46 protein-coding genes, 1 other RNA gene and 1 pseudogene are annotated in these 56,502 nt (G+C 41.0%); 20 read left to right on the top strand and 28 right to left on the bottom strand.

Annotated elements, in window-relative coordinates; all coding sequences use genetic code 11:
• A partial coding sequence (locus NWP17_RS02600; RefSeq protein WP_280653354.1) for a DUF1156 domain-containing protein occupies positions 1-1,176 on the bottom strand: 1,176 nt, incomplete at its 3' end.
• Between the two features lie 1,978 nt (positions 1,177-3,154).
• The gene (rpe, locus tag NWP17_RS02595; protein WP_280653353.1) at positions 3,155-3,862 is read right to left on the bottom strand and encodes a ribulose-phosphate 3-epimerase; all 708 of its coding nucleotides are present in this window, start codon (positions 3,860-3,862) and stop codon (positions 3,155-3,157) included.
• 184 nt (positions 3,863-4,046) lie between these two features.
• On the opposite strand from rpe, the gene NWP17_RS02590 reads away from it, so the two are divergent.
• Together NWP17_RS02590 and NWP17_RS02585 are read left to right on the top strand one after the other, a co-directional pair.
• A complete protein-coding gene (locus NWP17_RS02590) occupies positions 4,047-5,651 on the top strand; it encodes a S8 family serine peptidase (protein WP_280653356.1) in 1,605 nt (534 codons plus the stop codon).
• A gap of 197 nt (positions 5,652-5,848) precedes the next feature.
• Positions 5,849-5,986: a hypothetical protein gene (locus tag NWP17_RS02585; protein WP_280653352.1), complete on the top strand. Its 138-nt coding sequence runs from the start codon at positions 5,849-5,851 to the stop codon at positions 5,984-5,986.
• 91 nt (positions 5,987-6,077) lie between these two features.
• Here NWP17_RS02585 and NWP17_RS02580 read toward each other — a convergent pair whose 3' ends face one another.
• Together NWP17_RS02580 and NWP17_RS02575 are read right to left on the bottom strand one after the other, a co-directional pair.
• Positions 6,078-6,392: a Nif11-like leader peptide family natural product precursor gene (locus NWP17_RS02580; RefSeq protein WP_280653351.1), complete on the bottom strand. Its 315-nt coding sequence runs from the start codon at positions 6,390-6,392 to the stop codon at positions 6,078-6,080.
• A gap of 624 nt (positions 6,393-7,016) precedes the next feature.
• Positions 7,017-12,455 (bottom strand): trifunctional serine/threonine-protein kinase/ATP-binding protein/sensor histidine kinase, encoded by a 5,439-nt coding sequence (locus NWP17_RS02575; protein ID WP_280653350.1) that lies wholly within the window; start codon positions 12,453-12,455, stop codon positions 7,017-7,019.
• Between the two features lie 204 nt (positions 12,456-12,659).
• Here NWP17_RS02575 and NWP17_RS02570 point away from each other — a divergent pair, with 204 nt between their 5' ends.
• Entirely contained in the window at positions 12,660-13,688 is a 1,029-nt protein-coding gene (locus NWP17_RS02570; protein ID WP_280653349.1) for an L-histidine N(alpha)-methyltransferase, read from the top strand.
• On the opposite strand, the gene NWP17_RS02565 is transcribed toward NWP17_RS02570, so the two are convergent.
• The 10 genes from NWP17_RS02565 to bicA all read right to left on the bottom strand — a co-directional run bounded on the left by NWP17_RS02565 (position 13,685) and on the right by bicA (position 21,595).
• Complete coding sequence (locus tag NWP17_RS02565; protein WP_280653348.1) at positions 13,685-14,377, bottom strand: serine/threonine protein kinase; 693 nt, start codon at positions 14,375-14,377, stop codon at positions 13,685-13,687. The genes NWP17_RS02570 and NWP17_RS02565 overlap by 4 nt on opposite strands.
• 50 nt (positions 14,378-14,427) lie before the next feature.
• Complete coding sequence (locus tag NWP17_RS02560) at positions 14,428-15,099, bottom strand: Na(+)/H(+) antiporter subunit B (RefSeq protein ID WP_280653347.1); 672 nt, start codon at positions 15,097-15,099, stop codon at positions 14,428-14,430.
• A gap of 1 nt (position 15,100) precedes the next feature.
• Positions 15,101-15,667, bottom strand: a complete 567-nt coding sequence (locus tag NWP17_RS02555; protein WP_280653346.1) for a DUF4040 domain-containing protein — start codon at positions 15,665-15,667, stop codon at positions 15,101-15,103.
• Positions 15,660-15,938 carry a monovalent cation/H(+) antiporter subunit G gene (locus NWP17_RS02550; protein ID WP_280653345.1) on the bottom strand — a complete coding sequence of 93 codons (279 nt, stop codon included), beginning with the start codon at positions 15,936-15,938 and terminating at the stop codon, positions 15,660-15,662. Before NWP17_RS02550 ends, NWP17_RS02555 begins: the two co-directional genes overlap by 8 nt.
• Positions 15,935-16,186 carry a hypothetical protein gene (locus NWP17_RS02545; protein WP_280653344.1) on the bottom strand — a complete coding sequence of 84 codons (252 nt, stop codon included), beginning with the start codon at positions 16,184-16,186 and terminating at the stop codon, positions 15,935-15,937. The genes NWP17_RS02550 and NWP17_RS02545 overlap by 4 nt, the downstream gene beginning before the upstream one ends.
• Positions 16,183-16,572 (bottom strand): Na+/H+ antiporter subunit E, encoded by a 390-nt coding sequence (locus NWP17_RS02540; protein ID WP_280653343.1) that lies wholly within the window; start codon positions 16,570-16,572, stop codon positions 16,183-16,185. Before NWP17_RS02540 ends, NWP17_RS02545 begins: the two co-directional genes overlap by 4 nt.
• Positions 16,569-18,035 carry a cation:proton antiporter gene (locus tag NWP17_RS02535; RefSeq protein ID WP_280653342.1) on the bottom strand — a complete coding sequence of 489 codons (1,467 nt, stop codon included), beginning with the start codon at positions 18,033-18,035 and terminating at the stop codon, positions 16,569-16,571. The genes NWP17_RS02540 and NWP17_RS02535 overlap by 4 nt, the downstream gene beginning before the upstream one ends.
• Complete coding sequence (locus tag NWP17_RS02530; RefSeq protein WP_280653341.1) at positions 18,032-18,370, bottom strand: NADH-quinone oxidoreductase subunit K; 339 nt, start codon at positions 18,368-18,370, stop codon at positions 18,032-18,034. The genes NWP17_RS02535 and NWP17_RS02530 overlap by 4 nt, the downstream gene beginning before the upstream one ends.
• A 54-nt stretch (positions 18,371-18,424) precedes the next feature.
• Positions 18,425-19,807 (bottom strand): cation:proton antiporter, encoded by a 1,383-nt coding sequence (locus tag NWP17_RS02525; protein WP_280653340.1) that lies wholly within the window; start codon positions 19,805-19,807, stop codon positions 18,425-18,427.
• Positions 19,808-19,930: 123 nt separating this feature from the next.
• Entirely contained in the window at positions 19,931-21,595 is a 1,665-nt protein-coding gene (bicA, locus tag NWP17_RS02520) for a bicarbonate transporter BicA (RefSeq protein WP_280653339.1), read from the bottom strand.
• A 637-nt stretch (positions 21,596-22,232) separates the two neighbouring features.
• Here bicA and NWP17_RS02515 point away from each other — a divergent pair.
• The 9 genes from NWP17_RS02515 (at position 22,233) to NWP17_RS02475 (ending at position 34,670) form a co-directional block, all read left to right on the top strand.
• Complete coding sequence (locus tag NWP17_RS02515) at positions 22,233-23,993, top strand: diflavin flavoprotein (protein ID WP_280653338.1); 1,761 nt, start codon at positions 22,233-22,235, stop codon at positions 23,991-23,993.
• Between the two features lie 54 nt (positions 23,994-24,047).
• Complete coding sequence (locus NWP17_RS02510) at positions 24,048-25,778, top strand: diflavin flavoprotein (protein WP_280653337.1); 1,731 nt, start codon at positions 24,048-24,050, stop codon at positions 25,776-25,778.
• Positions 25,779-26,068: 290 nt separating this feature from the next.
• Complete coding sequence (locus NWP17_RS02505; protein ID WP_280653336.1) at positions 26,069-27,928, top strand: NAD(P)H-quinone oxidoreductase subunit F; 1,860 nt, start codon at positions 26,069-26,071, stop codon at positions 27,926-27,928.
• A 50-nt stretch (positions 27,929-27,978) separates the two neighbouring features.
• Positions 27,979-29,484 carry an NADH-quinone oxidoreductase subunit M gene (locus NWP17_RS02500; RefSeq protein ID WP_280653335.1) on the top strand — a complete coding sequence of 502 codons (1,506 nt, stop codon included), beginning with the start codon at positions 27,979-27,981 and terminating at the stop codon, positions 29,482-29,484.
• Positions 29,485-29,581: 97 nt separating this feature from the next.
• On the top strand, positions 29,582-30,895 hold the full coding sequence (locus tag NWP17_RS02495; RefSeq protein WP_280653334.1) for a CO2 hydration protein: 1,314 nt from the start codon (positions 29,582-29,584) through the stop codon (positions 30,893-30,895).
• Between the two features lie 338 nt (positions 30,896-31,233).
• Positions 31,234-31,863 (top strand): dTMP kinase, encoded by a 630-nt coding sequence (tmk, locus tag NWP17_RS02490; RefSeq protein WP_280653333.1) that lies wholly within the window; start codon positions 31,234-31,236, stop codon positions 31,861-31,863.
• A gap of 119 nt (positions 31,864-31,982) precedes the next feature.
• Positions 31,983-32,414, top strand: a complete 432-nt coding sequence (locus NWP17_RS02485) for a pentapeptide repeat-containing protein (protein WP_280653332.1) — start codon at positions 31,983-31,985, stop codon at positions 32,412-32,414.
• A 156-nt stretch (positions 32,415-32,570) separates the two neighbouring features.
• Positions 32,571-33,311 (top strand): cytochrome c biogenesis protein CcdA, encoded by a 741-nt coding sequence (locus tag NWP17_RS02480; protein ID WP_280653331.1) that lies wholly within the window; start codon positions 32,571-32,573, stop codon positions 33,309-33,311.
• Between the two features lie 3 nt (positions 33,312-33,314).
• The gene (locus NWP17_RS02475; protein ID WP_280653330.1) at positions 33,315-34,670 is read left to right on the top strand and encodes a cytochrome c biogenesis protein; all 1,356 of its coding nucleotides are present in this window, start codon (positions 33,315-33,317) and stop codon (positions 34,668-34,670) included.
• A 10-nt stretch (positions 34,671-34,680) separates the two neighbouring features.
• On the opposite strand, the gene queF is transcribed toward NWP17_RS02475, so the two are convergent.
• From queF to ffs, 4 genes are all read right to left on the bottom strand, one after another.
• The gene (queF, locus tag NWP17_RS02470) at positions 34,681-35,109 is read right to left on the bottom strand and encodes a preQ(1) synthase (RefSeq protein WP_280653329.1); all 429 of its coding nucleotides are present in this window, start codon (positions 35,107-35,109) and stop codon (positions 34,681-34,683) included.
• 59 nt (positions 35,110-35,168) lie between these two features.
• Positions 35,169-35,564 carry a hypothetical protein gene (locus tag NWP17_RS02465; RefSeq protein WP_280653328.1) on the bottom strand — a complete coding sequence of 132 codons (396 nt, stop codon included), beginning with the start codon at positions 35,562-35,564 and terminating at the stop codon, positions 35,169-35,171.
• 189 nt (positions 35,565-35,753) lie between these two features.
• Positions 35,754-36,155 (bottom strand): phasin family protein, encoded by a 402-nt coding sequence (locus tag NWP17_RS02460; RefSeq protein ID WP_280653327.1) that lies wholly within the window; start codon positions 36,153-36,155, stop codon positions 35,754-35,756.
• A 27-nt stretch (positions 36,156-36,182) separates the two neighbouring features.
• Positions 36,183-36,279, bottom strand: an RNA gene (gene ffs, locus NWP17_RS02455) — signal recognition particle sRNA small type.
• A 174-nt stretch (positions 36,280-36,453) separates the two neighbouring features.
• On the opposite strand from ffs, the gene uvrB reads away from it, so the two are divergent.
• From uvrB to NWP17_RS02440, 3 genes are all read left to right on the top strand, one after another.
• Positions 36,454-38,451 (top strand): excinuclease ABC subunit UvrB, encoded by a 1,998-nt coding sequence (gene uvrB, locus NWP17_RS02450; protein ID WP_280653326.1) that lies wholly within the window; start codon positions 36,454-36,456, stop codon positions 38,449-38,451.
• A gap of 82 nt (positions 38,452-38,533) precedes the next feature.
• Positions 38,534-39,934: a magnesium transporter gene (mgtE, locus tag NWP17_RS02445; protein ID WP_280653325.1), complete on the top strand. Its 1,401-nt coding sequence runs from the start codon at positions 38,534-38,536 to the stop codon at positions 39,932-39,934.
• Positions 39,935-40,435: 501 nt separating this feature from the next.
• Positions 40,436-41,098 carry a class I SAM-dependent methyltransferase gene (locus NWP17_RS02440; RefSeq protein WP_280653324.1) on the top strand — a complete coding sequence of 221 codons (663 nt, stop codon included), beginning with the start codon at positions 40,436-40,438 and terminating at the stop codon, positions 41,096-41,098.
• A gap of 50 nt (positions 41,099-41,148) precedes the next feature.
• Here the strand turns inward: NWP17_RS02440 and NWP17_RS02435 are convergent, their stop codons facing one another.
• Complete coding sequence (locus NWP17_RS02435) at positions 41,149-42,552, bottom strand: amidase (RefSeq protein WP_280653323.1); 1,404 nt, start codon at positions 42,550-42,552, stop codon at positions 41,149-41,151.
• 224 nt (positions 42,553-42,776) lie between these two features.
• Between NWP17_RS02435 and NWP17_RS02430 the strand changes: the two genes are divergently transcribed.
• The 4 genes from NWP17_RS02430 to NWP17_RS02415 all read left to right on the top strand — a co-directional run bounded on the left by NWP17_RS02430 (position 42,777) and on the right by NWP17_RS02415 (position 48,116).
• On the top strand, positions 42,777-44,279 hold the full coding sequence (locus tag NWP17_RS02430) for a hypothetical protein (protein ID WP_280653322.1): 1,503 nt from the start codon (positions 42,777-42,779) through the stop codon (positions 44,277-44,279).
• Between the two features lie 183 nt (positions 44,280-44,462).
• Complete coding sequence (gene glmS, locus NWP17_RS02425; protein ID WP_280653321.1) at positions 44,463-46,361, top strand: glutamine--fructose-6-phosphate transaminase (isomerizing); 1,899 nt, start codon at positions 44,463-44,465, stop codon at positions 46,359-46,361.
• A gap of 327 nt (positions 46,362-46,688) precedes the next feature.
• Positions 46,689-46,943 carry a hypothetical protein gene (locus tag NWP17_RS02420; RefSeq protein ID WP_280653320.1) on the top strand — a complete coding sequence of 85 codons (255 nt, stop codon included), beginning with the start codon at positions 46,689-46,691 and terminating at the stop codon, positions 46,941-46,943.
• 63 nt (positions 46,944-47,006) lie between these two features.
• Positions 47,007-48,116 carry an acyltransferase family protein gene (locus NWP17_RS02415; protein ID WP_280653319.1) on the top strand — a complete coding sequence of 370 codons (1,110 nt, stop codon included), beginning with the start codon at positions 47,007-47,009 and terminating at the stop codon, positions 48,114-48,116.
• A 49-nt stretch (positions 48,117-48,165) separates the two neighbouring features.
• On the opposite strand, the gene hypB is transcribed toward NWP17_RS02415, so the two are convergent.
• Positions 48,166-48,948 carry a hydrogenase nickel incorporation protein HypB gene (gene hypB, locus NWP17_RS02410; protein WP_280653318.1) on the bottom strand — a complete coding sequence of 261 codons (783 nt, stop codon included), beginning with the start codon at positions 48,946-48,948 and terminating at the stop codon, positions 48,166-48,168.
• 9 nt (positions 48,949-48,957) lie between these two features.
• Positions 48,958-49,287: a hydrogenase maturation nickel metallochaperone HypA/HybF gene (locus NWP17_RS02405; protein WP_280653317.1), complete on the bottom strand. Its 330-nt coding sequence runs from the start codon at positions 49,285-49,287 to the stop codon at positions 48,958-48,960.
• Between the two features lie 66 nt (positions 49,288-49,353).
• Between NWP17_RS02405 and NWP17_RS02400 the strand changes: the two genes are divergently transcribed.
• Positions 49,354-49,917 carry a hypothetical protein gene (locus NWP17_RS02400; RefSeq protein ID WP_342393994.1) on the top strand — a complete coding sequence of 188 codons (564 nt, stop codon included), beginning with the start codon at positions 49,354-49,356 and terminating at the stop codon, positions 49,915-49,917.
• Positions 49,918-50,064: 147 nt separating this feature from the next.
• Here NWP17_RS02400 and hypE read toward each other — a convergent pair whose 3' ends face one another.
• The 7 genes and pseudogenes from hypE to NWP17_RS02365 form a co-directional block, all read right to left on the bottom strand.
• A complete protein-coding gene (hypE, locus tag NWP17_RS02395) occupies positions 50,065-51,120 on the bottom strand; it encodes a hydrogenase expression/formation protein HypE (RefSeq protein ID WP_280653316.1) in 1,056 nt (351 codons plus the stop codon).
• A 77-nt stretch (positions 51,121-51,197) separates the two neighbouring features.
• Positions 51,198-52,337, bottom strand: a complete 1,140-nt coding sequence (gene hypD, locus NWP17_RS02390; RefSeq protein ID WP_280653315.1) for a hydrogenase formation protein HypD — start codon at positions 52,335-52,337, stop codon at positions 51,198-51,200.
• A 27-nt stretch (positions 52,338-52,364) separates the two neighbouring features.
• Positions 52,365-52,613, bottom strand: coding sequence for a HypC/HybG/HupF family hydrogenase formation chaperone (locus NWP17_RS02385; protein WP_280653314.1), 249 nt, complete (start codon positions 52,611-52,613; stop codon positions 52,365-52,367).
• 13 nt (positions 52,614-52,626) lie between these two features.
• A complete protein-coding gene (gene hypF, locus NWP17_RS02380) occupies positions 52,627-54,999 on the bottom strand; it encodes a carbamoyltransferase HypF (protein WP_280653355.1) in 2,373 nt (790 codons plus the stop codon).
• A 93-nt stretch (positions 55,000-55,092) separates the two neighbouring features.
• Entirely contained in the window at positions 55,093-55,317 is a 225-nt protein-coding gene (locus NWP17_RS02375) for a hypothetical protein (RefSeq protein ID WP_280653313.1), read from the bottom strand.
• A gap of 1 nt (position 55,318) precedes the next feature.
• Positions 55,319-55,558, bottom strand: coding sequence for an asr0689 family protein (locus NWP17_RS02370; protein WP_280653312.1), 240 nt, complete (start codon positions 55,556-55,558; stop codon positions 55,319-55,321).
• A gap of 364 nt (positions 55,559-55,922) precedes the next feature.
• Positions 55,923-56,048: pseudogene (locus NWP17_RS02365) on the bottom strand (IS630 transposase-related protein); the annotation flags it as partial.
• Positions 56,049-56,502: the final 454 nt, after the last annotated feature.

The raw sequence follows: 56,502 nt of genomic DNA, 5'->3' as shown, positions 1-56,502 counted from the left end.
TTCTGGTTTCCATTGTGGTTGTGCTGACCAAGCGACCTGAACATGATCATCATCTGGGGAAATATAAACCCGTTGTTTTTGTCCTTCTGCCACTATAGCCATTAATTGGGCTGTCATTCTTCCTGCTTTCCCTTCTTGGCGGATATGGTCAAAGGGTACTGGTGTATGGCAACAAATACAAACAGCACCTTTACGGTTCATGGTTCCTTCTGGTGCTTCTCCTTGACCGGTTTTCACTTGAAAAGTAATAACTGGTGGTTGTTGGCTGCGGTTAATCACCGGCTCGGCCCAGGCTTCTTTACCTTTTTTAGTAGATAATTTAAAGGAACTGACTAAGGGCATTTGCGCTCCACAACCGGGGTTAGGACATTTCACAGTCCGCCCCCATAACCAGGCGATGACTGTTGCACTCCCGTTTCCATGTTCTGGCGGTAGGTTGACTTGGGGGTATAATTTGCCTATGCGCTGTATGGCTTGTTTTCGCATCCATTGCCCGTAATAGCGGACATCTTCCGCTAGTCCCTGGCTATTGTACCATTGGGCTGTTTTTAGTTTGTTTTGACTGTCTGGGTTGACTGGGGCAAGGTGTTTAAATTTTGGTGGTATTTCCACTAATGCTTTGGTAATTAGTACTGCTACAGGGTTGATGTCACTACCATGAGCTGCTAAACCCAAACCTTGAGCTGCTAAGGGGATGGAACCACCACCACAAAAGGGGTCATATACGGGGGGTGCGTATTTTTGTAAGTATGCGGTAATTTCTTCTCTGGTGCTGGGTGGTGTTTCGTTGCGGCTCCAGGCTAGACAACGGGCTATTTCTTTTTGGGCTGTGGTCATAACTTCTTGGTGGTTGTCGGGATCCCAAGATACTAAACCTTTGACTGTTTGTTCGGTTTTACCTTTTTTTTCTACTGTAATAATTTTGCCGATGATATCCAATAAACGCTGTCTTTCTTTATCCTGTTCTTCTTCTTTGTTAAATTTATCTGGGTGACTGGAAGGGTCATCTACTAATGAGGCGAATAATACGGCTCGACAAACAGCTAAGGGTCTTCTAGCCCACCATAGATGTAGTGTGGAGGGGTGTCCGTGTCTGATGGATTTTTCTCTAACTGATTCTCTGTTGATGGCTTCTAGGGGTAGGGCTACTTCTATCAGTTTTTTTTTGCTGTTCATGTGCTGGTGTGTGTGGGGTGTGTGTATTATATATTATTCCCTGTCCCCCTGTTTTTTTTCGTAACACAAGCATCCTGCTTGTTTCATTTGTTGTGGGATGGGTTGGCGATCGGTCAGCAGCCAGCAGACAGCCAGGGAATAAATTCCCTGTCTAATAGCTAAAGTCGGTAAAAACCGACTGGTAACACAAGCATCCTGCTTGTTTGATTTGTTGTGGGATGGGTTGGCGATCGGTGGGCGGGGAGCCTGGGAATAAATTCCCTGTCTAATAGCTAAAGTCGGTAAAAACCGACTGGTAACACAAGCATCCTGCTTGTTTCATTTGTTGTGGGATGGGTTGGCGATCGGTGGGGGGGGGAGCCTGGGAATAAATTCCCTGTCTGATAGCTAAAGTCGGTTAAAACCGACTGTTTGTATGGATTTTCTACATTTTTTACTTGGTAATAAACTATTGATTAATTTGTCGCATGGCTGATGGTATGGGTAGGGGATATTAGTTTTTCAGGGATTTGAGTTTTTGGATAGGGTGACAAGCAGGATGCTTGTGTTACTATTCACATTTCTCTGTTTTAGTCAAGTAATCTGGTTAACAATTACCAGTTTTTTTCATTTATTTTAATTTTTTATTTCATGATTCACATTCGCTATGTGAAGTCAAGTATACTGTCCAACAAATAGCTAATTTTTTACATCAAAAAAATTCAAAACAATCCAAAAAAAGTGTTGCTTTTTTCAAAAAACAGGTATATTATTGAAACGTGAGGAATCGGAATAAATCCAAATCCTCCATCCCCTTATACATTCCGCCAGGGAGCAAAGAACCATGAAAACAGAAACAAACGAAGCAGCTCTTGGGTTTCAAGAGTTGAGCCAATCAGAAGCAATATACTTAACGGCTGGTAGTAGAGCAAACAGTGGACGTAGTTCGATGAGAACAGTTGTCGCATCGAATCCCAAGAGTTATACGTCGCCTACATCCAAATGGAACACTATAACCCTCGATACCAGTAGAGGCTTATAAACCTAAACCAACAGACCAGGCAGCAAACCACCAGCGGCTAGCTGAAACATGATATCTTGAATTTCACTAAAACACAGCATACGATGGGGGAAGGCAAATTGTCAACCCCCCTTTTGAATAATCTTTCCCCAACCGATAACTGATAGATGTACAAGACAGCCAGGAAATAAATTCCCTGTCTAATAGCTAAAGTCGGTCAGAAGCGACTGGTTTTATGGGTTGGTGGGGAGTTTGGATACAAGGATCTCGGTTGTTTGATTTGTTGTGCGATGGATTGGCGATCGGTGGGGGGGAGCCAGGGAATAGATTCCCTGTCTGATAGCTTAAGTCGCTTAAAACCGACTGGTAACACAAGCATCCTGCTTGTTTCATTTATTATTGACCAATAGAAACTGTATTTTTCATAATATATTTTGTGATTTTTTTGCTAATGTCATATTGGTCCGTTTTAACGGACTTGAGCTTTGAGACGGGGAATTTATTCCCCGGTTGCCCCGGCTGGATTCCCCGGCTGGATTCCCCGACTATATGAATAATTAATGGTTTCATTTATTATTGACCAATAGAAACTGTATTTTTCATAATATATTTTGTGATTTTTTTGCTAATGTCGTATTAGTCCGTTTTAACGGACTTCAGCTTTGAGACGGGGAATTTATTCCCCGGTTGCCCCGGCTGGATTCCCCGGCTGGATTCCCCGACTACATGAATAATTAATGATTTCATTTATTATTGACCAATAGAAACTGTATTTTTCATAATATATTTAGTGATTTTTTTGCTAATGTCATATTAGTCTGTTTTAAGGGACTTGAGCTTTGAGACGGGGAATTTAGGCTTCTAGGGGGTATTGGGACAAGCAGGATGCTTGTGTTACATGGACAAGCAGGATGCTTGTGTTACATGGAGGGGCATCCTGCTTGGACTATAATAATAACAGTTTGGTACTAGGTGGTGTTAGACTGTTGCTAGTTCTGGTGTAGGACGTTTGCTGTTACGAATAGATGAGACGGCTTGGGCGTAATCTTTGGCTTTAAATACGGCTGAACCTGCGACAATGGCGTTGGCTCCGGCTTCTAAAACTTGCCAGGTGTTATTTGCTTTTAGTCCTCCGTCTACTTCAATCCAGGGGTCTAATCCTTTGTCGTTACAGATTTGGCGCAATTTACGGATTTTTGGTAATACGCCGGGGATGAAGCTTTGACCACCAAAACCGGGGTTAACGCTCATGATTAGCACTAGGTCACACAGGTCTAGAACGTACTCGATTAGCTCTAGGGGGGTGCTGGGGTTAAGTACGACTCCTGCTTGTTTACCTAATTCTTTGATTTGTCCTAGGGTGCGGTGTAAGTGGGGCGAGGCGTTATGCTCACAGTGTACGGAAATAATATCAGCTCCTGCTTTGGCAAAGTCTTCTACATATTTTTCTGGCTCTACAATCATTAAGTGAACATCTAGTGGCTTGGTTGTTACTGGGCGAATGGCCTCCACCACCAGAGGACCTATGGTAATGTTGGGTACGAAACGACCATCCATTACGTCAACATGAATCCAGTCGGCTCCTGCTGTATCTACTGCACGGATTTCTTCGCCTAAGCGACTAAAATCGGCGGAGAGGATAGATGGAGCAATCACAATGGGCTTTTGAGATGAGTTGTTGGTCATGGTTAGTGGGTTTTATAGCGTTCTCGTCTGTAGGCATTGTAACAAAATATGGGGCAAAATATGGGGCAAAAGCTGATTTGTTTGATCCCATCCTGTGAGGGAGGTCAAGTTATATGGTTGATTATATGGTTGATAAACAATTAACTAATAAGGAATTAAAAGTAACTGTTGAAGTATGGCTAATATGATAAACAATCTGGGCTGGGTCGTTTGCTCATTAACTGCTTGTTGTTTGACTGTCCCTGTATTTGCTTCGGCTGTACATACTGCTTTGGGCGGTAATGGTATTGATGCTCTGAAGTTACACGAACCTCCTTATAATTTACTTGGGCGAAAGGTGGCTATTGGTCAGGTGGAAATTGGCCGTCCGGGTATGTTTGGATGGGATAAAGCAGTATCTCAAAATCGGTCTGTGTCTTTGTCGGGGGTTTTTTTGCGGGATAAACCGGCTAAGTCTGATATGGGTGTGGACTCACACGCTCATAATGTGGCTGGTGTGATGGTTAGTCAGGATAAGGCTTTTCGGGGGGTCGCACCTGGGGCGCGTTTGTATTCTTCAGCTGTGGGTCTTACTAGTAAGGTAGCACAGCCGGAGGAGTGTTTAACTGCTCAACATATAGCTAACCAAAATACTAATGATGTGCGCGCTATTAATTTTAGTTTTGGTGAACCTTTGAAGCGTGACGAACGCCCTGACCCGGTGCTGGACGGTAAGGCTCTTTTGACTTTATGTCTTGACTGGTCTAGCCGGGTTCATGATGTTTTATATGTGGTGGCGGGTAATCAAGGGCGGGGTGGTATTCCTATACCTACGGATAATTATAATGGAATTAATGTTGCTTTTTCATCTGCTAGGAGGGGGATTTTTAATAAGGTTGATGTTTCTAATCTAGCTGCTGTTAATGAGGGAGCTACTGCTCGGTTGGCTGGTAAGGAGTTTAATGTAGATGGTCGTCGTTCTATCGGTTTGGTAGCACCTGGAAGTAATATTCCTATGCTCAATCCTGATGGTAAGTTAAACAAGGTGACGGGTACAAGTTTTGCTGCTCCTCAAGTGACGGCTAGTGTGGCTTTGTTGCAGGAATTCGCAGACCGACAGCTACACAAAAAACAATTTAATCGGTCTGTTAATTGGTCTCTTGATGCTCGTCGTCATCAGGTGATGAAGGCTGTATTATTAAATTCGGCTGACAAGATCCAAGATAATGGGGATGGCTTGTATCTGGGTATGACTCGCACTTTAATTGATAAACAAAATCAAAGTTGGCTGGCTTCGGATGCTTATAAAAGTCCCCAAATTCCTTTGGATGCTCAAATGGGAACTGGTCATTTAAATACTTTTCGTGCTTATGAGCAGTTTAGCGCTGGTCAATGGTCACCAATGGGGTGGGTCCCAGGTATTGGTTGGAATTATGGCGTATTAGAATGGTCAAATACGGTGGATTATTCTTTGGATAAACCTTTGAAAAAAGGGAGTTTTGCGAGTGTTACTCTCACATGGAATCGGTTGGTAGAGTTAAATGATGTTAATCAAAATAACCAATATGATATAGGTGAAGGTTTTGGCGATCGCGGTTTAAATGATTTGGATTTATACTTAATGAGAGCAGATACTCACAACGCTACTGCTGCGGTGGTTTGTGCTTCTGTGAGTGCAATTGACAGTGTAGAGCATATTTTTTGTCCTATTCCACACACTGGTAATTATAAAATTCGTGTTCATTTTCGCCGCCGGGTCAACAGAGCAATTCAACCTTATGGTTTAGCTTGGTGGACTGTTGCTGAGTAATAAGACAATAGAATGTAGAATATAGAATGAGAGAATGTAGGCTTGTTGCTGCGATTGCGGGGGGGGGAATGAATTCCCCGGCTGAAAGCTTAAGTCGGTTTGAGACGGACTGAATTTGGTTCAGTCCAGGTAACACAAGCATCTTGCTTGTTTGAATACCGGCTAGAAGCCGGTGTTACCTATAAGCAGTTATCGGTTTGGGAAAGATTTATCAACTATTAGGCGATGGCTTGAATATAGATATAGAGAATGTAGGCTTGTTGATGCGATCGCCTACTCCAGGGGCGAAGCCAATCGCGGGGAATAACTACCCAAATCGCGGGGAATGGAATTGATTACTAAAGGGGGGTTGACATTTGCCATCCCCCCTTGTATATTGGTAACTGCATTCCTGCTATCTCATCCAATTCGATATAACAAACGAATTTAAAAACTAAACTTAATACCACCGCTGATCGCTTCCAACTCCTTCCCCTCAACAACCAATTCAACCAATTTCAGCCGCCTTTGAAGATCAGCTTCCAACTCCTCATCCTCAACATTGAATTTCAGCCTTTTAATTTCAGCCCAGAGTTCTTCCGAGGTAAAATCAAAGCCATGTTCTTTCGCTAACCCAACAGCCGCTTCTCGGTCAGCACCTTCTGCATCTTCTGCTGATTCCAGCACTTTAGCTAACTGGCTTTGGAGTTGTTCGTCTGCGGCAACTTTTTCAAGAAATAGGCTAACAGCTTGATTGGTCATGGTAAACATCCTCATTGTGACAGTACCTCAAACACAGTACACATCTGGAGTGAGAATGTCAATACATAAAAGTTCAGGTTTATTCAGGTATTGAAAATTTTTTTTTGGATGCTGCGATTACCGCGGGGAATAAATTCCCCGGCTGAAAGCTTAAGTCGGTTTGAGACCGACTGAATTTGGTTCAGTCCAGGTAACACAAGCATCTTGCTTGTTTGAATACCGGCTAGAAGCCAGTGTTACCTATAAGCAGTTATCGGTTTGGGAAAGATTTATCAACATGAGAATTTACCAAAAAATAGTCGGTTTTAACCGACTTTAGCTATTAGACAGGGAATTTATTCCCTGGTTGCACGGTGCTTTGGTTTGAATACCGGCTAGAAGCCGGTGTTACCTATAAGCAGTTATCGGTTTGGGAAAGATTGATCAACATGAGAATTTACCAAAAAATAGTCGGTTTTAACCGACTTTAGCTATTAGACAGGGAATTTATTCCCTGGTTGCATGATATACGGTGCAGAATGTGGAATGAGAGAATGAGAGAATGAGAGAATGTAGGCTTGTTGATGCTGCGATGGTGCTTTGGTTTGAATACCGGCTAGAAGCCGGTGTTACTCATACCGCTACTCATACCGCTATGGGCAAAGTAATGATAAATTCTGTTCCTAGGTCTGGTGTGGAGTTGACTTTGATAGTTCCATTATGTTTTTCTACCACAATTTGTTGCGCGATGGCTAGGCCTAAACCTGTACCTTTACCGACGGCTTTGGTGGTAAATAAATGATCAAATACTCGCTGTTTAATTTGTTCACTCATACCGACACCGTTATCTGCAACAATAATTTGTATTTGGTCGTTGATGACGCTGGTTTTAATCCAAATATAGTTAGGAGTTGCTTTAATTTCTTCAAAGCTGCGCTGATGATTAGATTCTTCTAAGGCATCGATGGCATTGGCTATTATATTCATAAATACTTGGTTTAACTGACCGGGAAAACACTCAATTTTGGGTAAGTCACCATATTCTGTGATGACTTCAATAGCTGGACGGCGTTGATTGGCTTTGAGACGATGTTTTAAAATTAAGATGGTGCTATCTAAGCCTTCATGGATATTAAATAATACTTTATAATCTCGGTCAGCGCGGGAAAAGGTACGGAGGCTATTGCTGATATTCTTGAGGCGATCGCAAGCCATAATTATTGAGTTAACCATTTTAGGCAAGTCTGCTAAAATGTAATCTAAATCAATTTCTTCTGCATGGTCTAAAATTTGGTTTTGGTTGATCTGATTCTGGGGTGTCGATTCTGGGGTGGGTAGGCTGCTTTGATATAGTTGTAAGTGTGTGATAATATCGTTTATGATTGGTTTTATCTGTTCTAAACTGGCGGAAATAAACCCCAAGGGGTTATTCATTTCATGGGCTACACCGGCTACGAGATTACCCAAAGCAAACATTTTTTCGTTTTGAATTATTTGTAACTGTGCTGCTTGTAGGTCTTGTAGTGCTTGTCCTGCTTGTTGATAAAGTCGCGCATTTTCTAAGGAAATCGCAGCTTGAGTACAAAGAAAATTAAGAATAATAATGCGATCGCTGGTAAACACCCCACTGGTGGAGCTATTTTGTAAGTACAAAATCCCTATTAAATTGCCTTGATTGTGAATTGGTAAACATAATACACTTTTTGGTTGCTGCTGGGTTAAATATTCATCGATGACTGCTAAATCTGTATTAAGATCGTCAATTACTACTATTTGTTGAGTATTTTTGACGTACTGGATCAGCTTTACGGCTGCATCAAGATTATTTTGGAGGGGTTGAAAACAAAGTTCTGTGGTTGTTTCTGTGGCTACGGCTTTTACTCCCCAATTATTATGACTATCGGGTAAAACTAAACTACAGTAATCGGCTCCGGAGTTTTGGAGAATAATTTGAGTTAATTGGTGCAGTAGTTCATTTAGTTGGATTGTACTAGATAAGCTTTGAGAGGCTTTGAGGATGGCTGCAAAGTCTAAAGTGTTATTAATACTGGAGCTAGAACTGCGTTTGACAGTGTTGGGGGCGTGAATGGAAACGCCAGGACTTATACCAGCCAAGGTTTCTAGTGGATTAAATCCCAGATTGGGTTTAATTAAGATGGGGCGCAGTAATTCTGGGTAGCGGGTTTCTAAATCTTTCATTTTCCCTTCGCTATTCCAGCGCGCATAACAGTAATATGCTTCTTGCATATAACCAGCAGCTATTTTGTCTTTTTTTAATTGCAAATAAAACTTAGCGGCTAATTCATTGCTTAAGGCTTGTTCTTGCAAGTAGCTATATTCTTGAGCAAGTGCAATGGCTTGGTCGTAGGAGTCACCGGCTTGATAATTTTTTCCTAGCACGCGGTAAGTTTCTGCTTCTACTAGGTGAAACTTATGCCAATAATTCATAGGAGCATGATGGGCCCATGTTTTCATGAATTTTTGATTATTGGCAATTTTGACGAGAGAAGCGGTTTTATTTTCTTGATCCATTTGAGAGTACAAGGCGAGCAAAGTCAGGGATTGATAAAAATTCTTTAAAGGAATAATCCAGAGACCTGCGGCTCCTTGTTCATATTCTCCAAATTTATCGGCGTATTCTTGAGCTTTTTGATAATCGCCAAATAAATAGTATAGTAGGAGTTTTGCTAAATAAACAAAACAAATACCGTTGATATTTTGACTCTCAATTAAAAAGGGTAAACTGACGGCTTCGTTAAAACAAGAGCCGACTAAAATGGTGGTATTTTCACATTTACCGCGCAAGTTCATTACAGTTTGCCGCCATGTATTTACCCAAATATAAGCTGATTCTTGCTTTACACTTGCTATTAACTCAGCATACTTGTAACCTTCTGACTCTACTAGTTCGAGAGTTTCTCCACTACAGAATAAAAACTGAATGTAACAGTTAGCACAATAACCCACGTATTCAATATCACCATGTTCTAATCCACTTTTCAGACCAGCTAAAAATACTGGTAAGGTGGAGCTTAAGGAATCTTGCCAATGCTTGACAAATAAACCAAAAATCAAGTTAATTTTACTATTTAGTTCTTTGGCTTCTAGTTTCTCAACGAGGATAGTGGCTAGTTGACCAAATTTATATCCTCGGTCAATTTCTCCGCTAGCACATAAAAATAAGCCATAAAGACTATAAGCAATAGCAGCTTGGGGAGAGTTACCATATTCCAGGCAGATTTTCACCATTGTGAATATATATAAAGGTAACAATTCTGGTTGAGCTAAATATACAGATGCAAATAAACCAGCCAAAATTCGCAAAGCAGCACGGTGGACAGAATCTACTAACAAGGGTAGATTGGCTAAATTTTCTATGGGGCGATGGCCTAGAATATTTTTAATTTGTTGGTGTTGTAAGTTAATAGTTTCCCTGTGAACTTGGTTAGGTAAATCTATACCTAATAATTCCAAGGCTTCGCGTCCGACTTTTATGGCTTCGACTAGTTTGTTTTGAGCGGTATATGATTGAATTTGGATTTCATAAACTTTTATTTTGTCGAGTGAAGTTTGAGCATAGGTCAAAGTTTCGTTAATTATTTCTTCTGAGGATGCGAAATTAGTATTTAAATATTGCGCCTCGGCTAACAATTCATGTAATTTGAGAGTTAAAGTATAGTCACTTTCCCAGTTATTACTTAGCAATAGCAAACCTTTGTGTAAATAGGTAACCGCAGCATCGTAAGCAGTGGCTAGTTTAGCTTTTTCGCCGGCTCTTAAATTTAATTTAGCCAACTGTTTCTTTTGTCCAAGTTGGGAAATTAGGTCAATTCCCATATTTAATTGATTAACAATATCAAAGATCCGACTTTCTAAGTTTTCTTGAGACGTATGATGTAAAAGTAATTGTCCAATTTTTAAGTGAGTTAATTGTTTTTCCTCGTCAGGAATCAAACCATAAGCGGCTTGTTGCACACGGTCGTGTAGAAATCGATAGGTGAGATTGACTCCTTGATCGTGAACTATTGTTTGGCTCTCAATGATTTCTGTTTGAAAGAATTTATAAACCTGGCTAGTGGGCAAAATCAACCCATTTTCTACACCTTTCCACAAATCAGTGGCTGTATTAACTGGGGATTGTTGACACACAACTGCTAAAGTTGCTAAATCAAAGTGATTACCAATGCAAGCGGCTAACTGTAACACATTTTGGGTTGGTTTGGGTAGTTTTAGTAACTGTTGGGACATAAACCTGACTACATCATCGGTAATGGATAAGGCTTTAATTTGAGTAAGATCACTTTCCCAAAAACCCTGACTTGTATTAAACTTAATATGCCCATCTTGATGCAGGGATTTAAGAAACTGAGTAATAAAAAACGGATTTCCTTGAGTTTTTCTCTGAATTAAATCTGTGAGGGTCTGCGATCGCTCTTGTGGACAGTTCAAGGTGTCAGCTACTAGTTGGTTAACGTCAGCAAAACTCAGAGGATTAAGGGTAATAGTATTGATGGTTTTTGTGGTTTTCCGCAATTCATGTAGGATCAACATTAATGGATGAGTTGGGTGTACTTCGTTATCTCGATAAGCTCCCAACAAGAGCAGATAGTTTTCATCTTCTATGAGGAGTTTAATTAATTCTAGGGAGGCTAAATCTGCCCACTGTAGGTCATCTAGAAAAATCACTACTGGATGTTCTGCGGTGGTAAAGACTTCAATAAACTTTTTAAATAATAAATTAAAGCGGTTCTGATCTGCAATACCTGATAATTCCCGGACGGGGGGTTGTTTACCAATAATTTTTTCTAATTCTGGTATGACATCAATTAGAACTTGTCCACTATCTCCTAGGGCGGCTAATATGTTAGTTCGCCACTGCTGTAATCGCTGATCGGATTCTGACCACAACTGGTTGATTAGGTCTTGCAGTGCTTGCACAAAGGCGGAAAAAGGAATATTACGATTAAATTGGTCAAATTTGCCTTTGATAAAATAGCCCTGTCTGCGGGTAATGGGCTTGTGTACTTCATTGACTACTGCGGTTTTACCAACGCCGGAGAAACCAGCGACTAAAATCATCTCGCTTGTACCATTACAGACCCGGTCAAAGGTAGCTAATAAATTCTTGACTTCAGTTTCTCGCCCATAAAGTTTTTCTGGGATGAAAAAGCGATCGCACAGGTCCCGCTTTCCAATGTCAAAATATGCAATTTTCTGAGTATTTTTCCACTGATGACAACAATTTTCCAAATCATATCTTAATCCTAAAGCACTCTGGTATCTATCTTCGGCGTTTTTAGCCATTAACTTCATGACCATATCGCCAATTACTCCTGGAATAAGTTCTTGATCCCCTATGGGTCGTTTTCTGTTTCCCAGGGCGGGGGGGATTTTTGCCATATGACAATGTACCAATTCCATTGGTTGATCACAAGTAAAAGGCAATTCTCCTGTCAACAATTCATAAAATGTCACACCTAGGGAATAAAAATCACTGCGGTAGTCTATCCCTCGGTTCATTCTACCAGTTTGTTCTGGAGAAATATAGGCGAGGGTTCCTTCTAAAACATTAGGACTTTTAATTTCTTGGTTTTCTTTAGGTAGTAATGAAGCGATGCTAAAATCAATCAGTTGTATTTCTTTAGTCTGTGGATGAATCAAGATATTTGCTGGCTTAATGTCTTTGTGAATAACACGATTTTCTACCAAATGCTCCAGAATATGGGTAAAATTAATTCCAAATTCCAAAAATTCTACCATAGAGAAGGGAGTTTCTTTGATATAGTCTCGTAAAGAAACGAAGCCTGTATCTTTCATTACCAAAATATAACTATTACCATAGGCTTCTAAGGCGATGGGATTAACTATAGCACGATGGTTAAGATTTTTACTAATTGTATATTGATTACGGAATTGTAATAATTCGTTAAAACTGGGATATTCGCTAAATAAAACTTTAATGACCACTAGAAGTTGATCTTGTTCCCGGACAGCTTGATATACTGAAGTCTTGGACCCTGCATATAGTTGGTAAGTTATTCGATACCCTGGAATCATGGGTAATGGGTCTCCAGCAGTAGTCATTATAGATTTACCTCATAACTAACATTAGTGTTTACTTTGATGAAACTATTATTCCCACCAAATCAGTGTTTTCTAACGGAAAGTTAAGCACCTCTTTTTAAATACTACCACCACTACTAAGACATTAACCACATCATACCCTCAAATAAAACATAAATGCCAACCAAGTAAACCAACTTACAGTAATTACAGTAATTAACAATCATGTCTCAGCAATTTCACTATTCTATGACAGCTATAGCCAAACCCAGCCCTGAATTTTATTCTGTGTTTTCCCCAACAGAAGTTTTAGAATTAATGGAAGCTTTAAAACTTTACCGAGAAATTCCCTTAAAATACTCATATAAAGGTACAGGGGCGAAAATTTGGAATAAGTTTTATCAAAACCACGTCATCGCGAAGTGGTATCAAAAACCAAATGTGGAGGTTGAGTTATTGCAACAAAACTTTTTATATATTAATGGTAGTTATCAAAAGGTTGCTAAGGTTAATATAGTAGATGTAGGCGCTGGGAATTCTTACCCGGTAAAGGGGATCCTTGCTCAATTGCACAAATTAGGCAAAATTAATCAATATATTGCTTTAGATATTAGCCAAGAACTTTTATCAATCTCCCAAGCCAATATTAAGAAATGGTTTCCTTCACTAAAAATTCACACTCACAGAGTTGATATAGAAAAGCAAACTATCCCTTTAGATATTTTAACGACATCTAGCGATGATGAAATCAACCACATAGCCAACATCTTCTTACATTTAGGTGTTACCATTGGCAATCATCAAAACAGAAATAAGGCTTTACAAAACTTAAAAAACAGTATGAATCAATTGGATTTACTTATATTTACTAATGAAATCGGTTCTAATTCCACATGGAATCAAGACCCGCGGGGAGGCTGTAAGTATCACGTGGAAGGAATATATAAATGGATACAAGAAAGCCTGGGGATTAAACCTGAACACTGCCAACTGGTGAGAAAATATGATTTTGAAACTGATAGTATCACTGCTAGTATTAAGTTTAAGAAAAATTATACTATCAGTTTTAGCCAACTAGACATGGAATATAATGTAGAATTTAGCCAAAATGAGGAAATCACTATTTGGAGACATCATAAATACCAGCTACCCGAACTGATCCAAGATATAGAAAAAGCTGGTTTACAAGTTGTTGACTATAGCCGCAGTGGGAATTTATCACATATTATGGTTATTTGTAAAGTTGCTAGTTAACTTCTCAAACGCAGTAATTTCCTGATTAGAAGATAAACAGAATTTTTTAGAGCGGTGGCTATCCGGTAAAACTTGCGAACCATGTCTAAAGTAGAATAGGGAACCCGCAGGCGCAGGGGAGACAATAAGGGGCGATATAACCAGTAATAAGCTTTTTTTAAGTCGTTCCACTTGGAGCAGTTTTCTATGTGGAGAAAATCTGAAATATCCACAACCAAACCTCTATTTTGGTACATCATCACGTTACGACCGTGGACATCCTGGGGGTGAAGTCCGCGACTTTCGGCATATTTGAGGGCTTCATCAATATCGAGGATTACCTGTTGAGGGATAGGTAATCCTAAGTGCATACAATCATAGAGAGTGGTACCATATAGCCGTTTCAAAATTAAAAAATCGTCTCTAGCATATAAACACTCAGAAAAAGCAGGATGATAACCCAAACGGCGATAAACCTCCACTTCTTCATCATAGCCAGGCCGTCCAGGGGCATAAATTTTAACCACGCAGTCAGGGTAGTCAGGGTGATAAACTACGACGGCATAGTTTCCTGCTCCTAGTGGTTGCCAAGGTGCTGGAATATGGCTGATTTTAATTGGGTTACGTGGGTTAATACTTTCAATTTGTAATTTAGGTAGTAATTCCTGATAAATGCTTTCTAGCATTTGGGTAGGGGGGGATTTGTCCATATGATCTAATACCTCAAACTATTACTCCTGTGTGGCTGTGGATTGACTTTTTACAAGAGTCCCCGATAATGAATAAATAACAAAATCACTGCCCAAGACCCTAGGGCGACTTTAATAGCCACTAATATATTTAGGACTGGGATCACTCCACCACTAAAAAGCGCTCCTAAATCACCGTGGGGTAATTCTATCCCTGTTAAAGTAATTACTGCCAATAGGATAAAAACTAAAACTGAAATCTTCTCCCATGTGGCAGCATTCCAGCGCTTGTAGATAGCCTGCATCCACTCAGTTGATGAAGTAATTGCCACTAAACCTATAGCAGTTCCGCCGGCTACGCCAGCGGCAAAACCACCCCCTGGACTGAGATGTCCGCGAATAGCTAATTCGATACCTACTAAGGAGCAGATAGTAGCCCCTAGACGTGCTAAAACAATTGATGGTTGATCGGTAAACTGATAGATGGTGCAAAATGGTCTTTCATCCGCCAGAAGAAACCGGGCCCCCATTACTGCAATTGTAAATACTACTACCTCAAAAATGGTGTCATAGAGACGATTTCTGAGAATGATACCTGTAACTGCATTAGGTATACCACTATCTTTAACTACTGTGTCTACAATGGAAATATCTGGTAGTTGCCATTTTTCGTTGGGCATGATGACTAAAATAAAATACAGCAGCATACCAGCAGCAATGTAGACCCATTTGACTGATTTCATTTTAATGTTTTTCTCCTGAATCCAGTAGGTTGACATAGGTTAAAATTGTCATAGGTGATGAAATATCAGCCTGTATAATTTCATAAATACGTTGAACTCTAGTAACAGTATGATAAGCTAGTCCTTTTTGTTCGTCCTCACTAGGGGGTAGCTCTGTGCAGATAGCATGAACATCTTTATCCGTTAAGGCTCGTTCTAAAGCTTGATTGTTACTGTAGACAACTAACTCGAGACGTAGATAATATTTAGCAAAAATAGCCCGCAGTTCATTTATTAACTGCTGAAAGTCTGTTTCTAGTTCTTCTGTAGTACCGTCTTTCAGCACACCGAGACGCAGGACTAGAGATGAACGGACGGCAATGGCATAAAGTGTAATTGCTAATAGGGTACCCATTAAGGCCTGGGTCAAAGCGACATCTGCTGCTCCCAAAACTGCAAATACTAATGATGCTACAGCCCCTAATATACCCTGGATAACTAGGGCATTGTATGGATTGACCTGAAGTACTAGCATGAAAGCAGATAAGGGCAGTAGGGCAGTGATAATGTAGACATAAATATCATTCATGGTTATTTTCTCTACTAGAACAGTAGGCCAATACATACCCCAATACTGTATTCCAGATAGCCAAAGAGATAATGCCGAGGATGAGTAGCGGCCATTCACTGGGTATCTTGAGTAAGAGTCCGACAATGATACTCATTGACCCTAGGGTATCTGCTACAGAAAGACTGTGCAGCTTGAATAAGACTGAGCGATGGCCAATCAGGGGCCAAGTACCCCAAAACCAAAAAACCATTCCTAAACCTATGCAGGTATAACTCAACCAATGGATCATAAATCACTCATGCGTTTTAGTAGATGTGCTAATAACATTAATCCGGCATTACCCACACTGAGGATGATAATCCCCACCACGCCAATCATCCAATCATCTCGTAAAACAGACACCATGAGGATCATAATAGATGTTTTGGTGGCAATACTGGCAAATGCTAACATTTTTTGCCAAATATCATCGTCTTGCCAAGCTTCGTACATGGGGATCAGTAGAGCTACAATCATAGCAATTAGCACTAGATTCATACTTTTTCCCTCCGTTGAATCCGGTGTACTGCGTACCAGCCTTGTTCTTGGTATTTCAGAACAATAGTTTTTGGCGTAAAGGTGATCAGAAATATATCTAGGAAAATTAAGCCGGGTGTCCGTTGGGGTTTAACTCGTTCTGTAATTACATCTTCATGGTTGTGGGGGCGCAAAATAATCTGAAATGCTTCTAAATAGGCTTGGGGAATGGCTACTATGACTTCACCTAGGACACGCAGCCAATCTTTTAAGGATTCTGGGACTTTTTGCCGACCTGGTAATAAAAGTGCTACGGTGATGCCAATCATGATGTTTGCTGGACTCACATCAGAGGTGAGTAAAAACCAGATAGCTAATCGTAAGATGAGATTAAGATGCCCAATCATGCCAACACCATCCCCAGAAGCAAGAGCAACATCAAACTCATCATCCCAATTAAATGTTCAAATTGCTCAAGTACACGGGGTAAAGTGAACACGCGGTTAAAAATGATTAAATCATATGTCAACCATCCCAGCCCAATGGTTAGGAGTGCTTTGGTGATATTAGCAACAGTATAGGCTTGGTAATACAAGAGGTTTGCTACCATCAGTCCCCCTAGCAATAGTATCAGTGCTAACCAGAAGTTAGGCGGTAAGTTTGCTGGTTGCTGTTGTTGGTCTTGGTTGTGCTGGGGTAAATATATAAATTTAGCAAATACTACCGCCGTACCTACTGCGCCAATATTCATAATCATTGTTTGCCAGGGGAGTAGATTCTTGATGGTCAACATCTTGGCGCTAAAGCCGTATAATAGGGGAAAGCCGGACATAGAAAGACTAGCAATGACCAGGGCTAGCCATAACTTGGTGTTTATGGGTTTTTCTTGCAGTTCCTGAAACTTACGACTTGGTAACACACCAGCCATGAGAAACAGGGCGGATTTTGCTAGACCATGGGCTAAAGCATAAAAGCCGGCGACGGCTGGAGCGGCAAGAATCCAGCCTAATTGAGATATGGTGCTTAGGGCTAGCATCCGCTTGGTATCTTTTTCAAAGATGGCGGAGAATACTCCTAGTATTGCGGTTCCTACTCCAAACATCCTAACTATGGGGTCTATGTCATCTAAAATCAAGGCACAGCGGACTAGGGGATAAACTCCGGTTTTGATGACTACTCCTGATAGCATGGCTGAAACTGGTGTTTCTGATTCTGAATGGGTTAAGGGTAGCCACAATCCAGAAATAAAGATTCCTCCTTTGGTTAATAAGCCGAGAAATATTAAGGCGATCGCTGGCTTTGGTGCATTGGCTAAACCTGCAAAAGCAAAGGAACGATTAGCCTGATAAACTAAGACTGCGCCCACGAGATAAAACAGCATGGCTGTATTGCTGACAAACATATAGCGCAAGCCTACCCAAATTGAGCGATTGCTGCGGGGATAGGCAATCAGCAGAAAGGCTGCAATGCCGATTACTTCTAGGGCTACATATAAACTGATGAAGTCGGCACAGACAAAGGCAGCATTAACGCTGCCATGTAAAATGATGATTTGGGTATAGAAAAAAGCTGTTTTATCACTACCCCAACAATATAAAATGACTGCAGCTGTTACTAGGGCATTGGTTAATATAAAGTAGCCGCTCAACTGATCGACTACTAATGTCACCCCGAAACTATCCAGTAAGTTTAGTGTTAACTGCGATGGGTTGAAGATTAGTTGCAACCCATATACAGCGGAAACTAGGGGTATACTCAAGGCCAGGTAGCGGTTTAGTTGGGGGAGGAGATAAATAACAAACCCCACAAAAAAGGGTAGTGCAATCCAACTGATGGCTATGCCCGACTCAGGCGCGGTCATAATGTTCATGGCGTATTGTTCTTTTCGATCTCGTTGCTTTCCAAAGTGGGATTGTCTCGTGCTAGCTTAACGACACACACTAGCATTAAAGCTTGTATGGAGAATCCAATCACAATCGCCGTCAATATGACCGCTTGGGGAACTGGGTCGGCATAGGCACGATTGTCAATGTTGTCTACAATTATTGGTGTGAATAAGCCATCTCGTGAAGCCATGAGTACGTAATAGGCGATAACCCCTGTACTCATGACATCCATAGAGATTATTTTCATCACCAGGTTCTTTTTTAGGACAATACCAAAGAATCCGCACAATATGGTTGCGAATATGCACGCTTCTAACACAAAATTGCTGTTTGGGTGATAATGGTATGATCTGTGGAAATTTGAAAACAGTATTTAGCTTGTTAGGTTGGCTTTTTCTAATTCTTTGTCTGTGGATTGTTTGAAGGCAAAGCGTAACAAAGGCGGTGCTAAGAAGGTTGTCAGAATGACCATAATAATGATCGCTGCTTGGAGTGGTTTGTCAAGAGTACCACTGGCGGCACCAATGCCTGCAAATACTAACCCAACTTCTCCCCGGGGAATCATTCCCACGCCAACTGCTAACCTATTAATTCCAGTTTGCCCGAAAACTGACCAACCTGTGACAACTTTCCCAATAATTGCCACTACGATTAAGAAGATAGCAATAATCAGTCCGGCTTGATTGCTGGGAACTAAGGGATTAAGAACGCCTAGATCAACTTTTGCCCCTACTGTGACAAAGAAAACTGGTACTAAAATATCAGCAATGGGTTTAACTTGCTCATCTAGTTCTTTACGTTTATCTGTTTCATCCAAAACTAGACCGGCTGCAAATGCCCCTAGGATGGCTTCTAAATGAATGGCGTTGCCTAAAAAAGCCATGAAGAAGGCAAATATCAATGCTGGGATAATTAAATTGCCTCGGGTTTGCAATCTATTAGCAATGGCTACAAAACTTTGATTGAAATATTTGCCTAGGATAATTGAACCAATGAGGAATACAGTGGCGCTGACAATGAGATACACGACATTTAGAATATCAACTTCACCAGTTTTGGCTAAACTAGCCACCACTGCTAAGACGATGATGCCTAAAATGTCGTCAATGACGGCAGCACCTACAATAATTTGACCTTCACGAGATTTTAACTGCCCAAGTTCTGACAAAACTTTGGAGGTAATACCAATACTGGTAGCTGTGAGGGCAGCACCGGCGAAAATTGCTGGAATGACGGGGGCATGAAATAGGAAAATTAACCCTGTAGTACCAGCCATAAAGGGGACAGCCACCCCTACACAAGCAACAATGACGGCTTGATAACCGACCTTGGTTAGTTCTTTTAAGTCTGACTCTAGGCCAATCTCAAATAAAAGAATGATCACGCCGAGTTCAGCCAGAACGGAAATGATTTCACTCTGACTTTGAAAAATTGATGTTACTGCTTCGGGACTGATGCGGTTAATCAATTGCAAAATGGTGATGATGCTGGAGTCGCTGGCGGCTGCGCCACTGTCGGGAAATACTAGTAAATGGAGAGCGGAAGCACCTACAATTACGCCTGCAATTAATTCACCTAAAACGGGGGGCAAATCCATCATTTTAGATAATTCACCGCCAATTTTACTGGCTAGATAAATGACTACTAAACTGAGTAATACACCAGCCAAGACTATGGGGGCATTTTCGGCTTCGTTGGTGGTGGCTAGTAGAGGATTTTCCCCCATTGAGTTAAGTATTAATTCTGAAAGAATCATGCTTTTTGTTTCTTGTGTCGATGAACTGTGTTGTTAGAATCCCACACCCCGCCCTACTTTGTTGATGCTGGAGTTTCTACATCCCCAGCAGTAGGTAAGGGGTTAGTTCCTAATCCCGGTAGTTTATTTACTGCTGACTCCATTGGCATTGACTACATCAACGGCTTGCTTAAGTGCTTCTAGACGAGAGAGAAACCAATTATGTTGGGGTACAAAATTCATAACACCCAATTTTTCTAAGCGGCGTTTGACTTTGCCGGCTGCACCAACTATGAGTATTTGCCGACCTTGGTCATGAGCATCTTGGATGGCATTTTCAATGGCTAAGGAAGCTGTTACACCCAACATGGGGACATCGCTCAGGTCTAAAATTAACACGTCAGAGTCTGCCATGGCTGAGTGTTCACGAGCTATGGCTTTGGAAACTCCAAAAATCATTGGTCCACTCAGGTAGAATAACAGTACTCTGCCGTTGGCTTGGTTGAGTAGTTCTTTTTCTTGATCATTCAAGATAATGGCATCATCGGCATCGGTAATTGTCTTCACGTCCTGAGCTTGTAACTGAGAAAGGCGTTCAATGGTTAAGACGTTGGCAATGAAAACTCCCACACCCACAGCAACTATTAAATCCACAAATACGGTTAAGAACATGACACCGTACATAATCAGCGCCCCTTTGATGGACACTTGGTGAGCGCGTTTTAAAAAGCTCCAGTCTAAGATGTCAATCCCCACCTTGAGGGCAATACCAGCTAATACTGCCATGGGGATGCTTTGAGTTAAACCAGCAGCCCACAAAACCACAACTAATAAAATTATGGCACGAGTTAAACCAGATAAAGCTGTTGTGGCGCCGGTTTGGATATTAACTACTGTTCCCATGGTTGCACCTGCACCAGGGAGTCCGCCACATAAACCAGATACTAGGTTACCCAAGCCTTGACCAATTAATTCTTTATTGGATTTGTGTTCAGTGCGAGTTAGACTATCGGCAATTACTGAAGTTAAGAGGGTGTCGATACAACCCAACATTCCCAACATTGCCCCATCAACAAGCATGGTTGTGATTTGTGAGCCGTTGAAGATTGGTAATTGCAATTTTGGCAGTCCCATGGGGATTTCACCAATGCGTCTAATTTCCACATCAGGGAAAAATACTAGGGAAACAATTGTTACTAATACCAATGCTACTAGTTGAGGTGGAGCAATGCGCTTGACCTTAGATGGCATTAAGAAAATAATAGCTAAGGTCATGCCACCCAGGATTGTTTCCACAGGGTTAATATTTGTGAGCAGCAGGGGGAGATTTTGCACCATTCCCAGTACGCCACCTTTGGGGTTGGGTTGTCCTACAAAAGGAGCAATTTGCAGTAAAATTAGGATGACCCCAATTCCAGACATGAAGCCGGAAATTACACTGTAGGGCATGAGGGTAATATACTTACCGAGCTTGAATACTCCGAATAAAATCTGGAATATCCCCGCTAACATAACTACTGTAAATGCCATTGCCAAGCCGTTTTCTGGGTTCTTGGCTACCATGGAACTAACAATAGCAGTCATGACTACGGTCATGGGACCTGTGGGTTCAGAAATCAGGGTTGGTGTCCCACCAAATAAGGCGGCAAAAAACCCGACGCACACGGCACCATAAAGACCAGCCGCGGGTCCAGCACCAGAGGCGACACCGAAGGCTAAGGCTAGGGGTAGGGAAACGATGGCGGCGGTTAGTCCACCGAATAAATCCCCTCGTAAGTTTCTAAAGTGAATGGTATTGGTTAATGTCATATTGTGAAAGATTTTAAGTAAAAAAGGCTAAAAAGGCTACTTATATGTAGCAAGGTTTATGACCATGAAGAACTGGGCAAAAAATGCAAGGTTGATGCAGGTTTTTTGCCAACTGGCGGTTTTTTTCGCTTTTTTACACGGCTATGCAGTGATGATGGATCACTGTTAGAGATAGCTGAGGTCTAAGGCGGTTAATGAAATTTTTTGATGAAAAAAACTTACATGGGCTGCAAGTTTTGTTAATAACCGAATTTCATGGGATTAAAAGTATTCTACAACTAGGTGGTGAATATTTTTCATTTTCTCAGCTGAAAGTTAAATAAATATTAAATTATTTTCATAGATAAAAGCCTATACCTCTTGATTTGCTTGGGTTATGTTGGTTATATATATAAATTTTACATATATTTTTATTAATGTATTGCTAGTTACATTAAATAACCGTATGTAGATACTAATGTACTATTAAGTGTTGAAAAAGTGCAAGTAATAAGACTTGAGAAATCCTCTAAACCCTATTCTGTGTAAATATAAGTATTACTAATCAATGTCTTGAGAAATTGAAATTTTACTAATCGGGCTTTTTGGTTCAAGATAAAAGCATAAGGAATCTCCCAAATTTTCGAGGTAAAAATCAATGGTCATACTTACACAACCTACTAAAGGTATAAATGTAGGACGTTTGACTGTTCAAACAGTAGAAATTGCGGCTAAAACAACTGCTATTCGCTGTTTAGATTGGGATCGGGAGCGTTTTGATGTGGAGTTTGGTTTGCGCAATGGAACAACATATAATTCTTTTTTAATTGCTGGTGAGAAGGTTGCTTTAGTTGACACTTCACATGGGAAGTTTAAGGAATTATATCTGGAGATATTGACGGGTTTGATTGATGTGAATAAAATAGATTATTTGGTTATTAGCCATACGGAACCAGACCATAGTGGTTTAGTTAAGGATATTTTGCAGTTAGCACCTGATATTACTGTGGTTGGTTCTAAGGTGGCAATTCAGTTTTTAGAAAATATCATTCACTTGCCATTTAAGTCTCTGTTGGTAAAAAGCGGGGAGTGTTTAGATTTGGGTAATGGTCACAAATTAGAGTTTATTTCTGCTCCTAATTTACATTGGCCTGATACTATTTTGACCTATGATCATAAAACAGGTATTCTCTACACCTGCGATGTGTTTGGGATGCACTATTGTGATGATCATACTTATGATGAATATGTTGCCAATATTGCGGAGGATTTTAAATATTACTATGATTGTTTGATGAAACCCAATGCCCGGTCTGTTTTGGCGGCTTTAAAACGGATTGAGAATTTAAACATTAATCAAATCAATACGGTGGCTACGGGTCACGGTCCACTGCTAAAATATCATATTACGGCTTGGTTAGACGAGTATAAAACTTGGAGTTTGTCACAGGCTAAAACGGAAATATTGGTGGCTGTGTTTTATGGGGAAAATTATGGCTACAGTGAACATTTGGCCTATATTTTGGCTCATGGATGTAGTACAACAGGTGTGGCTGTGGAGTTGATGGATATGAATAGTGCGGAACCACAGGAGGTGAGAGAATTGGTATCTGAGGCTGGGGGTGTAGTGATTGCTATGCCATGCCAAAATTCTGCGCCGGCTCAAGTTGCTTTAAATACTATTTTGGCTGCTGTGCATCAAAGGCAGGCAATAGGTTTATTAGAGTCTGGTGGGGGAGAAGATGAACCGATTTATCCTTTACGTAATCAATTTCAGGAGTTAGGATTAATTGAAGCTTTCCCGCCTATTTTAATTAAAGAAATCCCTGGAGAAGCAATGGAAAAATTGTGTGAGGAAGCGGGGACGGATATGGGGCAATGGTTGAAGTGTGAGGGAAAAAGCCGCTGGGCGGGAAATGGTAATAATCAGAAAAACATATCTATCAAGACTAAGTTAGAAGAGGCTTTAGGCAGAATTAGCTCAGGATTATATATCGTTACTACTAAAAAAGGAGAAATGCAGGGTGCTATGTTGGCTTCTTGGGTGATACAAGCAAGTTTACAGCCGTTAGGAGTGGCGATTGCTGTGTCTAAAGAACGGGCGATCGCATCGCTAATGCATCTGGGCGATGGCTTTGTGTTAAATGTTTTGGGAGAGGAGAATTATCAAGGATTAATAAAACATTTTCTTAAGCGTTTTCCTCCTGGTGCTAATCGCTTTGAGGGTATCAAAACTTATGCTGCTAGTAATAATTCTCCAATTTTAGCAGAGGCTTTAGCTTATATGGAATGTGAAGTTACTAGCCGGATGGATTGTGGTGATCATTGGGTAATTTACAGCATTGTTACTACTGGTAGGGTGGCTAATGTTAATGGGCTGAGTACTGTTCATCACCGCAAAATTGGCAATCATTACTAAACATTACTAAATTAGCGACGAAGGAATAAAACTAAAACTGGTGAGGAAAATATGATGACTAGTTCTAGATTGAAGGGTTTTAGAGATGTACAAGTGGCGAATATTGGCGAAAATACCTTGATTTTGCGATCGCGTACTTGGGAGCGTCTTAAGTTTGAAGTGGAGTATTCCCGTCAAAAGGGAACTACAGCCAATTCATATTTGATTCAGGCTGACAAAAAAGCTGTTATTGATCCTCCTGGAGAGTCTTTCACTGGTATTTATTTACAGCAACTACAAGAACAGCTGGATATTAGTACTCTGGATTATATTATTCTTGGTCACGTTAATCCTAACCGTGAAGTTACGCTGAGGGAGTTATTGTCGCTAGCATTAGGAGCTACAGTGATTTGTTCTCGTCCTGCTGCGAACGCTTTAAAAAGTGCTTTTCCGGAGTGGGAAGGACGTATTCAAGCTGTGCGTTTTGCGGATACTTTGGATTTGGGACAAAAACATCAGCTGTCATTTTATACGGTTCCTACTCCTCGTTGGCCTGATGGTCTTTGTACTTATGACCCTGCAACTCAGATTTTGTACACAGATAAATTTTTTGGCGCTCATATTTGCGAAGATGCGTTATTTGACCAAGACTGGAAAAAATTAGACCCGGAACGTCATTACTTCTTTGAGTGTCTCCATGCACCCCAGGCGAAACAAGTAGAAGCGGCTTTAGATAAGTTGGCGGTTTTGACGGCTAGATGTTATGCTCCTGGTCATGGTCCGGTGGTGCTTTATAGTCTGAGTCGTTTTACTTATGATTACCGTAAATGGTGTCAAGCACAAAAATCTCAAGATTTAAAAGTTGCCGTGCTTTATACTTCGGCTTATGGCAGTACAGCAAGTTTAGCTCATGCGATCGCTCAAGGTTTAATTGAAAATAATGTTAGTGTGGAGTCAATTAATTGTGAAGTTGCAGACCCGGTGGACATTAGCGGTGTGGTGGAGGCCTGCGATGGTTTTATTATTGGCTCTCCGACTTTAGGGGGTCATCCACCAACCCAAATTCAAACTGCTTTGGGGATAGTGTTGTCAAGGGCTGCAAAAACCAAGTTAGTGGGGGTGTTTGGTTCTTATGGTTGGAGTGGGGAGGCTATAGATTTAATTGCTGGTAAACTCAAAGATGCTAACTATAGTTTCGGCTGTGAAACTATTAGGGTGCGTTTTAGTCCTACGGTAGAAGCTCTTGAACAATGTCAAGCGGCGGGGGCGAGTTTTGCTCAAAATTTAAAGAAAACCAAGAAACTGCGTACTTTCCGCCGGGTGGCTTCTGAAGCTAAAATAAACCGTACTGAACAAGCTGTAGGTAGGATTATTGGTTCTTTGTGTGTGGTTAGCACTCGTGATTTAGATAGTCATCAAGGTATTTTAACTTCTTGGGTATCTCAGGCAACGTTTAATCCTCCAGGGATTATGATTGCTATTAGTCAAGAGCAGAATGCAGATTTAATGGGTGAACCTGGTGAGCAATTTGTGTTGAATATCCTAGAGGAAAATAGAGATTTACGGCGTTATTTCGGCGGTCAAAGCAGAATAGGGGAGAATCCTTTTACTCATCTGGGGACAAAAACGGCTGATAATGGCTGTTTAATCTTAACTGAGGCGTTAGCTTATCTGGAATGTACTGTCACGAATATACTTGAATGTGGGGATAGATACTTAATTTATGCTGTGGTGGATCAGGGAGAGGTGTTAGAACTTAATGGCGTGACTGCTGTGGAACATCGCAAATCAGGTGGATGTTATTAATTTGATAAGTTCGGTGGTAGTGGGGGGAAGAGGCCTGCACTACCAGATTTTGTTGATTAATGGAAAGGGCTGATACTGCATAGACTATAGTCTATGGTTTGCGGCTGAAAATATCAATATAAGAATTAGTTATGGTAGAGATTGTCAATTCATGTTGTGAATTAATTTCTTTTTGGTGAACATAACGGTAAGATAAAAATAATATTAAGCAAAAATAAATTTCTCATATTGACCGAGTAGTTGCCCTACTGAGGTCTATTGTCTCCTAAAAAAAAACAGAGGTTAATTTTATGGCTCAGTTTCTCCTAGAGACTGTATGGCTAGTTCCTTGCTATGCGTTAATAGGTGGTCTTTTGGCGATTCCTTGGTCACCAGGAATTATTCGCAGAATTGGACCTAGACCGGCGGGTTATGTCAATTTAATGATGACATTTTTGGCGTTGGTTCATAGTGTGATAGCTTTACAAGCAAGTTGGAATCAACCACCTCAAGAAATATTTATTCCCTGGCTATCAACTGCTGGTTTGAATCTCACTATTGCTTTAGACATTTCTTCTGTCAGTGTAGGGGCGATGGTGGTAGTAACCGGCTTAAATTGGCTGGCGCAAGTTTTCGCTATTGGTTACATGGAAATGGATTGGGGTTGGGGACGCTTTTATTCTTTGTTGGGAATATTTGAAGCGGGATTATGTGCGTTAGCTTTGTGCAATAATCTGTTTTTTAGTTATGTAATTTTGGAGATTCTGACTTTAGGAACTTATCTTTTAGTGGGTCTATGGTTTAGTCAACCTTTGGTGGTCACTGGTGCAAGAGATGCTTTCTTAACTAAACGGGTGGGGGACTTATTCTTGCTGATGGGAGTATTGGGGTTATGGACTTTATCGGGAACTTGGAATTATACGGAGTTGGGAGTATGGGCGGCTAATACCCAAGTAGATGCAGGGGTGATTACATTAGTGGGTTTAGCATTGGTGGCGGGTCCGATGGGTAAGTGCGCTCAATTTCCTTTGCATTTGTGGTTAGATGAAGCAATGGAGGGACCGATTCCCAGTACAATTTTGCGTAACTCGGTGGTGGTTGCCAGTGGTGCATGGGTACTGATTAAGTTGCAACCTGTATTAACTTTATCTCCTGTGGTTTCTTCATTTATTGTCGCTGTTGGTGCGGTGACTGCTGTGGGTGCATCTTTAATTGCCATTGCTCAAGTTGACCTGAAGCGCTGCTTATCTTATTCTGTGAGTGCTTATATGGGCTTGGTGTTCATTGCTGTGGGGGTGCAGCAGGAGGAAACGGCGCTATTATTGGTACTTACCCACGCTGTAGCATCTGCGTTATTGGTGATGAGTACTGGCGGAATTGTCTGGAATAACATTACTCAAGATGTAACTCAACTGGGGGGCTTGTGGAAGCGTCGCCCTTTTTCTGGGTTAGCTTTTATTGTGGGAACTTTGGGTTTAATTGGTTTTCCTCCGTTGGGTAGTTTTTGGGCTTTGTTGAAATTGGCTGACGGACTGTGGGCAAGTTATCCTTGGTTGGTGGGAGTTATTATCACGGTCAATGCTTTAACAGCTGTGAGTTTGACGAGAGAATTTGGCTTGATTTTTGGTGGTAAAGCTAAACTGATGAGTGAGCGATCGCCTGAAGTTCATTGGCCGATGATAGTACCGATGATGATTTTATTCGGGTTTGTGCTGCATTTGCCTTTGGTGTTACAAAGCTTATCAATATTACCAACTTGGGCAAATTTAAATAAGGATGTGGCTTTGTTGCTGATTTGGTCAAGTATTTTTGGTTGCAGCATTAGTGGGGTAATTTATTTAGGGAATATTCCTAAACCAGTGCGTCTACCTTGGCAAGGTTTACAAAACTTGTTGGCTTACGATTTTTACACTCCTAAAATTTACCGCATGACTATCATTTTGGGTGTTGCCCAGCTTTCTAAATTTGCTGATATGATGGACCGTTTTGTGGTGGATGGGATTGTTAATTTAGTAGGTTTGTTTTCGCTTTTAGGTGGGGAGGGTTTGAAATATAGTAATTCTGGACAAACTCAATTTTATGCCTTCACTGTGCTGGTGGCAATAGGCATTTTCGGCGCATGGATAACTTGGCCGTTTTGGGGAGTCCAACTTTTAAGCCTGATTTTCTAAATCGCTAACCAAAGTTTATTTGCAATAGACCAATTAGTAACCTCAAGCTTATGCTCAGTGTTTTAGTTTTAATCCCAATTTTGAGTGCTGTAATTATCGGTTGTTTACCTGATAAAACTGTTTCAGCAAGTCGCGTTCGCTTAGTGTCTTTAACTGTAGCGGGCATGGTTTTACTGTGGAATTTGTTTATTTTACTGAAATTTGACATCACTAACCCAGGGATGCAGTTTGAAGAATATCTACCTTGGAATGAAACCTTGGGTTTGAGTTATCACATGGGTGTTGATGGCTTATCAATTTTAATGCTGCTGTTAAATAGTTTACTTACCTGGATTGCTATTTATAGCAGTGACAAGGAAACTGAACGCCCACGACTTTTTTACTCTTTGATTTTATTAGTTAGTGGTGGGGTGTCCGGGGCATTTTTAGCAGAGAATTTGCTGTTATTTTTCCTGTTCTACGAATTGGAGTTAGTCCCGTTTTATTTACTAATTTCCATTTGGGGAGGAGAAAAACGGGCTTATGCTGCTATGAAATTTTTGATTTATACTGCTGTTTCAGGGGCTTTGATTTTAGCAACTTTCTTGGGGATGGTATTTTTGACTGGTGCTTCTAGTTTTGCCTTTGATGCTGTATCTACACAAACATTATCCGCGGGTTTGCAACTGCTTCTCTTGGGGGGAATTGTCTTAGGGTTTGGGATTAAAATTCCTCTGGTTCCTTTCCATACTTGGTTACCTGATGCTTATGTTGAAGCTTCTGCACCTATTGCGATTTTATTAGGTGGGGTGTTGGCTAAGTTGGGGACTTATGGACTGTTACGCTTTGGCTTGGGGATGTTTCCTCAAGTTTGGCCTGTGGTGGGTCCGACTTTGGCAATTTGGGGTGCAGTTAGTGCAATTTATGGAGCGGTGGTGGCGATCGCGCAAACAGATATTAAACGTATGGTAGCATATAGCTCCATTGGTCATATGGGTTATGTTTTGTTAGCTGGGGCTTCTGGTACGGCTTTGGCTTTGGTGGGGGCTGTGGCTCAAATGTTCAGCCACGGTTTAATTTTGGCAATTCTCTTTCATTTGGTGGGGGTTGTGGAGGCTAAGGTGGGAACGCGGGAATTAGATAAACTCAATGGGTTAATGAGTCCTATTCGCGGTTTACCTTTAATTAGCGCTTTACTGGTTCTGAGTGGGATGGCGAGCGCTGGTATTCCTGGTTTAACAGGATTTGTGGCGGAGTTTCTGGTGTTTCAAGGTAGTTTTTCGGTTTTTCCGTTGTCAACTCTTTTATGTGTGGCATCTAGTGGTTTAACGGCAGTTTATTTTGTTATTCTGCTCAATCGTACCTGTTTTGGCAAGTTGGATAATAAGTTGGCTTATTACCCTAAAGTGATATGGGCTGAAAAAATACCGGCTTTGATTTTGGCGGCTCTGATTGTGTTTTTGGGAGTACAACCTACTTGGTTGGTGCGTTGGAGTGAACCGACAACTACAGCTATGGTGGCGAGCATTTACCCGCTAGATAAAACTATAGTTTCTCAAGTTACTGTGAGGTATTAGGAAATTGCACATCAACTAATTAGATCAAATCTTAATGATATTGCCTGAAAATTTAACCATCCAATTTAACCATTAAAATCAAGGGAATTAAAGTGCCATGGTACAAGCAGGGGAAAGTCATACTACAAAATTACCACCGTCTCAGCATGAATTTGCTGATATAATTCATCGTCTTGAGGCTGGTGGTTCTATGTTGCCAGATACGCCAGAAAATTTAATGCAAATTATCGGCATTTATAAGGCCTATGCGGTACCTATGGATTTTTACTGGCGGGATTTACTCTATATTGCTGAACGGGTATTTTTAGACCCTTTGCCGTTTTTTAAATACTTTCTGCCTGGGGAGTATTTACAACGACATAATCATTATGCTGGGGATGATGCAGAGTTGAGAGTGTGGCGGGGTGAAGCTGGTGCCCATCCGGAACTGTTGGCATTTATAGAAAAGGGTGAAACTATCAAAATGCCTAAGTTATTACATCACTTATTCCATGACCGCATTAACATGGAATTTGCGGAGGCTTGTATGCGGGCAATGCTTTGGCATAGGGGGATGGGCGGCAAATTTGACCCGTATTTAGACACTGAAGAATATCAGGGGAATGCTGACCGGGCAATTAGGGCTTATTTCCAAGGTAATCCATTGATGTCGGCACTTTATAAACTGTTTCCGGATATGTTTATAGAACAGTGCCGCCAAATGTCTTACTATGCGAATTTGGGGCTATTCTGGGAAGTTATGGCTCCTGTGTTCTTTGAAATGTCTGATTTATATGATGAGGGGAAAATTAGTTCTGTTCCAGAGGCGATGAATTTTCTAGTTAATGGGATTTTTGCTGTGGCAAATCGTCCTATTTACCATCATGTTTATATCCGTGGTGAATGTTACGAAATTGTACCTAAGTCTAAAGGCTTTGTTTGGCTTTATGAAGCTGCATTACCTTATGTGGAGGCTGTTTTTTATCGGACGGCTCCTTTCCGGGGTACAAAGTCATATAATGCTCAAGCGGGACAAGTGCCGGTGGAGCAAAAAGATTTTCACTATGGAATTCTCTATGCAGATGTTTTCCCGGTGGGTACTGCGGGTATCCCCCCAACTCTGCTGATGCAAGATATGTTACACTTTTTACCACAATATCTGGTTGATTACTATCAGGGTTTTTGTCGGGGTGAGGAGGATATGTTGATTCAGTTGGGGATTAGTTTTCAACGGTCGATGTATAATGTCACTTCTGCTGTTATTCAAGCATTGCGGACTGTACTATGCCATCCTTTAGATGACTCTAATTCTGAACATTTACAAGCTAACAGAGATTTTTTTGAGGCTCAGTTAAATCGTTTTACTCGTGCTGAATACAATATTCGTGATGCTGCTCGTTTACGTGATATTCAAAGCGGGGAGTATCGTTAATATTTTTACTAAGGGAATGGCGGTTTCTGGGTTTATCGCCATTACTCTGGGTTTTTTGATCAAGAAAGTGGGCTGAATTAAAACCTTTGATCACTCTGGCGAGTTCATAAATTTTCATGAATAAAATGTTATATTTTATTCTAAACCAGTTATGATAAGTATAGTGCAAGGAGTGCTACCAGTTCATTTAGTGTTTGTTACAAGTAATTATGGCAATGCTTCTTTTAAGGTTGTGTTGTACTCTTTAAATTCAAGGGCAACCGGGTGAAATGGTATCAAACTTTACAAAAAAAGCACTTGCGAGTGCTTTTTTTGTGTATAAAAATAAGTTTAAAAGCATGAGTGGGAAATTAATTGTTTTTGAAGGGGTGGAAGGCTGCGGTAAAACTAGCCAAATAGAGCTTTGTGGTCAATGGTTGGCAAATTTAGGGTTGGCTGTGGTGGTGACCCGTGAACCGGGGGGAACAGATTTAGGCTTACATTTGCGCCGTCTTTTATTGGATGGGGTGGAGAATAAACCAATTGCAGAGGTGACAGAATTATTATTGTATGCGGCTGACCGGGCCCAACACCTGGCGGAAGAATTAAAACCAAATCTGGCGGGGGGAAAATATATATTATGCGATCGCTATACTGATTCTACCGTTGCTTACCAAGGTTATGGTAGGGGTTTGAGTATAAGTTTAATTAATCAACTTAACTATATTGCTACTGGTGGGTTAGAAAGTGATGTAACTATTTGGTTAGATGTGGATGTGGAAGTGGGACTAGTTAGGAAAAAAGGTCATGTTGGTAAGTTGGACCGCATTGAGCAGGAAGCGATCGCTTTTCATCGCCGTGTTCAGCAAGGATACGCAGAGTTAGCTGCGTCTTACCCAGATAGAATTGTCCGGGTGGATGGTAGTTTAAGTCAAGAGGCTGTGCAACAAGTAATTCAACAAGTTTTGCGAGTAAAGCTAATGATATAAACAGCTATTTTTTTGTAGTGCGGGGATAGTATGGCTAGGCTCAATAGGAGAGAATAATTACATAACATTGATTGCAATTATGATAATATTGCTGAGGTAATGTCGTTACAGGTGAAATAATGAAACGATTTTTAACTTGGACAATGATGTTAGTTTTGGTTGTTATTTGTTCCCTAACCTTTGGGAGCAACCCTAGCTATGCTTTTAGCCAGGGGGACTTAGACAAACTTTTGAGTACTAAAGAATGCGTGGGTTGTGACCTCGAAGGTGCCGACCTCAGTGGTGCCGACCTCAGTGGTGCCGACCTCGACGCTGCCATCCTCAGTGGTGCCTACCTCAGAGATGCCAACCTCAGAGATGCCAACCTCAGTGGTGCCTTCCTCTATAGTGCCGACCTCGAAGATGCCAACCTCGAAGGTGCCGACCTCGAAGGTGCCAACCTCAGATATGCCAACCTCAGTGGTGCCAACCTCGTTGGTGCTAACCTCAGTGGTGCCAACCTCAGATATGCTAACCTCAGAAATGCCAACCTCGATGGTGCTATGAGATAGTTAGCGTTCCTGAGTCTAAATATGATTGTTGACATCTAGAGGGGGATAGTAACTAAGATCATGTTTTCAAACTCTTTCTAGATGTATAACCCCAACCAAAAATCAGTTATTAAGTTAGAATGTTAGGGTAACAAGCATTGCCTGCTAAAACATCCCATGCTGGAGACTCTGGAAACAGGACTTTACCAACTCGAACAATTCGCTAATGGCTTAGTAGCTAACCAATTAACTCATTTAAGCTTGCTGAGTATTGCTATTATTTTTACTGCTGGGCTGCTAACCAGCCTGACTCCGTGTATGCTGTCTATGCTACCTATTACCATTGGTTATATTGGTGGTTATGAAACTAAAAGCCGTCTCCAAGCGGCAGCACAATCTACATGGTTTGCTTTGGGACTAGCCACTACTCTCGCTGGTCTGGGGATTATAGCAGCTTTTGTGGGTAGGGTCTATGGTCAAATTGGAATAGGTTTACCAATTATTGTCAGTGTAATCGCCATTCTGATGGGGCTAAATTTACTGGAAGCTCTACCTGTACAGTTTCCGTCTCTGGGTGAAACTAAGTGGATTTCTGGGGATTTACCCCCGGGTGTGCGTTCCTATTCTTTGGGGTTAACTTTTGGACTGGTGGCTTCTCCTTGTAGTACGCCTGTTTTAGCTAGTTTGCTGGGTTGGGTTGCTACTACCCAAGATTTAATTCTTGGGGCGGTTTTGTTATTGTGCTACACTGGGGGGTATGTAGCACCGTTGATTTTAGCGGGTACTTTCACTGCTAGTATTAAAAAGCTGCTGGAGTTGCGGCGCTGGTCTGGTTGGATTAATCCGGTGAGTGGTGTGTTGTTAGTAGGGTTTGGTGTATTTTCTTTGATTTCTCGACTTCCTTGGGGCAGTTTTTAAGCAATGACTGAAAATTCAGTTTCCACAGAATTAAATTGGTGGTCAGCACTGGGGCGATTTTTACGGGGAGAGATTTTACCTGTAATTACTGACTTAAGATTGGCTATTATTCTTTTACTACTCATTGCTGTTTTTAGTGTTAGTGGTACGGTGATAGAACAGGGCCAGTCACCTGGTTTTTATCAGGCTAACTACCCGGAGAGTCCGGCTTTATTTGGTTTTCTGACTTGGAAGGTAATTCAAGTAGTGGGTTTAGACCATGTATATCGGACTTGGTGGTTTCTGGGGTTGCTGATTTTATTTGGTGTTAGTCTCACGGCTTGTACATTCACTCGTCAGTTACCGGCTTTAAAAACTGCTCGTCGTTGGCAATATTACCAAGAACCGCGGAAGTTTCAAAAGTTGGCTTTGAGTGGAGAGTTAGATCATGGTTCTTTACAGGTTCTGAAGGAAATTTTACAGCATCGGCGTTATCAAGTTTTTCAAGAAAAAGACCATATTCTTTATGCTCGTAAGGGGATGATTGGACGCATTGGACCGATTGTTGTCCATGTGGGTATTGTCACTATCCTGTTGGGGGGAATTTGGGGGGCGATGACTGGATTTATGGCTCAGGAAATGATCAGCAGTGGTGATACTTTTCAGGTGAAGAATATTATTGATGCTGGTCCTTGGGCTAATACAGCAGTTCTCCAAAATTGGTCGGTGCGTGTTAATCGGTTTTGGATTGATTACACGCCTATTGGTGGTATTGATCAGTTTTATTCTGATATGTCTGTTTTGAATGGTCAGGGTGAAGAGGTTGATCATCAAAAGATTTTTGTTAATCAACCTTTGCGTTATGGTGGGGTAACTTTTTATCAAACTGATTGGGGAATTGCATCTGTTCGCATCAAGTTTAATAACAGTCCTATTTTTCAGTTACCAATGGCTATGTTAGATACTCAGGGACGGGGGCGGATTTGGGGAACTTGGATTCCTACTAAACCGGATTTGAGTGAGGGGGTGTCTGTGATTGCTAAGGATTTGCAGGGAATGGTATTAATTTATGATGCTGCTGGTAAATTAGTGGATACGGTGCGGACTGGAATGTCTACTCAAGTTAATGGGGTAAGTCTGAAAGTTGTAGATGTGGTTGGTAGCACTGGCTTACAAATTAAGTGTGATCCTGGTGTCCCGGTGGTTTATGCTGGATTTGCACTGTTGATGTTGGGCGCGGCCATGAGTTATTTCTCTCACTCCCAAATTTGGGCTTTACAAACGAGCGATCGCTTGTATATTGGTGGTAAGACTAACCGCGCCCAGGTAGCATTTGAACAGGAAGTATTACAGATATTAGAGGGGGTTAGTTCTAGATGAGTGAGTTAAATTAATTTACTGTGGGTTTTGATCCTGGTTGGCGATGATGCACTTGTACGACTGTATGCACATTACCACGGGGGGTAAAGTCGGCTTTGACTGTGACTTCTAAGGGATCACAGGCTGCAACAAAATCATCTAAAATTTGGTTGGCGGATTCTTCATGAGAAATATAGCGATCGCGGTAACTGTTAATATAAAGCTTTAGTGCTTTTAACTCTACGACGCGCTGATCTGGGACGTAGGTAATATAAATTGTAGCAAAATCTGGATAACCGGAAAATGGGCATTTACAAGTAAATTCCGGTAAGCTGATAGTGATGTCATAGCGCCTACCCAGACGGGGGTTAGGAAAGGTAGTTAGTTGACCTTCTTTTATTTCCCGCTCTCCATACTTGATTTCTGGCTGGGGTACTGTTTCAGGTAAGGAATTGCTCATACTCTCTTGAAGATTTTTTGGGTGTTTTTAATTTGCCACAATTTTACTCTTAACTAAGTTTACACTTTTTCCCAATCAGGACAATGACTATCATGCCATCCGTGGGGGTGCATAGCACAGACTAAGAGATTATCGCTGTAAACTTGACCGTGGTAATGCTGACAACCCATACAAGCGGGATTCGTTTCTGTTGTGGGTTCCACCCCATAGGGAAAAGCAGTTTCTGTATCTCCGACCATATCTTCTATTTCCCAGTAAACTTCTAAAACTGGGTCGTTTAATTCTTCTAAACACTGGTCAAGGTCAGTGGCTATGGTGTTTTGTAACTGTTCGGCTATGTCTTCTGTTACTTCCCAAAGTACATCCATGATTTCACCCATTCCTAAAAAAAAACGTTCTACTTCGTCAGCTACGGTGGATACTATTGCTGCTAAATCTTTTTGCCATTGTTCCATAAATTATAAGCTCTAAGTGCCTATACCAAGGACAATACTACATCCTAGGCAATATCTTAGGCAATGTATGTTATCAAGTTTTTCTATTAAGTTTTTCTATTAAGTTTTTATAAATAATGCTATGTACAGTTGCCACACATAGCAATATAACGATATGAAAGTTTACTTTAATTGAGTTTAATTGATCTTTTATTGGTTTTGCTGCAAATTTTTTAACTCTTCTTGGAGTTTGAGGACTTGTTGGCGCAACTCAGCTACGTTATCTGTTGGGGTGGTTTGTGACTGTGGGGAAGGTGTGGTGGTTGTGTCTTCGTTTTCTTCTAAAATTTCAATGCGCCGGGGTTCTTGGGCTGGTGGTTGTTTCTCGGTTTCGCTTGGTTTGGGGGGGGTTTGAGCTTGTTTCATCATTTCTTCTACAAAACGGCGGGCTTCTTCTGAGTTCATTTCGCCTTTAGCCACCATTTCATCTGCTAGTTTTTGGACTTTCAGGCGTAGTTCACTGAGCTTGACTCCTGCTTTCTCACTGGCGTAAGAAGCCAAACCAAGACCGAGGTAAAAGGCTTTTTGAACAATATCTCCAAAACCAGCCATCGCTGATGAACGCTCCTCATCAAATAGGGGGACCCGGAGACTACGCCTACTATAAGCATCCCGTATTGCTGCTACCTTCCGGTCCTGACAAGATTTGGGCGTTACAGCCGCGTAGATCCAGGTCTTAAATCAATATAACACAAAATTTTTAAAAGTGTGTGTTGTTGGACAACAATTTTTTATTTTTTAAGCTCATAGGTGAAGCAGCTGTTGAGTTGGTATAATTATTATGATTATGATTATTTATAGTGCGTCTTTGAGTTAAAAAATTTCTGCGGGACTAATTGAAAAGAATTATATGCAAGGATTTTGTCTTCAAGCACCTTTTATTCCTACAGGCGATCAACCCCAGGCTATTGCTCAACTGGTGAAAAGTATCCAAAGTGGTAACCGTTACCAAACTTTACTGGGGGCTACGGGTACTGGTAAGACATTTTCTATAGCGGCGGTGATTGAAAAGGTGGGTAAGCCTACTTTGGTGTTAGCTCATAATAAAACTTTGGCGGCACAATTGTGTAATGAATTGCGGGAGTTTTTCCCTCACAATGCAGTTGAGTATTTTGTCAGCTATTACGATTACTACCAGCCGGAGGCGTATATCCCGGTGACAGATACTTACATTGAAAAAACGGCGGCGATTAATGATGAAATAGATATGTTGCGACATTCGGCGACGCGATCGCTGTTTGAACGTCGTGATGTAATTGTGGTAGCTTCCATTAGCTGTATATATGGTTTAGGTATTCCGGCGGAATATCTGAGGGCGGCTATTGGTTTGAGAATAGGTATGGAAGTTGACCAGCGCCGGGTTTTACGAGATTTAGCGTCTGTGCAGTATAGTCGCAACGATATAGAAATGGGTCGGGGGCGTTTTCGGGTGCGGGGGGATGTGTTGGAAATTGGACCGGCTTATGAAGATAGGATGATTCGGGTGGAGTTTTTTGGTGATGAAATTGAAGCGATTAGATATATTGACCCGGTAACTGGGGAAATTATCAGCAGTTTAGAAGCTGTTAATATCTATCCAGCGCGTCACTTTGTTACACCCCAGGAAAGGTTAGAAATAGCTTGTGGTGAGATTGCTGCTGAGTTAAAACAGTATCAAGGAGAATTAGAAAAAGCGGGTAAGTTACTGGAGGCCCAACGCATCGACCAACGGACACGCTATGATTTGGAAATGTTGCGGGAAGTGGGTTATTGTAACGGGGTAGAAAATTATTCTCGTCATTTAGCAGGAAGAAAGGCTGGCGCACCTCCAGAGTGTTTGATTGATTATTTTCCCCAAGATTGGCTGTTGGTTATAGATGAATCTCATGTGACGGTCCCTCAAATTCAGGGGATGTATAAGGGGGACCAGTCGAGAAAAAAGGTGTTAATTGACCATGGGTTCCGCCTCCCTAGTGCTGCTGATAACCGACCGTTACAAGCAGGAGAGTTTTGGGAAAAGGTAAATCAATGTATTTTTGTTTCTGCTACACCAGGAAATTGGGAGTTAGAAGTTTCCGCGGGTCATATTGCGGAGCAAATTATTAGACCGACGGGAGTGGTTGACCCAGAAATTTCTGTGCGTCCGACTACTGGGCAAATTGATGATTTATTAGGGGAAATTAAAGACAGGGTAGACGTAAAAGAAAGAGTGTTAATTACTACATTAACTAAGCGGATGGCGGAGGATTTAACTGAGTATCTGCAAGAACAGAATATAGGGGTGCGGTATTTGCATTCGGAAATTAATTCTATTGAGCGAATTGAGATATTACAAGATTTGCGGGAGGGTAAGTTTGATGTGTTGGTGGGGGTGAATTTGCTGCGGGAGGGTTTAGATTTACCGGAGGTTTCGTTGGTGGTAATTATGGATGCAGATAAAGAGGGTTTTTTACGTGCGGAACGTTCTTTGATTCAAACAATTGGTAGAGCAGCGCGCCATGTGCGGGGACAAGCGATTTTGTATGCTGATCATCTCACGGGAAGCATGATGAAGGCTATTGAGGAAACAGATAGAAGGCGTGGGATTCAAATGGCATATAATCGAACTTATGGTATCACACCTCAACCGATTGTGAAAAAATCTAGTAATGCGATTTTATCTTTTTTAGATGTTTCTCGGCGGTTAAATGCCAGTGAGTTAAAAATTGTGGATGAACATCTGGATCAATTACCTTTGGAGGAAATTCCTGAGTTGATTGGTAAGTTGGAAGCACAGATGAAAGATGCAGCTAAGAATTTGGAATTTGAGGAAGCGGCTAGGTTACGCGATCGCATTAAGCGTCTGCGAGATAAAATACTAGGACGTTGAGTTGAAGCAGGGGGTAGGATGCTGGCAATACAAGACGATTAATGTATATAAATTAAATGGGTAGTGCTGAGGAAAGTAGATTTTGACGGAAACAAATTATGTAAATTTTAACAACCAAAATATTACCCGCGGCGAATTGTCAGACTTGGTGCGAAGTCAACTACAAATGCTGCTAGAAGCTGGTAACTTACAGGCTGCAAAATCTATTTTGGCACCTGTGCAAGCTGCGGATATTGCTGAGGCTATTGAGGGTTTACCGGAAGCAATGCACGCTTTGGTTTTTCGCTTGCTTCCTAAAACTGAGGCTATTGAGGTTTACGAATATCTGGACTACACTGTTCAAGAACATTTAATTACAGAACTGAGAAGTCAGGATGTGCGTGACATTGTAGATAAAATGTCACCAGATGACCGGGCTAGGTTATTTGATGAGTTACCAGCAAAGGTTGTTAACCGCTTGTTAGCACAACTGAGTCCGGCGGAGCGGGAAGCCACGGCCCAATTGTTGGGTTATGAGGCTAATACTGCGGGACGGATTATGACCCCGAAGTTAATTTATCTAAAGGAAAATTTCACAGTATCTCAAGCCATAGACCGGATTCGCAGTCTGGCTGATCATAGTGAGATGATTTATTATCTCTACGTGACTGATAACGCTAGACGCTTGACGGGAATTGTTTCTTTACGAGAGTTAGTGGTGTGTCAGCTAGAACAAACCATTGGGGAAATTATGACCCGTGAGGTGGTGTTTGTCTACACAGATACGGACCAGGAAGAAGTGGCTAAACTAATACAAAGATATGATTTTTTAGCTGTGCCTGTGGTGGATAAAGAACAGCGTTTAGTGGGTATTGTTACTGTTGATGATGTGATAGATATTCTACAACAGGAAATCACTGAGGATATTTACACCTTGGGGGGTGGTGTGCAGTCTGATGGTGAGAATTATTTTCAAATGAGTTTACTGGAAGTTGCCCGGAAGCGGGTGGTGTGGTTGTTTGTTTTGCTGATAGCTAATACGGTGACTGGGACTATTATTAAGTCCCAAGAAGATATCTTAAAACAAGTGGTAATATTGACTGCTTTTATTCCTTTGCTCACTGGTACTGGTGGTAATGTGGGGGCTCAGTCTTCTACGGTGGTCATTCGTGGTATGAGTACTGATGACATGAAATCATTGGGAGGATGGGAGGTGGTTGGCAGAGAGGCGATCGCTGGGGCTTTTTTAGGAATAATGTTAGGTAGTATTGCCACGGTGTGGGCTTATTTTCTCCAAGGACGCGCAGAGGTAGCTTTTACTGTAGGTATTAGTTTAGTAGCTATTGCTGTTATTGCTTCTGTTTCGGGTTCGGCGCTGCCGTTTTTATTCCAGTCCCTCCGCTTAGACCCGGCTTTGATGTCAGCACCTTTTATTACTACGGCTGTGGATGTACTGGGTGTTTTGATTTATTTTTACTTAGCCAGAGTAATTTTAGGTTTATGAGGGTTTTGTAGGGCTGAGTACAAGTCTGGTTTGCTAAGAATCTACTTAACTTGGGCTATATTTATTATTTACTTGTTGTTGTGGTGGTTTTTCCTGTTAATTGATCAACACGAAACTATCTAAAAGTTTAGAAAAATAACCTTTTGGATTTTACTTTGTAAAATCCAAAAGGTTAACGTATGCTTTAACTCCCAACTTACAATTTGCAAGTTCAGGCATTTTTACCCCGGATGTAAGCCAAACGTACTAATTGAAGGCAATTGTACGCGACTAACATTGTGATCCTCACACCTGACACACGCTCTTAATCTGACCACTGAAAACAAGTACACAACTCTCTTGGAATGTCAGGATTGCTCCTGTTCATCTGCTTTAAAATTAACTATGAAATTGACTAAATTTATCGTTCCTGAGATGGAAAGACAAATTGGCTGTTCTCCTTCTGAAGACGTAAAATTAATAAGTAATCACTAATAATTTGTGCGTTAGTTTTACTGAATTATGGCTAATCAAACACTGGGAATGGAACCTCAACTATATAACTACTTAATATCCGTATCTTTACGAGAACCGGAAATCGTCAGCCAACTGCGCCAAGAAACGGCGCAGCATCCTATGAGTAGAATGCAGATTGCACCGGAACAAGGACAATTTATGGCTTTGTTGGTGCAACTAATGGGAGCTAAAAAAACTTTAGAGTTAGGAGTATTTACTGGTTTAAGTGCTTTAGTTGTGTCTTTGGCTTTACCTCCAGATGGTCGAGTGGTGGCCTGTGATGTGAATGTAGAGTTTACGGACATCGCCCGTCGTTATTGGCAAGAAGCCGGGGTAGGAGATAAAATAGAATTACACATTGGTCCGGCTATGGAAACGTTAGATCAATTACTGTCCGCGGGTGAGGCGGAAACTTTTGATTTCGCTTTTATTGATGCTGACAAAGGCAATTATGATGGTTATTATGAGCGATCGCTGGAGTTGGTACGTCCGGGGGGATTAATTGTGATTGATAATGTGTTGTGGTCGGGTAGAGTTGCAGATCCTCAATTTCAAGACAACCGCACCCAAAAAATTCGGGCGCTGAACGAGAAACTACACCAAGACTCGCGGATAAATCTCAGTTTAGTTCCCATGGCTGACGGGTTAACCTTAGCTCATAAGAAATAATTTTGGAGATGGAACAAGATTTGAGAAATCCTGTTCCTGGTTCCCGATGTTTACGCTAGTATTGCTAGGGATGGGCGATGGTGAAGCCACGGGTTGGCTATTTCTAGTTGGGCTGCTAGACTGATTAAGGTGGTTTCTGCTCCTGGTTTGCCAATTAGCTGGACACTTATAGGTAAACCATGACTATCAAAACCTACGGGGACTGCTATGGCTGGTTGTCCGGTGGCGTTAGCTCCTGGACAAGGGGCTATCCAGTGAATAATTTTTGTGAATGTTTCTTCTGGAGTCAAATCAGCCCATTCTCCCACGGGGATGGGTGAGTGCAAATAAACTGGCAATACCAGTACATCTACAGTATCAAAAAACGCCACAATTTCCCTGGCTACCATTTGCATTTCTGCAAGTGCTTTGAGGTATTCACCGACGGAACCTGTGTTTGACAACAGAAAACGATTCATGGGCTGTAATATTTCAGGAGGTAGACTTGAAGCTGCTACCGCACTTTGCCAGACTTTGGGAAATGTCTCTACTAAGCCGGTGAAATCAGGACATTTCTCTTCTACTGTGTGACCAAATTGTGCTAATAACTTGACTGTTGTCATTACTCCCTGCTGACAATTGGCATCGGCTGGTCCCAAAGGAGGAATTTTTATACTATAAGCAATTCGTAAATTACTGACTTTTGCTGTGGTAGCAGCTAGAAATGAGGTTTCAGGATCGGGTAACCAGTAGGGGTCTCCTGTAACGTAGCCGGACATGACATCTAAAAGAGCGGCTGTATCAGCTACGGTGCGTCCAATGGGACCATTGCTAACAACTCCACCCACGCGATCGCCTACTGGTGCATGGGTCACCCTACCCCGTGAGGGTTTGATTCCGACTAAATGACAGCAAGCGGCGGGACCGCGCACGGAACCCCCCCCATCTGAACCTTGAGCGATGGGGCATAATGCTGCGGCTACTGCGGCTGCAGCGCCGCCACTGGAACCCCCAGCGGTGTAGTCTAAGTTCCAGGGGTTTCTGGCTGGGGGAAAACCTGTAGGTTCAGTGTAAGGAAAAGAACCTAATTCTGGTGTGGCAGTTTTACCGAGAATAATAAATCCTGCTTGTTTAATTCGAGTCACTACCCCATCATCATAGGTGGGGATATTTTGTAATAATGCCGGATTACCGTAAGTACACGGTACACCAGCTACGGGATTTAAGTCTTTAATGGAAATCGGCACACCGAAAAATGGCGGTAGTTCTGAGGTGGTTGTCAGTGTTTCCATTTTAGCTTTAGCATCTGCGATCGCTAGTTCTGCCGTCACTGTAAAGTAACTGCCTAATAGGGGGTTTAATTGCTGGATGCGGTCTAAATATAATTCCACTAATTCTAATGGTGACAGTTCCCGACGACGAATTAATGTGGCTAATTCTAGTGCGGGGGTAAAAGCTAAGTCAGTTTGATTCATAAATTGATGGATGGGCTATTTTCTCAGTTACAGAAATTTTGTTGAGGAAAATGATTATTTTACTTTAATTCCTGTGAATACTGTATTATATAGATTCTCAAATTTGTCAACCAATCACGAAACATAACTTAAACAGGCGGAGATTTATAGTTTAATCACGAACTCAGAGCCTAGTTATCTGAATTGTTTTTGATCAACTTTTCACAAATGCCCAAGGGATATTTATGAGTTATTTAGAAAAAATTGTCCATCAACTGCCAGAGCTTGTTTTTAATCTTAAGTTGAATCTGGGAAATTCCCAAGAAATTATGCAGCAGGTTGTCCTGATCAATAATATTCAGGAACAATTAAAGAATCTGCAACAAATCATTATTGAAGAAATGAGATTTGACAGGATGACGAACTCTTCTAATTCTTCAACTTATACTATGCTTCGTCTTGGTGCAACAGCGAGTTTGTTGATGAATAAAATTTATACAGTAGATACAGGTTCTAGTAGTCAAGTAAAATTTATTACAGCTAAATTTGGCAATCCAGATATAGACATATCAATTAAGGATTTACAAGCAAAAATTGATGGTTGGATTGAATGGGGTGATTTTCTTCATGTTATATCCGCAGACATTTTAAGTGATTTAGAATTAGTCAGTCAACTAAATTATCATAGTGACCATGCTCAACTACCTGCTCAAGTGCAAAAAGTTAGTGATAAATTAAACATTAACTTAGCATTTAGCGACCAAAATATTTTACAAGAGCAACTCCAGTTACTGAGGAAGGCTGAGGCAGAAGCTATACAGGTACTGGAAAAATTAAATTATATTTTTCATACTATTAAAACTAGTCATAATTTCTTAACAATTCTCTTGGGTGTGTTATGTTTTTGTGGTCAATCTGGCTTGAGTTTAGAATGGTTGGATGATGAGCAAGAATTAATTATTTCTAGTGATGGTAAATTTCAAGAATTAACAGATATTATCAATGAATCTGAAAAATTAGGGGAAACCGTGAATCAATTAATTGTTGAAATTAACAGTTTAATTCAACAAGCAGAACAATCTCTAGAACAATCTCTAGAACAATCTCCAGAAGCGACTACACCCACAGGAGTCATTAATGAAAAAACAAAAGTTAGAACTAAGCAAAGAGCAGAAAAAATATTCCGTCCTGTTGTGATTGGGTCGAGTTTAGTAGTCTTATTGTTTAGCGGCTGGATAGCACAGATTATATTCACTGATAGGCAAGAAAAAACCGCATTTACTAACTTTCAATCTGCCCTTAAACTTGGTCTAGCAGCTTCTGACCTAGCCAAAGATCCCCCCCATCCTCTCACAGTGTGGCAACAAGCGGAAAGCAAATGGGAACAAGCAACAGAATTACTGGCTAGTATCCCTGAAGGAACATCTGTTTATGGTGAAGCAAAAGATAGATTAGTTCGCTATGGTCTTAATCGTATGGATATTAACAAAAGAGCCAACACTGAAAGGAAAGCACAAGAAAGTTTGAAATTAGCTGAAAAGTTGGCATCAGAGGCTAATTTTTTTGTGAAAAACTCACCCCAGTCACTCTCAAATTTAAAACAAGCACAAGATAAATGGCAACAAGCAATTAATTTGTTAAAAAGTATTCCTCCAAGTACATCTATTCATCAATCAGCCCAGGAAATACTGCCTAGTTATCAAGTTAACTACGCGGTTATTAATTCTATTATTAAGGATGATCAGTGATATTATAGCGGTTTTCGGTGTTTAGTGAGGTATATTATTAACAAGCAGGATGCTTGTGTTACAAGTATATCTCACGTGTTTAAGAGATGCCATATCATCTGAGACTTTACCTGTTGAAAAATAGTTGTTACAGTTGAAAAATTCAATTAGATTATATTTATTTAAATCAGAGTGGTGTGAGTAATGTGTGGAATTGTTGGCTATATAGGTACTCAAGCGGCAACAGATATCTTATTGGCTGGACTGGAAAAGCTAGAATATCGTGGCTATGACTCGGCAGGTATAGCTACAGTGTGGGAAGATGAGGTCAAGTGTATTCGCGCTAAGGGCAAACTACACAACCTGCGTTCTAAACTTGAACAAATATTAACACCAGCCCAAATTGGTATCGGTCACACTCGCTGGGCTACTCATGGTAAACCAGAAGAACACAACGCCCATCCCCACATGGATATGTCTAGGCGTTTGGCTGTGGTGCAGAATGGTATTGTGGAAAATTACCGGGAGTTACGGGAAGCACTAAAAGAAAAGGGTTATCAGTTTGTTTCCGAAACCGACACGGAAGTAATTCCCCATCTCATTGCTGAATTTTTAAAGCATCCTCCAGGTCCCTACGTCCCGTCCTCTCCATCTGCTTTTTTATCAGCAGTTAGTCAAGCTGTTAACCGGCTTGAGGGAGCATTTGCTCTGGCGGTTATTTCTGCTGACTACCCAGATGAGTTGATTGTGGTCCGTCAACAAGCGCCCCTGGTGATTGGCTTTGGTCAGGGTGAGTTTTTTTGTGCTTCTGATACTCCCGCTATTGTAACTCATACTCGTGCGGTTTTACCACTAGAAAATGGTGAAATTGCCCGGATGACTCCTTTGGGGGTAGAGGTTTACAACTTTGCGGGTGAAAGGTTGAAGAAACAACCACGGTTGCTTAATTTACATCCCACTATGGTAGAAAAGCAGGGATTTAAACACTTTATGCTGAAAGAAATTTATGAGCAACCGGGGGTGGTTAGAGCTAGTTTGGCGGCTTATTTTCATCCTGACGGTGATGTGAATTCATCGCCATCACCCATTAATTTGGGGTTATCTACAGAATTTTACGCAGATTTAGAACAAATTAATATTGTAGCTTGTGGTACGAGTTGGCACGCTGGATTAGTGGGCAAATATTTAATTGAGCAATTGGCAGGAATTGCCACCCAGGTACATTATGCTTCTGAATATCGCTATGCACCCTCACCTTTAACGGCTAATACATTAATTATTGGGGTTACTCAGTCAGGGGAAACTGCGGATACTTTAGCAGCTTTGGGGATGGAGAAGGAACGTCGCCAAGGCCAAGAACCCAAATATCGATCGCGACTTTTGGGTATTACTAATCGTCCGGAAAGCAGCTTGGGGTTAATGGTTCCCGATGTTATTAGTACTTTAGCAGGAATTGAAATTGGAGTGGCGGCCACTAAAACTTTTATTGCTCAACTTATGGCATTTTACGCTTTGGCGTTGGATTTAGCCGCTCGTCGTCAGACTCTTGCATTGGAGAAAATCGCGGACATTATTAACAAGTTGCGGCGGATTCCTGAAGAAATAGAACAAACTTTACAACATCAGCAAGGTTTAACGGAACAGTTAGCACATGACTTTACGGAAACGAGAGATGTAATATTTTTAGGTAGGGGGATAAATTTTCCTATTGCTTTAGAGGGGGCTTTAAAATTAAAGGAAATCAGCTATATTCATGCGGAAGGTTATCCAGCCGGGGAAATGAAACATGGCCCCATTGCTTTGTTAGAAGCCAAAGTTCCTGTGGTGGCGATCGCTGTTCCTGGTGGTGTGTATGAAAAGGTAATTTCTAATGCCCAAGAGGCTAAAGCGAGAGATTCTCGCTTAATTGGGGTAAGTTCTGTGAATAATGAGGAAACGACGGAAATATTTACCGATTTGCTTCCTGTTGCTTTGGTGGATGAGTTGTTATCTCCGATTTTAACGGTGATCCCCTTGCAATTGTTAGCTTATCACATTGCGGCTCGTCGGGGGTTGGATGTTGACCAGCCGCGGAATTTAGCTAAATCTGTGACGGTGGAATAATTTGGTGGAATAGTTTTATAAATAAATGTCCCCAGGAATGGGGACTATGATCAAGTTTGCTGCAATAACTCTACATCAGAGAAGTACAACTAAGAAATTTTGAGAAATTTTAATAAATGTAAAGATTATCATCAATGCTTGGATAGTTACAGGAAAATTGCTATGATGAAATCTTGCCTTACTGAAGTTTTTTCACAAAGTTAATAATAACTTTTTGTTTTACGGATCTCTCTAATGATTCTTGAAGGAGTACATTAAATTCCTTCAAAATCAGTATCAGGATTTTCGTTTTTTTTAATGTCCACTTTTCCACACCCTGAAGTTAACATGAAACTAATCAAAAAATCAGAAAAGCTACTGCTTGATAAAATCAAGCTTATGGAAGAAGCAGAGGAACAAAACCTTTTAGCAGAGAGTGTGACTGTTCCTGAAGCTATAGTTGAAGAGGAACCCGAATATATGGACTATGAAGAATTTAACTATGTTCCTTTATCTACTCATCCCTTGATCCAGTCTGTGGGTAACTCAGGTTGGCAAGTTTCCGAAATCTGGAAAGATGTGAGGATAGACAGTTTCAGCTGATGATCGGTAAAAGAACGTAGCTTGAATCCCATTCGGTCAACAGAAAAAATCTAAAATTCTCCCATGCGGCTATCTTCACTGGATGTTTTTCGTGGTATCACCATTGCTGCTATGATGACTGTCAATATGGCAGGGGTAGCAGGGTATGTATATCCTTATCTAGCCCATGCAGATTGGCACGGCTGCACACCAACAGATTTAGTATTCCCTTTCTTCTTGTTTATCGTTGGTGTAGCCATGTGCTTTTCTTTATCAAAATACCCGGAAAAAGCTTACTGGCGGATCTTGCGCCGCGCAGGGATACTCTTTTGTTTAGGCTTAATACTCAACGGCTTTTGGAATCAAGGTGTGGGGAGTTTTGATTTAAGTAATATCCGCTTTATGGGAGTATTACAGCGTATCAGTCTAGCTTATCTGTTTGCTTGTTTAGCAGTTCTTAATCTACCTCGTCAAGGACAGTGGATATTAGCAGCAGTGTTACTCATAGGCTACTGGCTAACCATGATGTATGTACCAGTTCCCGACTATGGGGCGGGTGTATTAACCAGGACGGGTAATTTGGGCGCGTATATTGACCGCTTAATTATTTCCCCAGCCCATTTGTACGCTGGTGATGGCTATGAAAATTTAGCAGACCCAGAAGGAATATTTAGCACCATTCCGGCTATTGTTAGTGTTCTGGCTGGCTATTTTACTGGGGAATGGATACGTAATCAAGCGGTAGGAACGCGCACCAGTTTAGGTTTGGTGTTATGGGGAGTGGGCTGCTTGATTATTGGTTGGGGGTGGGGGTTGACCTTCCCTATTAATAAAAAACTGTGGACAAGTTCTTATGTTATTTTTACCACAGGTTGGGCTTTACTACTGCTGGCAGGTTGTTATTACTTGATTGAGGTGCGACACCTGAAGCGGTGGAGTAAAGCTTTTGAAATTATGGGGCTAAATGCGATCGCTCTGTTCATTGCCTCAGTTTTATTAATTAAAATCCTAGTTAGAACCAAAATCGGCACGGGGGAGAGCGCCATTACCACTTATAACTGGATTTATCAAAACATTTTTGCATCTTGGGCAGGAAATGTCAACGGTTCATTACTATTTGCCCTAGTCACCCTTTTATTTTGGTGGGTAGTGGCTTTCCTCCTTTATCGCCAACGCTGGTTTATTAAAATTTAACAAATATCTGCTTCTGATCTGAGAGGATGTTGTTTTTACAATTATCTCCCTATTTCCTATTCAAAGATAACCACTCATACCAACTTTTTAAACCAATACCAGTAGTAGCGGAAACCTGAAAAATCTTGATTTGGGGATTAACCTGTCTGGCATAATCTATACATTTTTGTACATCAAACTGCACATAAGGTAACAAATCAACTTTAGTGAGAATCATAATTTCACAAGCGCGGAACATATGGGGATATTTGATAGGCTTATCTTCTCCCTCCGTTACTGAGAGAATTACTACCTTCGCTTGTTCTCCCAAGTCAAACAAAGCGGGACAAACTAAATTACCCACATTTTCAATCATGACCACAGAATTAAGGGGCGGGTTTAACTGTTGTAAAGCCCTATCAATCATAGCCGCCTCTAAATGACAACCAGTACCTATATTAACTTGCACAACCTGACAGCCAGTTGCTTGGATTTTTTGAGCATCATTAGTTGTTTCTTGGTCACCTTCAATAACACTAATAGGTAGTTGATGCTGTAAATCATGAATGGTGCGGGTTAATAAAGTTGTTTTTCCTGCACCGGGGGAACTCATTAAATTGAACGCTAAAATATTTCGTCCTTTCAACCAGCCGCGGTTGTGGGCTGCTATGAGATTATTTTTAGCTAAAATGTCGCGTTCTAAAGCTATGGTGGTGTTATGGTGGGTGTGATGATCATGAGAATGAGTGATGATAGTACCATCAGGTAGAGTGTGATGATGTTCTACTTGGCCTGTTGCTAAATTGGTAATTGTGCTATCAAAATCATTAGAACAACCGCAAGTTACACACATAATTACTCTTTACTCTAGTTCTATTTGTTTAATTTTCAGTTCTTGACCGGCTATTAGGTCTAGTTGCACACTACCACAGCCACATACACCAAATGGTTTATCTATAGCTATTTCTGCACCACATTGACGACATCTTGCTAAACCAGTAATTTCTCTAATTTCTAATTTTGCTCCTACTAAAACTGTATTTTGAGTACAGATATCAAAACAAAACTCTATGGCTTGTGGTAGGACTCCTGAGAGTTTGCCAATTTCTAACACTACCAGTTGAACTTTTGCCCCTTGGGCTTGTTCGGTGACAATGGCTACAATATTTTGCGTAATTCCTAGTTCGTGCATATAACAAGCCCCTAAATGCTATAAAATTGGCACGTTAAAGATATAAAAGATATAACTGTCATCACCATGAGTACATTCCTCTGGGATTGGAAAATAGCAGGAGGAACTATATTCTTGCTTTCCTGTTTTGCTGTTCCTGCTTTGAGCGCCGCAATTTCCGAAGGATTTGAATCCGGTCAAAAAATAAGTTATGCTGCGGCTGATATTATCTTAACTACAGGCACTTGGAATTTAAATGATGCTTTAATTGGTAGTTTACCAGCTGATGTTAAAAATGGCGGTAAATCAGTCCGCATTCGCAATAGTGGCAAACTAACCATGAAATTTGACCGTACCACCGGTGCTGGTAAAATTACTATTAAACACGCCAAGTATAGTAAAGATGATAATAGCAGTTGGGGACTGTGGTGTTCTACTAATGGGGGTACTTCATGGAAAGGTATAGGACCCATGATTATCACTAGCTCAACAACACTGCAAACCGCAACTTTCACCCCTAACATCCCTGGTTTAGTTCGCTGTGAAATCCGCAAAACTGATGGAACAGACAGCAGAATCAATATTGATGATTTTGTGATTACCGATTATGCTGCTTCCACTTCTGCTTTACCTGCTGCTTCACAGCCTTGAGGGAAGAAGTTGTTACTAATGCCATTTATACAACGGGTGTGGTGATGAAGGTGGGTGGCGGTATCCGCATAATAGCCCCAATTGCAAGCAGTAATTAAGATGTTACCCATTTGGCATTTATTTTGTAGTCAACCTAGGGGAAGCAGCTTAACAAATTCTGGGTAGTTGTTCCCCCACTAGCATATCTAAAATTCTTTCAGTACCAAAGGCTGTTTTTAATAACACAAGCCCCGGGGGTGAAGCAATAACTTCACCAATTACACAGGCATTTTTCCCCCCTGGGTGAGACTTCATGGCTGATAACACATTTTCTGCATGGTCACTTGCCACCACTACTACTAATTTACCTTCATTGGCTAAATAAAGGGGGTCTAAACCTAGTATTTCACAAATTCCCTGTACTTCTTGCCGCACTGGTATAAATTCTTCATGGAGACGAATACCCACATGAGAGGTTAAGGCAAATTCATTTAAAACTGTAGCTAAACCCCCCCGTGTAGCATCCCGCATGGCGTGAACTTGAGGACAAACATTGAGGATATGTTCTACTAAATAATGTAATGGTTGACAGTCGCTTTCTATGTTGGTTTCTAATGCTAATTCCCCACGGGCGATTAAAATAGCTGCGCCATGATTTCCCAATTCACCATTAATAATTACTGCATCTCCCACTTGGATATTATGAGCAGAAATGTTAATTCCTGGAGAAATTACCCCAATACCTGTAGTGTTAATAAATAGTTTATCCGCAGCACCACGATGAACAACTTTAGTATCACCTGTAATAATTTGCACCCCTGCTTTTTGGGCGGCTAATTTCATACTAGTAACGACGCGCCGCAATGTATCTACAGGTAAACCTTCTTCTAAAATCACCCCACAACTGAGATATAATGGTTTAGCACCACCCACAGCTAAATCATTAATAGTGCCATTAATTGCTAATTCACCAATATCACTACCTGGAAAGAATAAAGGATCTACTACATAGGAATCTGTAGTAAACGCTAGTCTATCTCCCTGTTGAGTGAGATTAGCTAGGTTTAAAGTGGCTTGGTCTTCTAATAAAGAAAGAATGGGATTATCAAAACTATTGACAAATATATGTTTAATTAAATCCCCCATAGCTTTACCGCCGCTACCGTGGGCGAGGGTAATGTGAGTGTCTTTGAGTTGGTTTGGCTGGTGGGAAGGAAAGCTCATAGTTAAATGGGTTGTATAGTATTTATTAAAAAAATGATCCTCTTGTAACACAAGCATCCTGCTTGCTAAAGACGTGCTTATCCGTGACCATGATCAAGTTTTTGCCTATGGTTAGTTTGGGCAAATCTTCCATATTTGTAATAAGCTGCACAAGCACCTTCCGAAGAAACCATGCAGGTTCCCAGAGGCGTTTCCGGTGTGCAAGCCCTAGCAAATACTTTACATTGCCAAGGTTTTAAGACTCCTTTGAGAATTTCTCCACACTGACAAGCTTTATGGTCGGCTACTTGTAAGTTAGGAAGAGTAAATTTTATTTCAGCATCAAATTGGGCATATTCAGGACGAATTTTTAAACCAGAATTGGGTATATCCCCCAAGCCTCGCCAATTAAAGTTTTTTCGCACCGCAAAAACTTGGTTTATAGCTTGTAATGCTATAGTATTTCCCTCTGGGTGTACTAATCTATGATATTGATTTTCAACTTGGCAACGATTTTGTGTTAATTGCAGTAACAACATCCAAATTGATTGTAGTATATCTAAAGGTTCAAAACCAGAAATAACCACAGGTTTATGATATGTTTGGGCAATAAAATCATATGGGTCTGTACCTATTACCATGCTGACATGACCAGGACCGATAAAACCATCTACTTGTAAGTCCGGACTTTCTAGCAGTTGTTGGATCGCAGGAATTACCAAAACGTGATTAGAAAACATACTAAAGTTAGTGATATTTTCTGCTGCTGCTTGTAGGATAGTAAAAGCCGTACTGGGGGCGGTGGTTTCAAAACCTAGAGCAAAAAAAACAATTTCTTTATCTGGGTTTTCTCTAGCTATTTGCAAGCTATCTAATGGAGAATAAACCATGCGAATATCTGCGCCGGTGGCTTTAGCTTGGAGTAGGTTAGTGCGAGAACCGGGAACTCGCATAGTGTCCCCAAACGTAGCTAGAATGACCTGATGATTTTGGGATATGGCGATCGCATCGTCTAATCTTCCTTTAGGCATAACGCAAACCGGACAACCTGGGCCATGTATAAATTCCAGACTCCGGGGAAGAATATCTTGGATGCCATATTTAAATATAGCATGGGTATGTCCCCCGCATACTTCCATAATTTTTAGGGGTTTTTTTAGCTCGTGACAAAGTTTAGTTATGTGCTGGCTGAGGGCTGCGGCTTTTTCTGGTTCTCGAAATTCGTCTACATATTTCATAGGGGATATCAGAGATTATTTAGATTCTCAAATAGAGAGGCTTGCTAATTGTTCTAGTAGTTGTAATGTTTCGGCTACTTCTTCTTCATTAATACGACTCATAGCAAAGCCAACGTGAACTAATACCCAATCACCTATACACTTTTCTGGGGGATGTTGTTCATTAACTATACAAGCAATATTTACTTGGCGTTTGACTCCGGCAATATTAACTATGGCTAGTTTATGGTTTGTGTCGCTGATGGCTATAATTTGACCGGGGATTCCTAAACACATTTTTTTTCAAATCTCAAGAATTAGTTATTAGTTGTGCCGCCGTAATTGCTGCTTGTCCTAGAGAAATATTACCATCATTAGCCGGAACCAGGTGATGGGTCAGTACATTTATGCCTAAGTTTTCTAAGCCGACTTTCACTTGTGTTAGTAAAATAGAGTTCTGAAATACTCCTCCTGTTAATACCACATGATTAATCAGATTTTCATCACATAGATGTTTAGCCAAATTAATGATAGTTTGCGCCAAACCCTCATGAAACCTTCTAGCCATTTCCGGGAGTGGGGTTAGGTTTTGTAAGTCCTCAAACAAAGCTCTCCACATTGGTTTTGAGTTTATATAATAAATCCTATCTAAAAAATTTATATCTAAGGGATAAGTCAGACCTTCTTTATGATTATTTAAGCTAGTAGGATCTACTAAAGCTTCCATCGCCATCGCGGCTTGTCCTTCATAACTAGAACTTTCTAAACAAACCCCCATAGCCGCAGCCACTGCATCAAATAATCTCCCCACTGATGAGGCTGGGGGGCTGTTAATTTCTTGTTTTACCAATTGATTGAGTAGACTTAAAGGCTGTTGCTGTAAGAATTTAATAATTTTTAAATCACTATATTTTTGTTGAAAATCATGCCAAAGATTAGCACTAAGTAAATGGGCGTAGGTATTACGCCAAGGCTGAACCATCGCCTTCTCACCACCAATCATAGCCACCGGCTTAAAACTTGCCAAACGCCGAAATTGACGATAATCTGTTAATAAAAATTCTCCTCCCCAAAGTTGACCATCTTGTCCATAACCCAACCCATCTAAAGCAATACCTATGACTGGAGAAGCATTTAAAGAAACACCATTTTCCACCATACAAGCGGCAATATGGGCATGATGATGTTGCACATAATGCAGTCGAACCCGATCAACAGATGCCAACTGCTCACCGAATTTTGTAGACAGATACTCAGGGTGTTTATCTACAGCAATAGCAGCTGGTTGATGTTCAAATAAACTTAAATAGAGATTAAGTGTATGTTTATAACCATGAAAAGCCGCAGCATTTTCTAAATTGCCCAAATGTTGAGAGATAATTGCTTGATTATCCCGCAACAAACAAAAGGTACTTTTTAACTCACCACCCATAGCTAAAATTGGGGTTACCCTCTCAAATCCTGGCGGTAACTTCATGGGTGCTGGTGCGTATCCTCTAGCCCGGCGCATGACTTGTATTTCATGATCAATAACTCGGACTACCGAATCATCTACGCGGTTAACAATTTCACGATCATGTAAAAGAAAATAATCAGCTATCTTACCTAATTTTTCCCTAGCTTCTTGATTATCAATACATTGGGGTTCATCAGCCATATTCCCACTACTTAAGACAATCGGGCGATTCATCCGGCGCAAAATTAAATGATGTAAGGCTGTATAAGGTAACATAAAACCAAGAGTATTTTGCCCTGGTGCAACTGCAGACGCAATAGTAAACTTAGGAGTTATTTCCCCCTTCTTCCAGGTTTTTTTCCGTAATAATACAATAGGCGCAGCTGCACTGGTTAATAACTGTTTTTCCCTGGAGTTAACCAAGCAGTATTCTGTAATTATGGACATATCCCGCGCCATCAAAGCCAATGGTTTATGATAGCGCTGTTTACGTTGACGTAGTTTTTGTACAGCAGCCTCTTGAGTAGCATCACAAGCTAGATGAACACCCCCCAGCCCCTTAATAGCCACAATCTCGCCTTTTTGCAGTAAAGTACAAACAGCATCCACATCATCCAGCATAGAAAACATAGCAGCTGTCACAGGTTGACCATCAGCCCGTTCTAACCAAGCTCTAGGACCGCAAGCATGACAAGCCACTGGTTGAGCATGAAAACGGCGACTTTCCACATGATCATACTCTTGTTGACATTGGGGACACATAGAAAACGCAGACATACTAGTATTACATCTGTCATAAGGAAGGCCGAGAATAATACTAAGACGGGGGCCGCAATGAGTACAATTAGTAAAAGGGTAACGAAAAAACCGACTAAAAGGGTCAAAGATTTCTTGTTGACATTGACGACAAATAGCAGCATCAGGAGCAATTGCGGTTGTAACCGAATTACTCACACTGTCAGCAATGACAAAATCATTAAACTTCAATTCACTAGGATAACTGGTTCTAGTTAATTGCTCAATTGTAGCCAAAGGAGGGCATTCCTCATATAGTTTATTGACAAACCCTGTTATCGTCTCCTCATTTCCCGAAACCCGAATTAACACACCTTCCCCGTCATTACAAACATCACCATACAACCCCCAAGCCTTAGCCAAACGATATACAGTAGGACGAAAACCCACACCTTGAACAGTACCACGAACTCTAATTTCTTCAGTTACCACATTTTCCATTCTGATTTGATAGCGAATTTTACTCAATAAGCAGTGAGGGGGATGCTCGCACCACCTGACTTTTATCACTTACAAAAGCCATATCTACTTCATTTTGAAATCTTTTAATAGAAATGGCATTAGTGCGCCTGTGGCTAAACTAGATACTGTGATGGGTAGCCAGAGGGGTAATTGGGTTTGGGCTAAAGCCAGGAGTATGAGAGAACCCATACCCGTACCAATTAAAACTTGTCCGAAAAAATATCTGGGGTCGCGTAGTAGTTTTCCTTTAAAGAATAATTTGGCAGCTAGCCAGCCAATTTCTAACATCCTAAAAACTCCTGAACATACTAAGTAAAGCAAAACTTAAAACCATAGCAGGAATTACACCAGCAGGTCCCAATAACGCTCCTAAAATTGCTGAAAATTCATAACCTAAGTCCCTTCCAGCTAACAGCATTCCCCCTATAGCGCCACCAATCATAGATAAAACTGTGGCGATGAATATCCAGATTAATTCGGTGATTAGGTTGAGTTCACCACCTGCTAAACTTGTGAGTAAAACTTCCATAGTAATTGTAGGTAGGAATTGAAGAGAATAAATAATCAAAGCCAAAAACAACACAAACTAAATCAAAATGAAATCTGGGGTTTAAACAACACCACCCAGGATTTTAAACCCCCATTCTATATTCAAGCCATCGCCTCCCTGTTGATAAATCTTTCCCAAACCGATAACTGCTTATAAGTAACACCGGCTTCTAGCCGGTATTCACACCAAAGCACCATTTGAGAAACATTTAGAAATATTTATAAATATATTGAAAATCAAAATGTTTTTATCATTTTTCCCATCATACAACAACCTCCTAATCAAAATCTAGCGAGAAAATACCAATATTAAAGTTGCCCTTATAGCAACCGCCTAATCCTTTCAACCATAGAGTGATAGTGTTGCGACTAATATTAAACATTTGACCAGCTTGAGTCTTCCTCAAGCCATCGAGTTCAATCGCTTGGATTACTTTTTGACGAAAGTCGTAACTGTAAGGCTTAGGCATATACCTGTAGCAAGCGATCACCTCAGATCAAAAAAGACTACTTATAGTTTGCCGTTGCTATACTAATACAGTCCAGGTAACACAAGCATCCTGCTTGTCCCCTCTAGCATTTATCGGTTTGAGAAAGATTTATCAACATTGCACATAAACTAGTCGGTTTTAACCGACTTTAGCTATTAGACAGGGAATTTATTCCCTGGCTACACGATATAATAGAACAGCGCAGAATGAGTGAATTGCACTAGCTGTTAATGCTGCGCGGCTAAATACCGGCTAGAAGCCGGTGTTACATGGTAACACAAGCATCCTGCTTGTCCCCTCTAGCAGTTATCGGTTTGAGAAAGATTTATCAACATTGCACATAAACTAGTCGGTTTTAACCGACTTTAGCTATTAGACAGGGAATTTATTCCCTGGCTGCACGATATAATAGAACAGCGCAGAATGAGTGAAT

The sequence above is a fragment of the Chrysosporum bergii ANA360D genome, from assembly GCF_029891735.1.
Classification (GTDB): Bacteria; Cyanobacteriota; Cyanobacteriia; order Cyanobacteriales; family Nostocaceae; genus Umezakia; species Umezakia bergii.
Note: the sequence above shows the minus strand (reverse complement) of the source record. Positions and strands in the feature narration are given on the sequence as shown.

Bases quoted from the DNA above. Each gene is read 5' to 3' on its own strand.
- rpe (WP_280653353.1), bottom strand. From the start codon at position 3,862: ATGACCAACAACTCATCTCAAAAGCCCATTGTGATTGCTCCATCTATC.
- NWP17_RS02590 (WP_280653356.1), top strand. From the start codon at position 4,047: ATGATAAACAATCTGGGCTGGGTCGTTTGCTCATTAACTGCTTGTTGT.
- NWP17_RS02580 (WP_280653351.1), bottom strand. From the start codon at position 6,392: ATGACCAATCAAGCTGTTAGCCTATTTCTTGAAAAAGTTGCCGCAGAC.
- NWP17_RS02575 (WP_280653350.1), bottom strand. From the start codon at position 12,455: ATGACTACTGCTGGAGACCCATTACCCATGATTCCAGGGTATCGAATA.
- NWP17_RS02570 (WP_280653349.1), top strand. From the start codon at position 12,660: ATGTCTCAGCAATTTCACTATTCTATGACAGCTATAGCCAAACCCAGC.
- NWP17_RS02565 (WP_280653348.1), bottom strand. From the start codon at position 14,377: ATGGACAAATCCCCCCCTACCCAAATGCTAGAAAGCATTTATCAGGAA.
- NWP17_RS02560 (WP_280653347.1), bottom strand. From the start codon at position 15,099: ATGAAATCAGTCAAATGGGTCTACATTGCTGCTGGTATGCTGCTGTAT.
- NWP17_RS02555 (WP_280653346.1), bottom strand. From the start codon at position 15,667: ATGAATGATATTTATGTCTACATTATCACTGCCCTACTGCCCTTATCT.
- NWP17_RS02550 (WP_280653345.1), bottom strand. From the start codon at position 15,938: ATGATCCATTGGTTGAGTTATACCTGCATAGGTTTAGGAATGGTTTTT.
- NWP17_RS02545 (WP_280653344.1), bottom strand. From the start codon at position 16,186: ATGAATCTAGTGCTAATTGCTATGATTGTAGCTCTACTGATCCCCATG.
- NWP17_RS02540 (WP_280653343.1), bottom strand. From the start codon at position 16,572: ATGATTGGGCATCTTAATCTCATCTTACGATTAGCTATCTGGTTTTTA.
- NWP17_RS02535 (WP_280653342.1), bottom strand. From the start codon at position 18,035: ATGAACATTATGACCGCGCCTGAGTCGGGCATAGCCATCAGTTGGATT.
- NWP17_RS02525 (WP_280653340.1), bottom strand. From the start codon at position 19,807: ATGATTCTTTCAGAATTAATACTTAACTCAATGGGGGAAAATCCTCTA.
- bicA (WP_280653339.1), bottom strand. From the start codon at position 21,595: ATGACATTAACCAATACCATTCACTTTAGAAACTTACGAGGGGATTTA.
- NWP17_RS02515 (WP_280653338.1), top strand. From the start codon at position 22,233: ATGGTCATACTTACACAACCTACTAAAGGTATAAATGTAGGACGTTTG.
- NWP17_RS02510 (WP_280653337.1), top strand. From the start codon at position 24,048: ATGACTAGTTCTAGATTGAAGGGTTTTAGAGATGTACAAGTGGCGAAT.
- NWP17_RS02505 (WP_280653336.1), top strand. From the start codon at position 26,069: ATGGCTCAGTTTCTCCTAGAGACTGTATGGCTAGTTCCTTGCTATGCG.
- NWP17_RS02500 (WP_280653335.1), top strand. From the start codon at position 27,979: ATGCTCAGTGTTTTAGTTTTAATCCCAATTTTGAGTGCTGTAATTATC.
- NWP17_RS02495 (WP_280653334.1), top strand. From the start codon at position 29,582: ATGGTACAAGCAGGGGAAAGTCATACTACAAAATTACCACCGTCTCAG.
- tmk (WP_280653333.1), top strand. From the start codon at position 31,234: ATGAGTGGGAAATTAATTGTTTTTGAAGGGGTGGAAGGCTGCGGTAAA.
- NWP17_RS02485 (WP_280653332.1), top strand. From the start codon at position 31,983: ATGAAACGATTTTTAACTTGGACAATGATGTTAGTTTTGGTTGTTATT.
- NWP17_RS02480 (WP_280653331.1), top strand. From the start codon at position 32,571: ATGCTGGAGACTCTGGAAACAGGACTTTACCAACTCGAACAATTCGCT.
- NWP17_RS02475 (WP_280653330.1), top strand. From the start codon at position 33,315: ATGACTGAAAATTCAGTTTCCACAGAATTAAATTGGTGGTCAGCACTG.
- queF (WP_280653329.1), bottom strand. From the start codon at position 35,109: ATGAGCAATTCCTTACCTGAAACAGTACCCCAGCCAGAAATCAAGTAT.
- NWP17_RS02465 (WP_280653328.1), bottom strand. From the start codon at position 35,564: ATGGAACAATGGCAAAAAGATTTAGCAGCAATAGTATCCACCGTAGCT.
- NWP17_RS02460 (WP_280653327.1), bottom strand. From the start codon at position 36,155: ATGGCTGGTTTTGGAGATATTGTTCAAAAAGCCTTTTACCTCGGTCTT.
- uvrB (WP_280653326.1), top strand. From the start codon at position 36,454: ATGCAAGGATTTTGTCTTCAAGCACCTTTTATTCCTACAGGCGATCAA.
- NWP17_RS02440 (WP_280653324.1), top strand. From the start codon at position 40,436: ATGGCTAATCAAACACTGGGAATGGAACCTCAACTATATAACTACTTA.
- NWP17_RS02435 (WP_280653323.1), bottom strand. From the start codon at position 42,552: ATGAATCAAACTGACTTAGCTTTTACCCCCGCACTAGAATTAGCCACA.
- NWP17_RS02430 (WP_280653322.1), top strand. From the start codon at position 42,777: ATGAGTTATTTAGAAAAAATTGTCCATCAACTGCCAGAGCTTGTTTTT.
- glmS (WP_280653321.1), top strand. From the start codon at position 44,463: ATGTGTGGAATTGTTGGCTATATAGGTACTCAAGCGGCAACAGATATC.
- NWP17_RS02420 (WP_280653320.1), top strand. From the start codon at position 46,689: ATGAAACTAATCAAAAAATCAGAAAAGCTACTGCTTGATAAAATCAAG.
- NWP17_RS02415 (WP_280653319.1), top strand. From the start codon at position 47,007: ATGCGGCTATCTTCACTGGATGTTTTTCGTGGTATCACCATTGCTGCT.
- hypB (WP_280653318.1), bottom strand. From the start codon at position 48,948: ATGTGTGTAACTTGCGGTTGTTCTAATGATTTTGATAGCACAATTACC.
- NWP17_RS02405 (WP_280653317.1), bottom strand. From the start codon at position 49,287: ATGCACGAACTAGGAATTACGCAAAATATTGTAGCCATTGTCACCGAA.
- NWP17_RS02400 (WP_342393994.1), top strand. From the start codon at position 49,354: ATGAGTACATTCCTCTGGGATTGGAAAATAGCAGGAGGAACTATATTC.
- hypE (WP_280653316.1), bottom strand. From the start codon at position 51,120: ATGAGCTTTCCTTCCCACCAGCCAAACCAACTCAAAGACACTCACATT.
- hypD (WP_280653315.1), bottom strand. From the start codon at position 52,337: ATGAAATATGTAGACGAATTTCGAGAACCAGAAAAAGCCGCAGCCCTC.
- NWP17_RS02385 (WP_280653314.1), bottom strand. From the start codon at position 52,613: ATGTGTTTAGGAATCCCCGGTCAAATTATAGCCATCAGCGACACAAAC.
- NWP17_RS02375 (WP_280653313.1), bottom strand. From the start codon at position 55,317: ATGTTAGAAATTGGCTGGCTAGCTGCCAAATTATTCTTTAAAGGAAAA.
- NWP17_RS02370 (WP_280653312.1), bottom strand. From the start codon at position 55,558: ATGGAAGTTTTACTCACAAGTTTAGCAGGTGGTGAACTCAACCTAATC.